Raw genomic sequence first — 55130 nt, forward strand, 5'->3', positions numbered from 1 at the left:
GTGGTGCCGGTCGAGTCGGGCAGCCGCACTTTGAAAGACGCGCTCAACGAAGCCATGCGCGACTGGGTCGCCAACGTGGACAACACCTTCTACATCATCGGCACCGTGGCCGGCCCGCACCCCTACCCGATGATGGTGCGCGACTTCCAGAGCGTGATTGGCGAAGAGTGCCTGGTGCAAATGCCCGAGATGCTGGCCGCCGCCGGCTGCAAGAACGAGCAACCCGACGCGGTGGTCGCCTGCGTGGGTGGCGGCAGCAATGCCATGGGCATCTTCTATCCGTACATCGGTCACGAGAACACGCGCCTGATCGGCGTGGAGGCCGCCGGTGAAGGCCTGGAGAGTGGCAAACACTCGGCCTCGCTGCAAAAAGGCAGCCCGGGCGTGCTGCACGGCAACCGCACCTATGTGCTGCAGGACGACAACGGCCAGGTGACCGAAACGCACAGCGTGAGCGCTGGCCTGGACTACCCCGGTGTCGGGCCCGAACATGCGTTCCTGAAAGACATCGGCCGCGCCGAGTACGTGGGCATCACCGATGCCGAGGCGCTGGAGGCCTTCCACTACCTGTGCCGCACCGAGGGCATCATCCCCGCGCTCGAATCGAGCCACGCCGTGGCCTACGCCATGAAGCTGGCCAAGACCATGAAGTCCGACCAATCCATTCTGGTGAACCTCTCGGGTCGGGGCGACAAGGACATCGGCACCGTGGCCGACCTGTCCAACGCCGATTTTTATTGCCGACCGAGCTGCAAAGGGCAGTCGGTCAAAGGTGGCGTGGCCACCATCGAGGTGAAAAAATGAGCCGCATCGATGCCGCCTTCGCCGCGCTGAAAAAGCAGGACCGCAAGGCTCTGATTCCCTTCGTCACCGCCGGCTTTCCTTATGCCGACATCACGCCCGACCTCATGCACGGCATGGCCGAGGCGGGCGCCGATGTGATCGAACTCGGTGTGCCCTTCTCCGATCCGTCGGCCGACGGCCCGGTGATCCAGAAGGCGGGTGACCGCGCGCTGGCCGCCGGCATCGGCCTCACCCAGGTCATCACCATGGTGCGCACGTTCCGCGAGCGCAACGACACCACGCCCGTGGTGCTCATGGGCTACGCCAACCCGGTGGAGCGCTACGACCAGAAACACGGCGCGGGCGCCTTCGTGCGCGACGCGTCGGCGGCCGGTGTGGACGGTGTGCTGATCGTCGACTACCCGCCCGAAGAGTGCGAAGACTTCGCCGCCTCGCTGCGCGAGCACGGCATGGACCTGATCTTCCTGCTGGCCCCGACCTCCACCGACGAGCGCATGGCGCAGGTGGCTCGCGTGGCCAGTGGCTACGTGTACTACGTGTCGCTCAAGGGCGTGACCGGTGCCGGCACGCTGGATGTGGGCCAGGTTGAAGCGATGCTGCCGCGCATCCGCGCACACGTGAGCGTGCCCGTGGGTGTGGGCTTCGGTATCCGCGACGCTGAAACCGCGCGCGCCATCAGCCGTGCGGCCGATGCGGTGGTGATCGGCAGCAAGATCATCCAGCTGATCGAGAACGAGCCGCACGAAAAAGTGGTCGCTGTGGCCTCGAACTTCATTCGCACGATCCGCAAGGCGCTCGACGCATAATTCTGGATGGCGTCCTCGGGGCGCATCCGCACGGAGAAAAACCCATGTCCTGGCTCGAAAAACTGCTGCCCCCCAAGATCACCCCCACCGACCCGACCGAGCGCCGCAGCGTGCCCGAAGGTTTGTGGATCAAGTGCCCGAGTTGCGAGGCGGTGCTCTACAAAAATGATCTGGAAAAGAACCAGAACGTGTGCCCGCACTGCAGCCACCACCACCGGGTGGGTGCGCGCGCGCGGCTCAACGCGTTTCTCGATGCCGAAGGCCGCTACGAACTCGCGCAGGAAGTGCTGCCGGTCGATGCACTCAAGTTCAAGGACAGCCGCAAGTACCCCGAGCGTCTGAAAGACGCGCTGGAGACCACGGGCGAGACCGACGCGCTGATCGTCATGGGTGGCGCGGTGCACGGCATCAGCCTGGTGGTGGCGTGTTTCGAGTTCGATTTCATGGGCGGCTCCATGGGTTCGGTGGTCGGCGAGCGTTTCGTGCGCGGCGTGGAAGAAGCCATTGCCCAGAAGGTGCCGTTTGTGTGTTTCACCGCCACCGGTGGCGCGCGCATGCAGGAAGGCCTGCTTTCGCTGATGCAGATGGCCAAGACCAACGCCGCGTTGACCCGCCTGGCCAAGAAAGGCCTGCCCTACATCAGCGTGCTCACCGACCCGACCATGGGCGGTGTGAGTGCCGGTTTCGCGTTCCTGGGCGATGTGGTGATTGCCGAGCCCAAGGCGCTGATCGGTTTTGCCGGGCCGCGTGTGATCGAGAACACCGTTCGGGTGAAGTTGCCCGAAGGTTTCCAGCGCGCCGAGTTTTTGCAGACCAAGGGCGCGGTCGATTTCATCTCCGACCGGCGCGAGCTGCGCGCCACCATTGCCAATACCCTGGCCATGCTGCAGCGCCAGAGCGCTGATGCGGTGGTCAGCGATTGAGTTCCGAGCCTGCGGCCGAGGCGCTCACGCTGTCTCAGCTCCCCCTGTTTCCGCTGCAGACCGTCCTGTTCCCTGGCGGGTGGTTGCCGCTTCGCATCTTCGAAGTGCGTTACCTCGACATGATCGGGCGCTGTCACAAGGCGGGTGCACCGTTTGGTGTGGTCTGCCTGAGCGAAGGCAGCGAGGTGCGCCGGGCGAATCCCGCAGCACCGCCCACCGGTGACAGCTTCGCCAAAGAGGTGTTTCACGCTGTGGGCACGCTCGCCCATATCGAGAGCCTGGAGCGCCCCCAGCCCGGGCTCATGGTGATCAAGTGCCGTGGCCTGCAGCGTTTTCACATCAACCGCCGCAGCCAGCTGCCGCACGGCCTGTGGGTGGCCGATGTGACGCTGGACGAACACGAGTCCGTGGTGGCCGTGCCGCCCGACCTGGCGAACACGCGCGATGCACTGAAGCGACTGCTGCAAAACCTGCAGGAGCGCGACCCCGAGAGCCTGGACCAGTTGCCCCTGCAGCCGCCCTACCAGTGGGACGACAGCGGCTGGGTGGCCAACCGCTGGTCCGAGTTGCTGCCGGCACCGGCCGAACTCAAACAACGCTTGATGGCGCTGGACAACCCGCTGCTTCGCCTGGAGCTGGTGTCCGACCTGCTGGAGAAGCTGGGTCTGGAGAACTGAGCCCTCCTGCGGGCTTGCGTCAGGGCAGCAACGAGAGCGCCTGCATGTAGCGCTCGCTGACCATCAAAGTTTCCCAGTCGCGCGCTGCGGCGCGAGGCAACAAGGCCAGGCGCCGCTCTTCGCTCGCTTCGCTGGGCGCCCAGTCGCCATCCAGACAGGCCTTGGACAAATCGTTGATGGCCTCGTCAATCGGCGCACCGCCCTCTTCCACCGACTGGTTGCACAACAACACCATGTCGCAACCCGCCTGCAGGGCGGCCAGTGCGGCGGTGGTGAAGCTCACGGCTTGGCCATCGATCTGCCGTGCGGCGGCCATGCTGAGGTCGTCGCTGAAGATGGCGCCGGTGAAGCCCAAACGGTGGCGCAACACGTCTTGCAACCAGCGTGCGGAGAACCCGGCGGGGCGCGGGTCGACCTTGGGGTAGATCACGTGGGCGGGCATCACGGCCTGCAGGCTGGCCGAGAGCCAGCCATACGGTGCAGCGTCTTCTGCCAGGATGGCTTTGAGGCTGCGCTGGTCCACGGGAATGGCCAGGTGCGAGTCGGCCTTGACGAAACCATGACCGGGGAAGTGTTTGCCGCAGTTGCCCATGCCGCTTTGCAGCAGGCCGTGCATCAGCGCCTGCGCGAGCAGCGTGACGATGCGCGGGTCGCGGCCGAAGGATCGGTCGCCAATCACCGAGCTTTCGCCAAAGTCCAGGTCCAGCACGGGTGTGAAGCTCAGGTCGACCCCGCAGGCGCGCAGCTCGGCGCCGAGCACGTAGCCGGCCGCTGTGGCTGCGTTGCAAGCCTGCAAGGTGGCCACGCCTTCAGACTCACCGGGCTTGGCCGCGCGCATGGCCATGGCGCCCAGCGCGGCCATGGGTGGCAGGTGGGTGAAGCCATCGGTGCGAAAGCGCTGCACGCGGCCGCCTTCGTGGTCCACCGCGATCAGCAGGTCGGGCCGCACGGCCTTGATCTGGCGGCACAGCTGCGTGAGCTGCAACCGATCAAACCAGTTGCGGCCGAACAGGATGACGCCGCCCACCAGCGGATGGGCCAGGCGCTGGCGGTCCACCGTGGTGAGGCTGTGGCCGGCCACGTCGATGATGAGGGGAGCGTGTGGGTTCATGGATTGGGATCTCAAGATGGGTCAACGTCAGTCGCGCTCGACGATGACGAAGCTGGCTGCGTAATCGGTCTCGTCGGTCACGGTCACATGCGCGCGCAGTCCCTGGGCTTCAAACCAGGTCTTGAGCTCGCCGTGCAGCACGATGACCGGTTGGCCGCTGGGCAGGTTGGTGATTTCGCAGCGCCGCCAGGTCATGGGCATGCGCATGCCCAGACCAATGGCTTTGGAGAAGGCTTCCTTGGCGGAGAAGCGCGTGGCCAGAAAACGCAAGCCGCGCTGGGGCCAACGTGCGCTGCGTTTCTGCCAGACGGCGAATTCGGCGTCGCTCAGCACCTTGCGAACGAAGCGCTCGCCTTGGCGCTCGTACGTCGCCTGGATGCGCCGGATGTCGCAGATGTCCGTGCCAATGCCGAAAATCATCCGGCCTCGGCGATGCAGCGGTTGTACTCAGCGATGGTGGCGGCGTAGCCCAGCTCCAGCGCGTCGGCCATCAAGGCGTGACCGATCGAGACCTCGCTCACGCCGGGCACGGTGCGCAGGAAAGCCGTGAGGTTGTCGCGGTTCAAATCGTGCCCCGCGTTCACGCCCAGACCAACATCCAGCGCCGCCTGCGCTGCTGCACGAAAACGCTCCAGTTGCTCAGTCCGCTGCGGCGTGTACCACGCGGCGGCGTAGGGCTCGGTGTAGAGCTCCACCCGGTCGGCACCCACCGCCTTGGCGCCGGCCATCTGGTGGGCGTCGGCATCCATGAACAGGCTCACGCGCACACCCAGCGCACGGCACTCGTCGATGAGCGGGCGCAGGCGGTCGGTGTCGGCCGGAAAGCTCCAGCCGTGGTCGCTGGTGAACTGGCCTTCGCTGTCGGGCACGAACGTGACCTGGTGCGGCCGCACGGCGCGCACAAAGCCCATGAGGTTGTGGAAAGGGTTGCCTTCGATGTTGTATTCGCGGTCCGGCCAGGCCTTCATGAGCTCGGCCAGGTCGTGCACGTCGTGCGCGCGGATGTGGCGCTCATCGGGTCGCGGGTGCACCGTGATGCCGCGCGCGCCAGCCTGCAGGCACAACGTGGCCGCGCGGGTGACCGAGGGAATGCCGAGGTGGCGCGTGTTGCGTACCAGCGCCACCTTGTTGAGGTTGACCGACAGCGCTGTGCGCAAGTGGGGAGAGGTGGCCGCGTTCATGGGGTGGGCTCGGGGTTGGGGGTTGCCGTTTCACCCAGCGCGGGCGCTTCGGTGGAGCGGGGCCGCGTCATGGCTTGCACATCCAGCATGAGTTGCCGCGTCTTGAACACCCGCACGCCGCAATGGTAGTGCAGCAGGTGGCGCAGTTGCGGGCGCAGGGCTTGCAGTGCACCGGCACAGGCACGCAATGTGGTGATGAAGGGAGCCGGGCCGTCCATGGCGGCTTGCAGGCCCAGCCACTGCTCGCCGCTCAGCGGATGTGCATCGTCGCCATGGGCAACTCGCAAGCCACTCTCGGGCGTGAGCACGTAGAGCGCGTCGGGGTCGAGCGGCGCCAGCGTGTTGGCTTCCTGCGCCAGGTCGGGCAACAAGCCCACGTCGCGCAGCAGCAGCAGCTCGAACGCCCGCAGGATCACCTGCTGCGCATCGCTCTTCTCGGCCAGCAGTTGCACCGCCAGGGCGAAGTGGTCGAACAGGTTGGCGTGCGGGTCGTCGCGCGCCAGCAGGCGCATGAGCAGTTCGTTGAGGTAACTGCCCGAGATCAGCGCCTCGCCCGTGGGCATGACGTGTCCGCCCTGCCACTGCGCCGACTTGAGGGTGCGCACCTCGGCGTCTCCCGTCCACGACACATGCAACGGCTGCAGTGGCAGCAGCACCGGGCGGAACTGGGAGGTGGGACGCTTCACCCCTTTGGCCACCAGCGCGATGCGGCCAAAGTGGCGGGTGAAGACCTCCAGCACCAGACTGGTTTCGCTCCAGTCGTAGCGGTGCAGGACGAAGGCGGGTTCCTCGGAAACGCGTTTCAGGGCCACAGGTCAAGCAGCCGGCGGCTCACTCGTATCCGAACGAACGCACGCGTGCATCGTCGTCGGCCCAGCCCGAGCGGACCTTGACCCACAGCTCCAGGAACACCTTGCAGTCCCAGAGTTTTTCGAGTTCCTGGCGCGCCTCGGTGCCGATGCGCTTGAGCTTCTCGCCACCCTCGCCGATCACCATGCCCTTGTGGCCTTCGCGCTCCACCACGATGGTTGCGGCGATGCGCTTGAGGGCACCCTCTTCCTCGAACTTGTCGATGATCACGGTGGAGGTGTACGGCAGCTCGTCGCCGGTCAGGCGGAAGAGTTTTTCGCGCACCATCTCGCTGGCCATGAAGCGCTCGCTGCGGTCGGTCAGGTCGTCCGGATCGTGCATCCAGGGCTGCTGCGGCAAGAACTTCTCGCAGATGCCGAACAGGCGCTCGATGTCCTTGGCGGTCTTGGCCGACATGGGCACGAACTCGGTGAACGGGTGGCGCTCCTGCATGGAGCGCAGCCAGGGCGCGAGATCACCGCGGCGGTGCACCAGGTCGAACTTGTTGGCCAGCAGAATCACCGGCACGTTGGCCGGCAGCAGCGACAGCACCTTGGCATCGGCCAGGTTGAAGTGACCGGCTTCCACCACGAAGAGGATCAGGTCCACGTCGCTCACGGCGCCCATCACCGTCTTGTTCAGCGCGCGGTTCAGCGCATTGCCGTGGCGGGTCTGGAATCCGGGCGTGTCCACAAAGATGAATTGCGTGGGGCCCACGGTGCGCATGCCGGTGATGCGGTGGCGCGTGGTCTGCGCCTTGCGCGAGGTGATGCTCACCTTTTGACCGACCAAGGCGTTGAGCAAGGTCGACTTGCCCACGTTGGGCTTGCCGACGATGGCCACATAGCCACAGCGCTGCTCGGCGGGATCGATCTCGGCCACTTCTGCCACAGGAGCATCAGCCGGCATGGCAGCCGTTTCCTTGCTCAGCGCCTTGGCCAGCATGGCGTCGAGGTCGGGATTGGACGGCGGATTCACGGGTGTGCGGGGCATGGCTTCAAGGTACCTTGGCGGAAGGGGCGACATCGGGGGTCGCGGGTGGCAAGGCATGGGCCTGCTTCGGGTCGGCGGTGAGGTGCTGCAGCATGGCCGCGGCGGCGGCCTGCTCACCGGCCCGCCGCGACGCGCCGATGCCGCGTTCGCTGCGGCCGGTCTCGGTCACGGTGCATTCCACATCAAAGGTCTGCTTGTGCGCCTCACCCAGGGTGGCCACCACGCGGTAGACCGGCAGTTTCATTTTGCGCCCCTGCAGCCACTCCTGCAATTCGGTCTTGGGGTCCTTGCCCATGGCGCTCATCTGCGCGTTGAGTTCCAGGTCGCTGTAGAGGCGGCGCACCAGGGCGGCAGCCGCTTCAAAGCCCGCGTCGAGGTACACCGCACCGATCACCGCTTCGAGCGCGTCGGCCAGAATCGATGGGCGCTTCTGACCACCCGAGCGTTTTTCGCCGTCGCCCAACCGCAGGCCTGCCGAGAGGTTCAGGCGCGACGCGATTTCGAACAAGGTGTCTTGCTTGACCAGATTGGCACGCACGCGCGACAGATCGCCCTCGGGCAACTGGTTGAGTTTTTCGAACAGCAGGCCGGAGACCGCGAGGTTGAGCACCGAATCGCCCAGAAACTCCAGGCGTTCGTTGTGGTCGGCGGTGAAGCTGCGGTGGGTCAGCGCGCGCTCAAGCAAGCGCGGATTGGCAAAGTTGTGTTGCAGGCGCCGTTGCAGCGCCGTGAGTTCCGGATTCAAGAATGCGGGCGCTCCATCGAGCGCTCCCTGCCCAGGTTGCATGTCACTTCGAGCGGCCTTCGTATTTCATCAGGAGGTAAGCCGGGCCGGCGAGCGGGATCTCGCGGGTGTAGGCGTACGAAACCACCACGCGGTCGCCCTCTTTGCCCACCACCAGATCCTTGCCCGAAATGGTGCGGATGTCGTCGATGGTGGCGGCCTTGTCAAAAATGCTGCGCACTTCGGCCACGGTGGTGCCCACCGCAGCCTTGTCCACGGCCTTCTGCACCGCGACGTATTCGATGTAGGTGGGCACGACCTGCGCAAACACCACGCCGGCCAAGGCCAGCAGAATACCCACGATGATCAGGCCCATGAAGGTCAGGCCGCGTTGCTGTTGCTTCAATTTCATGACGTCAAGCTCCACAGGTGATGGTTATCATTCAAAGGATCCGATGCGCCCCAGATCGCCAAAATTCATCCAGACAAAAAAGGCCTTGCCAACAATGTTGCGCTCGGGCACGAAGCCCCAGTAGCGCGAGTCCAGCGAGTTGTCCCGATTGTCACCCATCATGAAATAGTGCCCTGCGGGCACCTTGCAGGTCACGCCTTCGACGGTGTACTTGCACCCGTCGGCAAACGGAAACTCGGCCGCCCCCGGAACGAACGCAGGCCTGTCGTCGTCGTTGAGAGTGCTGTATTTGCGCTGGTCCAGCGTTTCCCCGAACTGCTTGGAGTAGCGCATGGAGTCACCGTCGAAAAAGTCGGGCTGCGCCACGCGCGGAACCACCTTGCCGTTGACGGTCAGCTGCTTGTTCAAGTAGGCCACCTCGTCGCCGGGCACACCAATCACGCGCTTGATGTAGTCGAGGCTGGGCTGTGGAGGGTAGCGAAACACCATCACGTCGCCACGCTTCGGTTCGTTGTTGGCGATCAACTTCGTGTTGAACACCGGCAGGCGCACACCGTAGTGGAATTTGTTCACCAGAATCAGGTCGCCCACGCGCAAGGTGGGAATCATCGAGCCCGACGGAATCTTGAACGGCTCGAACAGGAACGAGCGCAAGACGAAAACGGCCAGGATCACCGGGAACAACCCCGCCGTCCAGTCCAGCCACCACGGTTGCGCCAGCAGCTTTTGCCGGGCGGGTTCCACATCACCTTCGACCTGGCTGAAGCCCTGTTTGATCAAGGCTTCCTTTCGGGTGTTGTGCTCCACCAGCAACTGGTCCGCTGCCCGCCGGCGCTGCGGCAGGAACACAAACTTTTCAGCCAGCCAGTACAGGCCTGTGACGGCTGTGGCCAGCATCAGCAGCAGCGCGAAATTGCCTTCGACCGCTCCGGCGTACCAGGCGCCCGCGTAGGCAACAAACGCACCCAGGATCACCGCAGTGACCGTTCCCATGAGCGCCTGCATCAGTCCTGCACCTGCAATATGGCGAGGAAAGCCTCTTGGGGAACCTCCACCGAGCCGATCTGTTTCATGCGCTTCTTGCCTGCTTTCTGTTTTTCGAGGAGTTTGCGTTTGCGGGAGATGTCACCGCCGTAGCATTTTGCCAGCACGTTCTTGCGCAATGCCTTGATGGTTTCCCGCGCGATCACGTTGCCGCCGATGGCGGCCTGGATCGCCACATCGAACATCTGCCGGCTGATGATTTCACGCATCTTGGCCACCACCGCGCGCCCGCGGTACTGCGACTGCGAGCGGTGCACGATGATGGACAGGGCATCGACCTTCTCTCCGTTGAGCAGGATGTCGACCTTGACCACGTCGGCCGCCCGGTACTCCTTGAACTCGTAGTCCATGGACGCATAACCGCGGCTCACCGATTTGAGCTTGTCGAAGAAGTCCAGCACGATCTCGCCCAGCGGCATGTCGTAGGTCAGCATGACCTGCTTGCCGTGGTAGGCCATGTTGAGCTGCATGCCACGCTTCTGGTTGGCCAGCGTCATGACCGCACCCACGTACTCCTGCGGCATGTAGAGATGCACGGTGACGATGGGTTCGCGGATCTCTTCCAGTCGGCCCTGGTCGGGCATCTTGGATGGGTTCTCCACCATCACCACCTCGCCATCGGGCTTCATCACCTGGTACACCACGCTGGGGGCGGTGGTGATCAGGTCCTGGTCGAACTCGCGCTCCAGCCGCTCCTGCACGATTTCCATGTGGAGCAAGCCGAGGAATCCGCAACGAAAACCGAAGCCCAGCGCCTGCGACACCTCGGGCTCGTACTGCAGCGAGGCGTCATTGAGCTTGAGCTTCTCCAGCGCATCGCGCAGCGAGTCGTACTGATTGGCTTCGGTCGGGTACAGACCGGCGAACACCTGGGGCTGCACTTCCTTGAAGCCCGGCAAGGCCTCGGTGGCCGGCCCGGCGTTGTTGGGTAGCTTCTTCTCCAGCGTGATGGTGTCGCCCACCTTGGCCGCCTGCAGTTCCTTGATGCCCGCAATGATGTAGCCTACCTCACCCGCCTGCAGCGATTCGCGCGGCTCGTTGCCCGGCGTGAACACGCCCAGGTTGTCGGCGTTGTAGACGGTGTTGGTCGCCATCATCTTGAAGCGTTCGTTCTTGAGCAGGCGACCATCGACCACGCGCACCAGCATCACCACACCCACGTAGGCGTCGTACCAACTGTCCACGATCATGGCGCGCAGCGGCGCATCGGGGTTGCCCTTGGGGTGCGGGATGCGCGCCACCACCGCTTCCAGAATGTCTTCCACGCCCATGCCGGTCTTGGCCGAACAAGGAATGGCGTCGGTGGCGTCGATGCCGATCACATCCTCGATCTCGCTCTTCGCGTTCTCGGGATCGGCGTTGGGCAGATCCATCTTGTTGAGCACCGGCACCACCTCCACGCCCAGGTCGAGTGCGGTGTAGCAATTGGCCACGGTCTGGGCTTCAACGCCCTGGCTGGCGTCCACCACCAGCAGCGCGCCTTCGCAGGCCGAGAGCGAGCGTGAGACCTCGTAGGAGAAGTCGACGTGGCCAGGGGTGTCGATCAGATTGAGGTTGTAGACCTGACCATCACGCGCTTTGTACTTGAGCGCAGCGGTCTGCGCCTTGATGGTGATGCCGCGCTCTTTCTCGATGTCCATCGAGTCGAGCACCTGCTCGCTCATCTCGCGGTCGGACAGGCCGCCGCAGAGGGAAATGATGCGATCGGCGAGCGTGGACTTGCCATGGTCGATGTGCGCGATGATCGAAAAATTGCGGATGTGATTCATCAGGAGAACGGCTCAAACACTGGGGAAAACCGCCGCTCCGAGCAGGAACGAGCGGCCATAAAAAAGGGCGCGTCAGCTGCTGACGCGCCCGTAACCAACAATCAATGGCAACTGCGATAGTTGGGGTTTCATTGTAGGCAAAAAGCCCGGAATGCACACCACCGAACCACCGTCAGCCCCTTGTTGCGACGCAACAACGTGAACTTTATGCACAGCATATCCACAAGGCGACGGGAAAACTTGTGGGCCGGCTGTGGACGACCTGGGGACTTCCGGGACTGCTCCCACATCGTGGGCCGATTCGGCATCGAAGTGTCGGAATTCCACCGGAATGCGGTCCATTTTAGCGAAATCGGTCAACGCGAGCCCAAGGATAGTAAGCATCCACTAACAAATCGCTCTTTCTTCGGAGCCGTTGCTCGGTTCAAGCACTGTGGCGAATAGGCCACCCCTGGAAAAAACCCCCAGATCCGGCAGGGTCTGGGGGTTCCGGTGCGGTGAGCTGTGGTCAGCGCACGGCCGTGATCAGCGTTGCGGTCGAATCACCGCGTATTGCGCCCACTCGCCACGGCGGAACAGCACATTCACGGGTCGCGATTTGTCGATTTTGCTGAGCGCCGCCTCCATGTCTTTAAGCGTCGCGGTGTCGGTGTTGGCGATGGCGACGATGACATCGCCCTCGCGCAGACCAGCGCGTGCTGCGGGGCCTTCGGCCGATGCAATGCGCACGCCGCCTTTGAGATTGAGCTCTTTCTTCTCTGCAGCGGTCAGCTCGGCCAGGCCAAGACCCAGCGACTGCACGGCATTGCTCGCCTGAGGCTTGGCAGGCTCGGGGGCTACAGCCCTCGCCTCGGCCTTCTCAGGCTCAAGCTCGGCCACCGTGACAGACAGATCCCGTTGAGCACCACGCCGCAAGACGGTCATGGTGCTCTTGTTCCCGGGCTTGGTGTTGCCCACGAAGCGAGGCAGGTCCACCGACTTCTCGATGACCTTGCCGTCGAACTTCAGAATGATGTCGCCAGGCTCCACACCCGCTTTCGCAGCCGGAGAATCAGGCTCCACGCCTCGCACCAGAGCGCCTTTCGATGCGCCCAACCCCAACGACTCGGCCACATCCTTGCTCACCTGATCGATCTGCACGCCGATGCGCCCGCGCGTCACACGCCCGGAGGTTTTGAGCTGATCGGACACCCGAACCGCCTCGTCGATCGGAATCGCAAACGAGATGCCCTGAAAACCACCCGAGCGCGAATAGATCTGGCTGTTGATGCCGATCACCTCGCCGCTCATGTTGATCAGCGGGCCGCCCGAATTGCCTGGGTTGATGGCCACGTCGGTCTGGATGAAAGGCAAAAAATCGCCGGTGTCGCGCTGCTTGGCGCTCACGATCCCGGCAGTCACGGTGTTCTCCAGGCCGAACGGCGAACCGATGGCCATCACCCATTCACCCACCCGCAGGCGGTTCACATCGCCGATCTTGACGGGCATCAGGCCCGTGGCTTCGATCTTCACCACGGCCACATCGGTTCGTTTGTCGGCGCCGACCACGCGGGCCTTGAACTCGCGCTTGTCGGGCAAGGTCACCAGCAACTCGTCTGCACCCTCGACGACGTGTGCATTGGTCATGATCAATCCGTCAGCGCTCAGGATGAAGCCCGAACCCACACCGCGTGGCTGCGCCTCCTCGGAGGGGCCACGCTCTTGCCTTGGCGTGCGCGGGGTCATGCCGGGGGGGACCGGGATACCGAAACGTTTGAAAAAATCGAGCATCTGCTCGTCGGGTGCGCCTCCAGTACCCGGGCGCGCCGCTGCAGCACGCTCCAACGTGCGGATGTTGACCACCGACGGTCCCACCAGATCCACCAGATCGGTGAAGTCCGGCAGACCCCGCACGCTGGCCGCCACGGGCGCCATCGGTGTCTGCGCGGACAGTGGCGCGTGCAGGATGAGCGCGGCCGTTCCGATGGCCGCCAATGCAGCGGAGGCGGTCATGGCCAGCAGAGGCTTTTGAATACGTTTCAGGTGCGTCATGGTGATCCTTTACACACAAGCAAATGGCAGAACCGGGCTGTGCGCGCAACTACGTTCTACCGAGCGCTGCGCAGGTGCGGCTCGGCTGAAAGAACACAAGTCTGGCAGGTTCAGCGCGTTCGTTCCAGCGCAAGGGCAAAACGCCGCAGCGTCGGTGGGGGAACCTCGCCCAGCACCGTCAACCAGTGGTCGCCCACCCGCTTGCTCACCGAGTGGGTCGCGCCGACAGAAGCCGCCTTTTCCTGGCCGTGGCGCTGCGCATCAAAAGGCTCGACAAACAGCGACACGGAAGCCAGGCCATCGGAGAACACCCACTGCATGGGCGCGGTGCCTGGCGCCTGGGTCGCACCGGCGTCGCGGGTGTGGCAACTCATGGCGGTGAACCCGGGCACCGGCTCCTTCAAACGCCAGCCCTCGGCTTCGGCCGTGGTCTTCTTGAGCAGCGGCTTGTGCACCTCGTAGCCGCGTGTGTCCTTCATCAGCTTTTGCAGCTTGTCCATGCTGACCGGGGCATCGAGCTGCAACTCGGAGAACGACATCTGCTCCAGCACAGCACCTTGCTCGCCCAGCGTCTGCAGCTTGACCACCAAACCGGTTTGCCGCTCGGACCAGATGCGGTATCCAAAGCGCAGCTCGTCCTTGGGCAGGATCTCGACCATGTCGGCGAGGTGTCCTGCCACGCGCTGCACGCCGGTTTCGCGCGCTGCGTAAAACTGGGGAATCAGGTTGTTTGGCGTGCGCAGCAGCTCGGGAAACATGCCCAGCGACTCGCGCCTTTCGACAAACGCCGTTTTCGTCTCCGGCTCGAATGTGATCACATCGTTGTTGCGCCGGATGGTGGTGCGTGGTGGGCCGGTGAGCGTGTCGACGCGCTCCATCTGCTGGCTACCGTCACACACATGCCAGATCTTCGACGCCGACATCGAAGCCCCTGCCGACACCACCAGCGTGCCGGTGTAGGCCCGCTGGCGCGATGCCTCGTGCATGCGGCTGAGCCACTCGTTGACGGTCCGCGTGCCGGTCTGGGGTGTCGATCCGACCTGGGCTTGCGAAGGTGCACCCAGCAACAAGCCCGCCGTCAGCAGCGCCATGGCACCCACAGGTCGCCAGTGCCGCAGCATCAAATGGGCCTGGCGCGACCGGTGTGACAAGGTAGCGGCAAAAACAGGCATGGCGGATTCAGCGGCAAACAGGTTGGGCGTCATGGCTGCTCAACGCCCCGCAGCTTCGTAGGTCGCGTTGCGAATGAACCCGGAAGGCATCTGCAAGGCGGACATGCCACCGTGCTGGCGGTGCTCGGCCAGCAAGGCTTCGAGTTGGGCGTCGCGAATCACAACGCCCTGGCCGGTGTTGACGGCCACTGGCTCGCTGACCACGGGGGTGGCGACGGTGACCACAGCTGCAGCAGGCGCCGAAATCACCGGAGCGTTGGATGCCAGCTGGGCACCCGCTGCACCATTCGACCCCGAACCTGAAACCACGCTCCAGCTCACCGCCATCACGGCTGCCAGCGATGCAAAACCCGCCACCAGCTTCCAGCGAAAGACCGCGTCGTTGGCGGCCTCACGCAGGCCGTGTCCAGACAATGGCAGGGCGGCTGCATCCGCCAGGCGAGGCAAGCGGGTTTCTGTATCGCGGGCTTCAAGACCAGTCCGCACGGACGCCAGAAAATCGGCCGCAGGCTGGGCACCCGTCGGGTCCCGGTGACCCCGCAGCACATCCCCGATCACCTGGTATGCATGCCAGCTCGACAAGGCATCGGTCTCCAGTGAATCCATCAGGGCTTCGAACTCGCAGGCGCCGAGCTCTCCATCGACCATGGCAGACAACGCAGTGTTCACACCCATGCTCTGGATGACATCGGCCTTGTCAGCCGGCAGCGGATTGTGGTTTTGTTCGGCATTCATGATTCATTTCCCCGTGTGCGATGCGATCGGCTTGCGTGCGTCAAACGACTGCGCAACTCCACTACCAGCGTTTGCCCGTTTGGCGTTCCAGCATCGGTTTGATGCGTCCGGAAATCGCCTCGCGTGCTCGAAAAATCCGCGAACGAACCGTTCCAATCGGACATTCCAGCGCCTGCGCAATTTCTTCGTAGCTCATGCCCTCGATTTCCCGCAAGGTGATCGCCATTCGCAACTCTTCGGGCAGCGCATCCATGGCCGCATTGACCGCTTGGGCAATCTCCTTGCTGGCCAGCACCGCCTCGGGCGTCTCGGTGTCGGCCGCGTTGAAATTTAGTTCGCGTTCGGACGAGGAAGTTTCATCGTCGTCCGAGGATTTCATCTGCGACTGGAAAACCAGGGGATCGCGCTTGAGCTCCATCAGCTGCTTTTTTGCGGTGTTCACCGCGATCCGGTACAGCCAGGTGTAGAACTGGGCATCACCCCGGAACTGCGCCAGCGCCCGGTAGGCCCGGATGAAGGTTTCCTGCGCGATGTCTTGAACCAGATCGGAGTCGCGCACCATGCGACCGATCAGCCGCTCCACGCGGCGCTGGTATTTGATGACGAGCAATTCAAACGCTCGCTGCTCGCCGCCCAGTGTGCGCTGCACCAACATGACGTCGCTGTCGGGAGGCGGGGGGGCGGTGTGGTCTTCGGGATTCATGCGCGCGGAAATATAACCCAAGGGGTGAAAGACGAAGACCGCAAAGGAGCATGGCCTGCGGCGGCAAAGGCCTGCGCGATGCTTGCAGCCATCAGGCCCGGCTCGCCACCAGTGCCCGACGCAGGTCGTTCCAACGCGCAGGAAAGGCACCTCTCTCGACCCAGACCCACCGCTGCCCTCGGCCCGGCTCGCAAAAGCGCAGCAAGACACGGCTTTGAAAATCGAGCACGCGCTCCATGCCGCTCAACACCTGCGGCCCGGCGCCCGCGTGATCGGTCCACGACCAGACACCGCTGGCGCCGCCCTCCTCCACACGCCATGGCTCCCAGCGCAGGGTACCCTGAGGCGAACGAAGCCAGCTCAGAAAAGCCCACGTCGCCCATATCAGCCACCCGACAACACCCGCCACACAAGGGAGCCAACCCCGGACGCCGAAGGTTCGGAAATCCGACTCGATCAGAAAAAGCATTCCCACCGCGGCGCTCACCGCTCCAAGCGCCCCCAGCAGCCAGGCCTGAAACGCACAACGCCCCACCGGGAAGACCACGGATGGGGCGTTGTGCATGAAATGAGCGCGGGATAGAAGCGATCGAGGACTTCAAATGCGCTTGAAGACCAACGAACCGTTGGTGCCGCCGAAGCCAAAATTGTTTTTGAGTGCAACGTCGATCTTCATGTCCCGCGCGGTGTTGGCGCAGTAGTCCAGATCACATTCCGGATCCTGGTTGAAGATGTTGATGGTCGGCGGGCTCTTCTGGTGGTGCAGAGCGAGCACGGTGAACACGCTCTCGATGCCACCTGCGCCGCCCAGCAAATGACCTGTCATGGATTTGGTGGAGTTGACCACCACGTTGCCTGCGTGGTCGCCCAAAGCTGCCTTGATGGCGTTGGTTTCATTCAGGTCGCCCAAAGGCGTCGAAGTTCCGTGCGCGTTGAGGTAATCCACTTGATCAGCGTTCAGACCCGCGTTGCGCAGGGCACTGCCCATCGCGCGGCGAGGGCCGTCCATGCTGGGGGCCGTCATGTGGCCTGCGTCGGCGCTCAAACCATAGCCTGAGAGCTCGGCGTAGATGCGTGCGCCGCGCGCTTTGGCGAACTCGTACTCTTCGAGCACCATCACGCCGGCGCCTTCGCCCAACACAAAACCATCGCGGTCCTTGTCCCAGGGGCGGGAGGCCGTGGCCGGGTCGTCGTTGCGTGTGGACAGGGCGCGCATGGCGGCAAAACCACCCACACCCAGAGGCGACACGGTGGCTTCGGAGCCGCCGGCCACGATCACGTCTGCATCGCCGTATTCGATCTTGCGAGCGGCCTCACCGATGCAATGCAGGCCCGTGGTGCAAGCCGTCACCACCGCCAGGTTTGGCCCCTTGAAGCCGTATCGCATCGACACATGGCCGGCGATCATGTTGATGATTGAAGCGGGCACGAAAAATGGCGAGATGCGGCGCGGCCCGCGGTTCACCAATTCGGCGTGGGTTTCCTCGATCAGTGGCAAACCACCAATGCCCGAACCGATGATGCAACCGATGCGGATCGCGGTCTCTTCATCCAGCGCATCGCCCAGAGGCAAGCCCGAGTCGACGACAGCCTGATGGGCTGCTGCCACGCCAAAGTGGATGAAGGCGTCCATCGTGCGCGCCTCTTTGGCGCTCATGTAGGACTCGATGTTGAATCCTTTGACCTCGCCTGCGATCTTGCAGGCGAAGCTGGAAGCGTCAAACCGGGTGATGAGGTCAATGCCGGAGCGTCCGGCCAACAGATTGGCCCAGGCATCTTCCACCGTGTTTCCCACGGGGCTGATACAGCCCAGGCCTGTCACGACAACGCGACGACGGCTCATTCAATTCCCCCGCGCTCTTGACCGCACACCTGGCAACCCGGGTTCGAAGAACTTGGCGGGCAGGCAGCGGTTGAGCGCATGCAAATAAACAATCAGGCCTTCTGGTGGGCCATTGCGTAGTCGATGGCGTTTTGCACCGTCGTGATTTTCTCGGCGTCTTCGTCGGGGATTTCGATACCGAACTCGTCCTCGAGAGCCATCACCAATTCGACCGTGTCGAGAGAGTCGGCACCGAGGTCGGCCACGAAAGCTTTTTCGTTGGTGACCTGGCCCTCTTCCACACCGAGTTGTTCGGCAATGATTTTCTTAACACGTGCTTCGATATCGCTCATAAGTCCCTCTGAGGGTGGTTGAAATGCAAGGCCGCCATTTTAGCCGGGCTAGGGAGGTCTCCCCAGATGGCCCGCCGGGCGGCTGGCGCGGCGATTGAACACATTTGAAGCGGGTCGCGTTGTCAGGACATGAACATGCCGCCGTTGACATGCAACTCCTGGCCCGTCACGTAAGACGCTTGTGGACCTGCCAGGTAGGCCACCGCATGCGCGATGTCGGCTGGTTTGCCCAGGTGCCCCAGCGGGATCTGACCCAACAGCGCTTTCTGCTGTTCTTCGGGCAGCGCTGCGGTCATGTCGGTTTCGATGAAACCGGGCGCCACGCAGTTCACCGTGATGTTGCGACTGCCGAGTTCACGCGCCAGAGCACGGGTCATGCCGGCCACACCGGCCTTGGCCGCTGCGTAGTTGGCCTGGCCCGCGTTGCCCGAGGCACCCACCACACTGGTGATGCTGATGATGCGGCCATAGCGCTGCTTCATCATGGGGCGAATCACTGCTCGGCTCATGCGGAACACCGCCTTCAAGTTGGTGTCGAGCACGGCATCCCAGTCGTCATCTTTCAGGCGCATCGCCAGCATGTCGCGGGTGATGCCGGCGTTGTTCACCAATACCTGCAACCCGCCATGGGCCTTGACGATTTCATCGATCAACGCTTCAGCGGAAGCGGCATCGTTCACGTCCAGTTTCGCTCCACGGCAACCCACCGCCGCGCCGGCGACACCGGTCAGGCTGGTGGTGATCTTGGCCGCACCTTCGTCGCTGGTGGCGGTTCCGATGACGATGAGGCCACGCGCAGCCAGTTCATGTGCAATGGCCGCACCAATGCCGCGCGAGGCGCCTGTGACCAAGGCCACCTGGCCCGCAAACTTCACTTCAGACATGGTGTGCTCCTGAACTCAGGCCAACAGGGTTTTGACATCGGCCAAGGTCGCCGGATCGTAAAGGGGCGCGCCCGTGAGCTCGGGGTCGATGCGCTTGGCCATACCGGCCAGCACCTTGCCCGGGCCGCATTCGACGATGGTGTCGACTCCGCGCGCCTTGATGGCCTGGACACATTCCACCCACCGCACCGGGCCGAACGCCTGGCGGTACAGCGCGTCACGAATGCGGTGCGCGTCGGTTTCCACCGCCACATCGATGTTGTTCACAACAGGAATCTGCGAAGCTGAAAAAACCGTGCTCGCCAGTTTTTCTTTCAACAGCTCGGCAGCAGGCTTCATGAGGCTGGAGTGGAAAGGCGCCGACACCGACAAAGGCAAGGCGCGCTTCGCGCCGTTGGCCTTGAGCACTTCGCAGGCTTTCTCGACCGCGGCCTTGCTGCCCGCGATCACCGTCTGGGATGGATCGTTGAAGTTCACAGCCTCGACCACCTCCACAGTGCCCGCACCAAACGTGGCTTGCGCCTCGGCACAGCCGGCAATGACGCGCTGCGCATCCATGCCAAGAATGGCAGCCATGGCACCGGTGCCCACGGGCACGGCTTCCTGCATGGCGGCTGCACGGAAACGCACGAGTGGCGCAGCCTGGGCCAACGTCAACACGCCGGACGCCACCAGCGCCGCATATTCGCCCAGCGAATGGCCCGCAAGCACCGACGGCAGAGCACCGCCCTCGGCACGCCAGACACGCCAGGCGGCCACGCCGGCCACCAGCATCACCGGCTGCGTGTTGGTCGTGAGGGACAGCAGTTCCTTGGGGCCGTCGTGGATCAGCTGACCCACGTTTTCGCTCAGGGCGTCCGAGGCTTCGGCGAGGGTGCCCAACACCTCCGGGTGATCGCCCCAGGCGTCCAGCATGCCCACGGCTTGTGAGCCCTGGCCGGGAAATACAAACGCAAAATTCTTCATGTGATCTTCAATGGTCTGGTGCGGAAGAAGCCCCCTGGGCGGCTCTGCTCAGAAGTCCAGCAGCACGGCGCCCCAGGTGAAGCCTCCGCCCACGCCTTCGAGCATCAGGGTGTCGCCTTTTTTCACCCGGCCCTGGCGCACCGCGTGGTCCAGCGCCAGCGGGATCGAAGCAGCCGATGTGTTGCCATGCTGGTCGACGGTCACCACCACCTTGTCCATGGGCAGCTTGAGCTTGCGCGCCGTGCTTTGCATGATGCGGATGTTGGCCTGGTGCGGAATGAGCCAATCCACGTCCTCGGCCGTTTTGCCCGCTTTGGCGAGCACGGCCCGTGCGGTGTCTTCGAGCACGCCCACCGCCAGCTTGAACACCGCCTGGCCGTCCATCTTGAGCAGCGGGTCGCCCAGGATCAAGCCGCCCGACACGTGCCCGGGCACACACAGGATGCTCGAGTGTTTGCCATCGGCGTGGATATCGGTGGCAAGGATGCCGGGCTTGTCAGACGCTTCCAGCACCACGGCACCGGCGCCATCGCCAAACAACACGCAGGTGGTGCGGTCGTTGAAATCCAGAAGGCGGCTGAACACTTCGGAGCCGACCACGAGCGCCTTGTGCGCGGTGCCCGACTGGATCAGGGCGTCGGCCACGGTGAGTGCATAGATGAAGCCACTGCAGACCGCCTGCACATCGAACACGGGGCAGCCGGCGATACCCAGCTTGTGCTGCAGCAGCGCGGCGGTCGACGGAAAGACCATGTCGGGCGTCGATGTGGCCACGATGATCAGGTCGATGTCGGCCGGCAGCACACCCGCGGCGGTCATGGCTTCGCGGCAGGCCACGGCCGCCAGGTCACTGGCGAACACACCGTCCGCAACGAAGTGGCGCGCACGGATACCGGTGCGTTCCACGATCCAGTCGTCGCTGGTTTCCACGCCACGCTGGGCCAGCATGCCGACCATGTCGGCGTTGGTCAGGCGGTTCGGCGGCAGGCAACTGCCGGTGCCGGTGATGCGGGCAAAACGGGTCATGCGGTGCGGTTGGGATGGGTCAGAGTGTCGGGATGCTCTTGAGTTCGCTGGGCAGCGACTCTGGCGACATCAGCTGCTGCGCGTGTGCAATGCGTTCTCGCACGTTGTCGAGCAACCGGTTGTGGGCCGCATCATAAGCCCGCCCCAAGGCCTGCTCGAACGCGAACGCGTCCGCCGAACCGTGGCTCTTGAACACCAGTCCCTGGAGGCCCAACAGTGCTGCCCCGTTGTACCGACGGTGATCAACCCGATTTTTAAAAGACTTTAAAACCGGATAAGCAACGATGGCCGCCATTTTCCGGAAGATGCTGCTGGAAAACTCTTCTCGAAGAAAACCGCTGATCATCGAGGCCAGCCCTTCGCTGGCCTTCAGCGCAACGTTGCCCACAAAACCGTCGCACACAACGATGTCGGTCGTGCCCTTGAAGATGTCATCACCTTCCACATTGCCAAAGAAGTTGAGATCGCCGGTGTTGGCTGCATTTCGCAGCAAAACACCCGCTTTTTTGATCACTTCACTGCCTTTGATGACCTCTTCACCGACATTCAGCAAGCCGACGCTGGGCTCCGGGCGACCAGTGGCCGCAGCCACCAGGGCCGAGCCCATCACGGCGAACTGCAACAGATGCTCGGCTGAGCAATCGACGTTGGCCCCCAGGTCCAGCACCGTGGTGGCGCCTCCGCGGGCATTGGGCATTTGCGTGGCGATGGCCGGTCGATCAATGCCGTCCATGGTCTTGAGCACGTACCGGGCAATGGCCATCAGAGCGCCGGTGTTGCCGGCAGACACCACGGCCTGAGCCGCACCGTCCTTGACCTGATTGATCGCCACGCGCATGGACGAGTCTTTTTTTCGCCGCAGGGCGATCTCCACCGCATCGTCCATGCCCACGACTTCGGTCGCCGGCACAACGGTGCAGCGCACGTTGTTGAGCAACTGAGGCCATGCCCGGAACACATCGGGCTTGCCCACCAGCAAGAGTTGGGCTTGCGGGTGGCTGGCGAGAAAGGCCTGGCAGGCGGGCATCGTCACGCCCGGACCGACATCTCCACCCATGCAATCCACGGCAATGGTGATCATCTCAAGTTCCTGAGGCGGGCACGGCAGGTGCCCCTTCCATGAAAAAAGCCCGCATGGAACATGCGGGCCTGGGCCTGTCGAGTCCGCCTGACCCCGAGCGCATGACGCAGCGAGGCCAATGGCGAACCGTCACGTCAGGCTTCGGATTTGTTCTTCAGCACCTGACGACCACGGTAAAAACCGTTGGGGCTGATGTGGTGGCGCAGGTGGATTTCACCGGTGGTGGGTTCCACGGCGATGCCCGGCACGTTCAAGGCGTTGTGCGAACGGTGCATACCGCGCTTGGAAGGGGACTTTTTGTTTTGCTGAACAGCCATGGTGGGCTCCTGAAATCGGTAGGGACAAACGGGTGCGCCTGAAACCATGCACGTCGGTGTGCCTTTGGATGCCTGCGCAAAGCCAAGCATTATAGCCCGAAGCGCCCATTCGAGCCCAGAGACCGATGAGGGGCAGGCGGCTTGCCTACTTTTTGAGCTTGGCCAACCCGGCAAACGGGTTTTTGCGCTCGGGCTCGCCATCGTCCATCCCCACCATGGGGTCTGACGCCTGCATGACGACCGGCACTGGGCAGGTTTCGTGCAGGGGGACCAGCGGCAACTCCATCAGCATTTCGTCTTCCAGCACATCGTGAAGCCGGGGGCGGGGCTCCAGCGCCAGCAGATCTTCCTCACAGTCGTCGTCTTCGGCCTCCGCCGTGGCCTCGTCGTTCACGAAGCGGAACCACCGATCGACGTTCAGCGGTGTGTCGACCGGGCCAAGACAGCGTTGGCACGTCAAGGGAATCGATGTCTTGGCCTGCAGGTGCAGCCAGACGGCCGGCGCTCCGCCGGAGGCTCCGGCGCGCATTTCACCGTGGGCTTGCCAGGTCACCGAACCCAGGGCGGGCTGGGCTTCGTCGGCATGGGCCTCGGCAACCAGCCGCTCGAAACGGGTCATGGGATCGTCTGCCTGCAAATCTGCGCCGGCCTGGGCAAAGGCGCGCACGTCCAGCCTGTCGGGATTCCAGCTGGTCTTGGGTGTGGGTTTCATGTCGGGCAGTTTAAAAGAATGCACGCAGAATAGCGGGATGACGCCCGACCGCCCCATCGCATCGCCTCCCAGCTCGCGCCCACTCATCCTGGGCTCCACTTCACGTTACCGGCACGAGCTGCTGTCCCGATTGAAGTTGCCGTTCGAGGCTGTGGCGCCCAACGTGGACGAAACCCCGAGATCGGGCGAGAACCCGGCGGACCTGGCGGTGCGCCTTGCGCTCGCCAAGGCACGCGACGTGGCGGCGCGCCACCCGCAGGCGGTGGTGATCGGCAGCGACCAGGTGGCGGATTTGCGAGGCGAGCCGCTGGGCAAACCCGGTACCCACGAACGCGCGGTGGTCCAACTCAAACGGTTGCGCGGTGAAACGGTGGTGTTCCAGACCGCGCTGGCGGTGGTCTGCGCGGCCACGGGCTTCGAGCAGTGCGACATCGCCTCGGTGCGTGTGGTTTTCCGCAAGCTCAGCGATGCCGAGATCGAGCGCTACCTGCGGGCCGAGCAACCCTACGACTGCGCTGGCAGCGCCAAGAGCGAAGGTCTGGGCATCGCGCTGCTGGAGCGCATCGACAACGACGATCCCACCGCGCTGGTGGGTCTGCCGCTGATCCGCACCTGCCGCATGATCCGCGCTGCGGGCGTGCACGTGCCGTGAGTGCCCTGCTCACCCCCAGGGGAACGCTTTACCTGGTGCCCACGCCGCTGGACTTCGGCGTGGCGCTGGAGGCGGCACCGGCAGACACGTGGCTCCCCAAAGAAACGATGCTGGTGGCCAGTGGCCTGACGCACTGGATCACCGAAAACGCGAAGAGCACACGGGCTTTCCTGAAGCGGGTGGAGGCGGCGGTGGGCATTGCGGCACCCATGCAGAACCAACACATCGTCGAGCTGCCCCGGGCCGCTCACAAGAAAGGCGACCACACACCGCAGGCCGGAGGCGATGCGCAAGCGCGCGAGCTGTTGGCCCCCGCCCTGCAAGGCCACCACATCGGCCTGGTGAGCGAGGCCGGCATGCCAGCCATTGCCGACCCGGGCAGCGCGGTGGTGCGCGCAGCGCATGCCCTGGGTTTGCAGGTGGTGCCGCTCACGGGACCGGTTTCGCTGATGCTGGCGCTGGCCGCCAGTGGCTTGAACGGACAAAGTTTTGCGTTTGTGGGCTATGTGCCGCAAGAAGCCTCCGAGCGGGGCAAGCGCCTGCACGATCTGGAGGCGCTGGCGCTGAAAACCGGACAAACCCAGATCCTGATCGAGACGCCCTACCGCAACACCGCGCTGCTGCAGGCGCTCTTGCAGACCCTGCACCCGCACACCCGGTTGGCCGTGTGTTGCGCGATGTCGCTCCCGCAGCAGGTGAGCCGCAGCGCACTGGTGAGCGAGTGGAAGCGCAGCCCGGGCATTGCCAACGATCTGCCGCTGGACACGCCTGCGGTGTTTTTGTTCGGTCGCTGAAGGTTCAGCCCATCACGCGTTTGATGTGGGCGCGCACCGAGGCGCCCAGTTCAGCATTCGCCAGCGCGAGATCGATCGTGGCCTCCAGGAAACCCTCTTTGCTGCCGCAGTCGTAGCGCGTGCCGTCGTAGCGGAAGGCCTGCACCTTCTCGGTGCCGATCAACGCGGCAATGCCGTCGGTGAGCTGGATCTCGCCTCCCGCGCCACGGGGCTGGCGGCGAATGCTCTCGAACACCGCTGGCGTGAGCACGTAGCGGCCCGCCACCGCCAGGGTGGACGGCGCCACATCAGGCGCAGGCTTCTCGACCATGGCGAATACCTCGGCCAGCGCTGCGCTCACACCATGCACATCAACCACGCCGTAGCGCCGGGTGTCCGCGCGCGGCACGTCTTGCACAGCCAGCACGGTGCCGGGGCTGGACTCAAAGGCTTGCACCATCTGTTGCAACACGGTGGGGCCGCCCTCGGCCTGGCGCGCGCCCATCATCAGATCGTCGGCCAGCAACACAGCAAACGGCTCGTCGCCCACCAGGCGCTCGGCGCACAACACCGCGTGCCCCAGACCGAGCGCGCGGGGTTGGCGCACGTACACGCAGTCCATGTCGTCGGGCTTGATGGAGTGAACGAGTTCAAGCAGGGCCGACTTGCCGGCCGCTTCGAGTTCCATCTCCAGCTCGTAGGCGGTGTCGAAGTGGTCTTCAATGGCGCGCTTGTGGCGACCGGTCACGAAGATCATTTCGCGGATGCCGGCGGCATAAGCCTCTTCCACCGCGTATTGAATCAATGGCTTGTCGACCACGGGCAGCATTTCCTTGGGGATGGCTTTGGTGGCGGGCAGAAAGCGGGTGCCGAGGCCGCCCACAGGAAAAACAGCTTTGCGAATGGTCATGGTCTCTCTCTGGCTTGTTGTTTCAGGAGTGCAGCCTTGCATGGTAACGGCGCAGCATGAAACGACCTCGAAGGGCTACACTGCCTCGGGCTCCCAGACGGGTCCAGCCACTCACCGTCCACCTTCCCGATCAGCAGAACATGAGCATCACCCCCGTCATTCTTTGCGGCGGCTCCGGCACCCGCCTGTGGCCACTGAGCCGCCAGAGCTTCCCCAAGCAATTCGTTCCGCTGGTGGGCAACCAGAGCCTGTTGCAGCTGACGCTGGCGCGCCTGGCCTGGTGCGGCAACCCGCCCGTGTGCGTGGCCTCGGAAGACCACCGTTTTCTGGTCGCTGATGCGATGGAATCGCAAAACTCGGCCGGCCAGGTGCTGCTGGAGCCGGCGGCGCGCAACACGGCTGCGGCCATGGCGTTGGCCGCCTTGCTGGCCGCCAGCCCGGCAGATGCCGACCCGCTGCTGCTGTTCTGCCCCTCCGACCACCACATTCCCGACGTCGAGGCTTTCGCACACACGGTTCGTCAAGGGGTGGCGGCAGCTGAAGCCGGCGCCATCGTCACCTTCGGCGTGGTGCCCAGTTTTCCGAGCACGGCGTACGGCTACATCGAACAGGGTGATGCCCGCACCGATGGCAGCCGCCGCGTGGCGCGCTTCATCGAAAAGCCCGCGCCCGCCGCTGCCCAGGCCTTGCTGCTGCAAGGCAACGTGCTGTGGAATGCCGGCATCTTCCTGGTGCGCGCCAGCACGTTGTTGACCGCACTCGGCCAGCACGCCAACGACATCCTGCAATCGTGCCGTCAGGCGATGGCTGCGCCGAAGCAGGACACCGTGGGCCAGATCCACTTTGTGCGACCCGAAGCCGCGCCCTTCCTCGCCTGCCGCTCGCAGAGCATCGACTACGCGGTGATGGAGCGCCACGCCGACGTGGCCGTGGTGCCCTTCCAGGGCCAGTGGAGCGACGTGGGAAGCTGGAACGCCGTGGCCGACCTCAGCCCGGCCGACGACGACGGCAACCGCATCACCGGCCAGGGCCACACGCTGCACGCGAGCAACACCTTCATCCACGCACCGGGCCGCACCGTGGTGGCCCTGGGCACCAAGGACCTGCTGATCATCGACACGCCCGACGCCCTGCTGGTGGCCCAGCGCGACCACGCAGAACAAGTGAAGGACGTGGTCGCGCACCTGTCGCGCCTCAAGGTGCCGGAGGCTGCGCTTCACCGCCGCGTGGCGCGCCCCTGGGGTTGGTACGACAGCGTGGACGTGGGCGAGCGCTTCCAGGTCAAGCGCATCGGTGTCAAACCCGGCGCCAGCCTCAGCCTGCAGAAGCACCACCACCGAGCCGAGCACTGGATCGTCGTCAAGGGCACGGCCGAGGTCACGCGCGGCGCAGAGACCTACCTGCTGTCGGAGAACCAGTCGACCTACATCCCCATCGGCGAAGTGCACCGCCTGCACAACCCGGGCAAGCTGCCGCTGGAAATGATCGAAGTGCAGTCGGGCAGCTACCTGGGCGAAGACGACATTGTTCGCCTGGAAGACAAGTACGGCCGCCAGCCCGACGCCGCCAAACCCTGAGGCTCCACGCATGAAGATTTTGCTGACCGGCGGAGCCGGCTATATCGGCAGCCACACAGCGGTTGCCCTGGTGGCGGCGGGTTTCGATCCGATCGTTCTGGACAACTTTGCCAACAGCCACCCGGTGGTGATGGAGCGCCTGGCCACCATCACCGGCCGATCCATCACACTGGAACGCGGTGATGTACTCGACACAATGTGGGTGCAAGACGTGCTGCGCCGCCACCAGCCGGCCGGTGTGGTGCACTTTGCAGGCGACAAGGCGGTGGGCGAGAGCGTGGCGCTGCCGCTCAAGTACTTCCACAACAACATCGGCGGTGCGGTCAGCCTGCTGCGCGCCATGGACACCGTGTACACCGAAGCGCCGGGCAACGCGCCCACGCTGGTGTTCTCCAGCAGCGCCACGGTCTACGGCGACCCGGCAACAGTGCCGATCACAGAGAACTTTCCACGCAGCCACACCAACCCGTATGGCCACAGCAAGCTGGTGATCGAGGACATGCTCTCGGCCCTGCGCACCGCCAACCCGGCGTGGCGCGTGGGCGTGCTGCGCTACTTCAACCCCGTGGGCGCGCACCCGAGCGGGCTCATCGGCGAAGACCCGGCCGGCATTCCCAACAACCTCATGCCCTATGTGGCGCAGGTGGCCGTGGGCCAGCGCGAGCACCTCAACGTGTACGGCAACGACTACGCCACGCCCGACGGCACCGGCGTGCGCGACTACATCCACGTGCAAGACCTGGCCGACGGCCATGTGGCCGCCATCAAGGCGCTGCTCGGGCAAGGCGAAAGTTTCACCGTGAACCTGGGCACAGGCCGCGGCCACAGTGTGCTTGACGTGGTGCAAGCGTTTGAGGCCGCCAGTGGCAAGCCGGTGCCCTACCGTGTGGCGCCGCGCCGCGCGGGCGATGTGGCGCAGTGCTGGGCCGACCCCGCCCTGGCTTTGCGCCTGCTGGGCTGGCAAGCCCTGCACACACTGGACGACATGTGCGCCGATGCCTGGCGCTGGCAGCGCGCCAACCCCAACGGTTACCGGAGCTGAACGCCCGCGGAGCGCGCGGCGAGGAAGATGCCCTCGCCGACGCTTGCGCCAAAACGTTTGGCCAGGCGCAGGCCCACGTTTTCACGCCGGGTGTAGTCCACCAGCTCTTCGGCCTTGACGACCTCGCGCGCAACAAAGTCGAGGTTGCCCAGGCCATCGGCCAGCCCCAGTGCCACGGCTTGCTGGCCGTTCCACACCAGACCACTGAAAGTCTCGGGTGTTTCTTTCAGGCGGTCGCCACGGCCCTTTTTCACCACCTCGATGAACTGCGTGTGAATCTCGGCCAGCAGGCTCTGCATGAACTGGCGCTGCGACTCGTTCTGCGGGCTGAACGGATCGAGCAGACCCTTGTTGTCGCCAGCGGTCATCAGGCGCCGCTCGATGCCCAGCTTTTCCATGAGCCCGGTGAAGCCGAAACCGTCCATGAGCACGCCGATGCTGCCCACCAGGCTGGCCTTGTCCACGTAGATGTTGTCGGCCGCCGCCGCGATGTAGTAGGCGGCCGAGGCACAGGTCTCTTCCACCACCGCATAGACCTTCTTGTCGTGCAGACCCTTGAGGCGCGTGATCTCGTCGTTGATGATGCCGGCCTGCACGGGGCTGCCGCCGGGGGAGTTGATCAACAGCACCACCGCCTGGGCGCCCTCGTCGTCAAAGGCCGAGCGCAATGCAGCGACCACGTTTTCCGCGCTGGCTTCGGCGCCGGAGGCGATCTCGCCCTTGATCTCGACCACTGCCGTGTGCGGCGTGCTGGTCGCAGACGCCATGTCGGCGCTGGTGTACAGAAACCAGACGATCGCGCCCAGAATGGCCAGCCACATGAAGCGGGTGAACATTTTCCAGCGGCGCGCCGCCTGCTGCTCGCGGATGGTGGCAAACACCAGCTTTTCCAGCGTGGCGCGCTCCCAAGCCACCCCGTGGTTGCGGTCGCTGCCAGCGGAGCTTGTCGAGCCCAGGTTGTCGTCGTTCATGGTGGGGAATTTCTCAGAATTCAACAGGTTTGAGGTGGTATTGTGACCGCCAGTGAATCACCCCATCGAGCTCCAGCAGTTCGATCTTGAACAACCCGCCGCGGCACGGCCCGCCCCGGCATTCACCGCTGGTAGGCTCGTACACGGCCCCGTGTGTGGCACACATCAGCCAGCGGCCGGTGTCGTCAAAAAAACGATCGGGCTGCCAGTCGAGTTCCATGGCCACGTGTGCGCAGCGGTTCAGGTAGGCATGTGGTTTCCCCTGGAAACGCACCGCAAACGCGCGGCAGGTCTGGCCCGCGTAGTTCACATCGAACGACACCGCCCGTCCCCCGTCGACCAGATCGCGGCTGTTGCACAGCGGGTGGACCGGATCGTCGGTGGGTGGCGTCATGGAAGCCTCAGGCGTGTTGGGTGAGCCAGTCGCGCAGTTCGCGCACCGAATGCGCCACATGCAGGGGCTTGAGTTCGTGAAACGCGTCGGGCTCGTGCGCGCCGTAGCTCACACCCACGCTCGCACAACCCGCGTTCAGTGCCATCTGCAGGTCGTGTGTGGTGTCGCCGATCATGAGCGTGCGCTCGGGCGAAACGCCGAACTCGCTCATCAGCTCCTGGAGCATCAGCGGGTGCGGCTTTCCGGCGGTCTCGTCTGCAGTGCGCGAACCGTCGAACAACCCGACCAGTTCCACCGTGCGCAGCACCTCGTCCAGACCCCGGCGGCTCTTGCCGGTGGCCACGGTCAGCAGGTGCTGGCGCTCTTTCAGTTCAGCAAGCAAGGGCAGCACGCCCTCGAACAAGCTCAGGTCGTGCTGGCGCGCGGTGTAGTGGTGGCGGTAGCGCTCGCCCAGCTGCGGGTACTTCTCGGGCGGCACATCGGGCGCAGCATGGGCCAGCGCTTGCATCAGGCCCATGCCGATCACGTAGCTGGCGGCCTGGTGGGTGGGCGGCGTGCCCCCCACGTCGCTCACGGCCAGCTGGATGCTGCGGGCAATGAGCGCGGTGGAGTCGAACAGGGTGCCGTCCCAGTCGAAGGCGATGAGGTCGTAGTGGCGGGCGCGCATGGTGTCAGGCAGTGGCCAGGGTTTGCGCGTGGTGGCGCAGGTGGTCGTCGATGAAGCTTGTGATGAAGTAGTAGCCGTGGTCGTGGCCGGCATGCCGGCGCAGCGTGAGCGGCTGACCGGCCTGCTGGCACGCGGCCTCGAACAGGTGGGGATGCAGTTGCGCCGCCAGGAAGTTGTCGGCCAGGCCCTGGTCGATGAGCAATGGGGGCGCTTTTTTGCCAGCTTTCACCAGTTCGGTGGCGTCGTGCGCAGCCCAGGTCGTGCGGTCCGCGCCCAGGTAGCCGGTGAACGCTTTTTCGCCCCAGGGGCATTGCGTGGGCGCGGCGATCGGCGCAAAGGCCGACACGCTCTGGTACAGGCCCGGGTGACGCAGGGCGAGTGTGAGTGCGCCGTGACCGCCCATGGAGTGGCCGAACAGACCCACGCGGTCGGCGCGCGCCGGGAACTTCGACAACACCAGCGCGCGCAGCTCCTGCGTGATCCAGCTCTCCATGCGGAAGTGTTTGGCCCAGGGCGCCTCGGTGGCGTCAAGATAAAAACCGGCGCCGTGGCCGAAGTCCCAGGCGGCGCTGGCGCCGTCGATGCCCGTGTCGCGCGGGCTGGTGTCGGGCGTGACGATCATCAGGCCCAGCTCGGCTGCAACGCGCTGGGCCCCGGCTTTGATGGCAAAGGTTTCTTCTGTGCAGGTCAGCCCGGCCAGAAAGAACAGCACCGGCACTGGGCCCTGAGCCGCTTGCGGCGGCACGAACACGCCAAACTTCATCGGCAGGCCGATCTCGGCGGAGGCGTGCCGGTAGAAGCCCTGCACGCCGCCGAAGCAGCGGTGCTCGCTCAGCGTTTCCAGACCCATCAAAACTCCACGACGGCGCGGATGGATTCGCCGCGCTTCATCAAATCAAAGCCTTCGTTGATCTGGTCCAGCCGAAGCTTGTGCGTGATCAGGTCGTCGATGTTGATCTTGCCTTCCATGTACCAGTCGACGATCTTGGGCACGTCGGTGCGGCCGCGCGCACCGCCGAAGGCCGAGCCTTCCCACTTGCGGCCGGTGACCAGCTGAAACGGACGCGTGCTGATTTCGGCACCGGCTTCGGCCACGCCGATGATGATGCTGCGGCCCCAGCCCTTGTGGGTGCACTCCAGCGCGTCGCGCATCACCTTGGTGTTGCCGATGCACTCGAAGCTGTAGTCGGCGCCGCCGTCGGTGAGCTGGACGATGGCGTCCACCACATTGGGCACTTCCTTGGGGTTGATGAAGTGCGTCATGCCGAACTTGCGCGCCATGGCTTCGCGCGCGGGGTTCAGATCGACACCGATGATCTTGTCGGCGCCCACCATCTTCGCGCCCTGGATCACGTTCAGGCCGATGCCGCCCAGGCCGAACACGACCACGTTGGCGCCCGCCTCGACCTTGGCCGAGAAGATCACCGCACCGATGCCGGTGGTGACGCCGCAGCCGATGTAGCAGACCTTGTCGAACGGTGCGTCTTCGCGGATCTTGGCCAGCGAAATCTCGGGCGCCACGGTGTAGTTGCTGAAGGTGCTTGTGCCCATGTAGTGAAAGATGGGTTGGCCGTCGATGCTGAAGCGGCTGGTGGCGTCGGGCATGAGGCCCTTGCCTTGCGTGCCGCGGATCAGCTGGCACAGGTTGGTCTTGCGGCTCAGGCAGAACTTGCACTGGCGGCACTCGGGCGTATAGAGCGGGATGACGTGATCGCCCTTCTTGAGCGAGGTCACGCCGGGGCCCACGTCCACCACGATGCCCGCGCCTTCATGGCCCAGGATGGCGGGGAAAATGCCTTCCGGGTCAGCGCCCGAGAGCGTGTAGTAGTCGGTGTGGCAGATGCCGGTGGCCTTGATTTCCACCAGCACTTCGCCGAATTTCGGCCCCTGCAGGTCCACGGTTTCGATGGTGAGGGGCTGGCCTGCTTTCCAGGCGACGGCGGCTTGCGTTTTCATGGTGTGTTCGGTGGGTTGTTGAAATCTCCATCGAGGGTACCCCAGATCAATTGGCCTTGTCCCGGGCCCCGATGGAATCCACCACGCCCCCATACCTTGCCAGCGCATCCAGCAGCGCGGTGGCCGCCTCATCACCGATCTCGTCAAGCAGTTCGCGTTCGGCCTTCTTCAGCGCTTTGGCAAACGCAGCCAGCCACAGGCGTCCCGCCTCGGTGAAATTCACAATGCGCGCCCGCCGGTCTGCCGGGTCGGACAGGCGCACCACCAGACCCAGCACCTCGCACTGGTCGATCAGCTCCGTCATGGCGGCGTTCGTCATGTGGGCGCGTTGCGCCAGCACCGTGATGCGCGTGCCCTCCAGGTCCAGATGCCGGGTGAGGTTGATGTGGGACAGGCGCGTCTGGGCATGACCGGCCTGGGCCATCAGCGCCAGCACACGGGACTCGAAACGTGTCAGCGCATTGCCCAGCACACGACCCGCGTTGTGCATGCGCCAGGCGTCTGACGCACGGCGAGGTCTGGACGGTGGATCGTTTTTGAGTACACTCAAAATAGTTAGGCAACCTAAGCAAATGACCGAAATGGCTGGCAAATTATCGATGAGCCCGACGCAACCGCAGGGCGATGACATCCACACCGAGGTGTTGATCGTGGGCGGCGGGCCTTGCGGGCTCATGCTGGCCAACGAATTGGGCAGGCGCGGCGTGCGTGCCCTGCTGGTGGAACCCAAGCCCGGGACCGCCTTCAACCCGCAGGCCAACGCGACCCAGGCGCGCACCATGGAGCACTTTCGCCGGCATGGCTTCGCGGATGAAATTCGCGAACAGGGCCTGCCGTCCGACCATCCGACCGACATCGCGTACTTCACCCGCTTCAGCCAGCATGAACTGGCGCGTTTGCGGCTGCCCACGGCCGGACAAGCCGCGGCCACCATCAAGCGCATGAGCGGTTCGTGGAGCGCTGCCGAGTTGCCCCACCGCGTGTCGCAGAAGTTCGTGGAAGCCACTCTGATGCGCCACGCCAGGCAGTGGTCCGATATCGACATTCGCCACGGCTGGCAGCTCCGCGATTTCAACGACAACGGGCGCGAGGTCGAAGCCAGCATCGCCTCGGTTGACGGCACCGGATCGCGCTCGGTGAAAGCGCGCTTCCTCGTTGGCGTGGACGGCGCACGCAGCGTGGTGCGGCAGCATCTGGGCATCGGCTACGGCGGCGCCAGCGGCTTCAAGCGCGAGTTCATGGGCGGAAAAATGTTCGCGCTGTACTGCCGCGTGCCTGGCTTCCACGCGGCGTTCCCGCACGACAAGGCCTGGATGTACGTCTCGGTGAACGCGCAACGGCGCGTGTTCATGGCCTCCGTCGACGGCCAGAGCGAGTTCGCTTTCCACGCGGCGGTTCACGATGGTGAGGACGCAGACGCATGGACCGAGGACGACGCCCGGCGCATCTTTTTGCAGGCCATGGGATGCGAACTCCCCATCGAAATCCTGTCCATGCTCACTTGGACTGCCGGGCATGCACTGGTGGCAGAACGGTTTCAGAAAGGCCGTGTCTTCATCGGCGGCGACGCGGCCCACCTGTTCACGCCCACGGGCGGCCTGGGCTACAACACCGCCGTGGAGGACGCCGTCAACCTCGGCTGGAAGCTGGCCCATGTGCTGCAGGGGCGCGCGCCCGAATCGCTGCTCGACACCTACGAACTGGAGCGCAAACCCCTGGCCCAGCGCAACACCGCCTACGCCAGACATTTCGCCGACTCGGTGGGCCTGTTCAAGGCCACGCCCGAACTGGAACAGGAGGGTCCCGCTGGCGAGTGCGCCCGCCAGGCCGCATCGGCGTACTTCAACGCGCACGTGCGGCTCGAATTCAACATACCCGGTGTGACCTTCGGCGGTCGTTACGACGGGTCGCCCATCGTCGTGTCCGACGGATCAAGCCCGCCAGCAGACACGCCCAACGAGTACGTGCCCAGCGCCTGCCCGGGCGGACGTCCACCACACGCCTGGCTGGAAGACGGGCGCTCGCTCTACGACAGCTTTCACTTCGAATGGACGCTGCTGTCGCTGGGTCCGCAGCCGCCCGACACCGGTGCGTTCGAACGCGAGGCCCAGGCAGCGGAGTTGAACCTCCTGGTCGTGCGCCACCCTGCGCCGGAACTGCTGGCCCTGTACGAAGCCCCGCTGGTGCTGATCCGGCCCGACCAGATCGTGGCCTGGCGCGGAACGGATGCGACACAAGCCGCGCAGGTGCTGGGCATCTGCACTGGCGCACGCGTGAACGCGTCGGCCTGAAACCTCAATCGACCTTCGCGCCGCCCCTGAACCACTGCCCGATCAGGGCGCGTTCCTCCTCGGTCAAGCCGGTCGCGTTGTTCATCGGCATGAGGCGCGACACCACCGCCTGCTGGTAGACCGCTTGCGCGTGCTGCTGGAGTGCCTCCGCTGAATCGAGCCGCACGTTTTTCGACTGCAAGGCCTCGCCATGGCACATCACACAGCGCTGCTCGATCACGGGTTTGAGCTGCGCGTAGCCCACCACGTCGGGCACCACCACGGCCTGCACCGGGTCGGGCTTGAGCCAGACGATGAGTGCGATCAGCACCACCACACCCACGGCCGCGAAGGGCCAGGGGTGCTTGTTGCGGCCCAGTTTGTGGCCGTGGCGCATGACGAAGAACTGGCGGATCGCCGCACCCGCGAACATCATGCCGATCAGGATCAGCCAGTTCTGCGGGTGGGTGTAGGTGAAGCTGTAGTGGTTGCTCAGCATGGCGAACAGCACCGGCAGCGTGAAGTAGGTGTTGTGCACGCTGCGCTGCTTGCCACGCTGGCCGTGGACCGGGTCGACCGGGCGGCCGGCCTCGAGGTCGGCCACCACGGTGCGCTGGCCGGGGATGATCCAGAAGAACACGTTGGCGCTCATGGCGGTGGCGATCATCGCGCCCACCAGCAAAAAGGCCGCGCGCCCGGCAAAGAGTTGCGTGGCCATCCACGCCGCCACACACACCAGCACCAGCACCAGCGCGCCCACCTTGGCGTCGCCGTTCTTGCTTTGGCCCAGCAGGCGGCAGATCGCGTCGTACAACAGCCAGAACACCACCAGGAAAGCCAGCGCGGCCGAGATCGCGGCGGCAGGGCTCCAGTCCATCACCTTGGGATCGATCAGGTAGACGCGGGGACTCCAGATGTAGGAGATGAGGAACAGCGCGAAGCCCGAAAGCCAGGTGGAGTAACTCTCCCAATAAAACCAGTGCAGGTGCCCGGGCAGCTTCGGGGGTGAGACCGCGAACTTCACCGGGTGGTAGAAACCGCCGCCGTGCACAGCCCAGAGCTCACCGCTGACGCCGTCTTTTTTCAACTGCTCGTCTTCGGGTGGGGTGAGGCTGCTGTCGAGAAAGACGAAGTAGAAGGACGAGCCGATCCAGGCAATGGCCACGATCACATGCAGCCAGCGCAGCAGCAGGTTGGCCCAGTCAAGCAGGTAGGTTTCCATGGCACCTCAAGGCAGTTTCACAGCGCCGCCGTTGGCGCTGACGGCAAGCAACAACTGGGCAACAACCGACGCCGCGATCACCGCCGGCACCTTGCTTTGAATACCGGGCAAGCCGATCGGGCTGGTCACGCGGGCGAGTTCTGCGGCGGTGAAGCCTCGCTCGCTCAGGCGGTGGCAAAAAGTGGCCCACTTGGTGCGGCTGCCGATCAGTCCGATGAAGGCCAGGTCGTTGCGCTCGCGCTGGCGCAGCAGGCAGGCCGCCGCCACGTCCAGGTCTTCGGCGTGCGAGAAACTCATGATCAGCACACACGCCCCCGCTGGCACATCGCGCACAGCGGCGTGCACCGGGTCTGAGTGTTCGGTGGTTACCTGCGCGGGCAGGTTGGGTGGGAACACGCCGTCGCGGCTGTCGATCCAGCGCACGTCAAACGGCAGCGGCTCCAGGGCCTGCACGATGGCCCTTCCCACGTGGCCGCCGCCAAACAAGGCCAGTGGCGTGTGCACAGGTCGCAAACGCTCGCGCAGGTGCTCCATGTGAGAGACGTCCACCGGCTCGAAACGCAGCACCAGCGAGCCACCGCAACACTGGCCCAGGCTCGGCCCGAGCGCAACGCTCTCCCGCCAGGCCGGCGGGGCGGTGTCGGCCCAATTCGCCAACGCCTGGCGCGCCTGTTGTGTGGCTTTCCACTCCAGATGGCCGCCGCCGATCGTGCCTGTTTCGCCGCATGTCGCGTCGGGAAACACCGCCATCCACGCACCGCCTTCGCGAGGAACGGAGCCCCGTGTTTGCTCAACGGTGACGAGCACGGCACGCGAGCGGCTCAGATGCAGCAGAAAGGTTTCAAGCTCGCGGGGCATGTGTGGCGCCGATGTCGAAGAATGTGTGTGGAGACGTAAGTGAGGGCGTGCAAGGTCAGTATCGACCTTACTGTGCGAAACGCCACAGTCGATTCACAATACACGCCATTCACCCGGCCATATGCGCTCACAGGGCCAGACCGGGGTCCGAACAGTTCCAACAGGCTTGCCCCCATGAGAGACATTGAATCTGCGCCGCAGTCAGCTTCCCGCCCCGGTTCTCCGGCTTCTTCCAACCGCTCGGCCCGCAGCCCCTGGGCCTGGGTTGGTTCGTTGACGGCCGCCCTGCTCGCCTCGTGCGCCTCGCCACCCCCACCGCCCCCGGCAGCGCCGCCACCCCCGCCGGTGGCGGTCGTACCACCGCCCGTCCTGCAGTTGCCCCCGCCCGAGTTCGTCTCGAACGCGGTCTCTCCCCTGGACTACCGCAAGGACGGCGCGCGGCACATCTACGAGCGAAACAGCCACCGCATCTACAAAGGCCAGTTGCCGCCGCTGATGCACGCGGTGGGCGTGCTGCAGGTGGAAGTGGACAACCGGGGTCAGGTGCGCAACGTGAGCTGGATGCGCGCACCGAGCCACGTGCCCGACGTGATGCGCGAGATCGAACGCACCGTCAGGGCCGCCGCCCCCTTCCCGGCGCCGGTGCGCATGGGCAGCGTGACCTACACCGACGTCTGGCTGTGGGACAAGAGCGGTAACTTCCAGCTCGACACGCTGACTGAAGGGCAACGAAGCAAATGAAAGAAACCCGCCGAAAGGCGGGTTTCTTTCATTTGGGGAGCTTCAACTCCCCCTGTAAGTCGAATAACTCCACGGGCTCACCAGCAGCGGCACGTGGTAGTGCTGGTCGGTGTGCGCCACGCCAAAGTCGAGCGACACCCGGTTGAGAAAGTTGGGCTCCGGCAGCGCCACACCCCTGGCCGCGAAATAGCCCTTCACATCGAACACCAGGCGGTAAGTGCCCGCCTTCAGGCTCGCGTTGTCGATCAGCGGTCCATCGGGATTGCGGCCGTCCTGGTTCAACACAAAGCGTTTGACCAGCGTCGCCTGGTCGCCCTGCGTGGTGTGCAGCTCCACCTGCATGCCCGCAGCGGGACAGCCGTGCATGGTGTCCAGAACGTGTGTACTCAAGCCCATGGGGGTCGCTCCTGTGGTGAACGGTCTACGGAAAGTGTATACACTTTTCCGCGTTTCTGGCTATGATGAATCCATGGAAATCTCCAGCACCCTGCAGATCGTGGAGTCGCTCACGCGGGCCATCGTCGAGCATCGCCTGCGCCCCGGTACCAAGCTGGCCGAGCAGAAACTGGCTGACCATTTCGGCGTTTCCCGCACGCTGGTTCGCCAGGCCTTGTTCCAACTCTCGCAAAACCGGCTGATCCGTCTGGAGCCTGCGCGGGGAGCCTTTGTGGCGGCACCCTCGGTGCAGGAGGCGCAACAGGTGTTCGCCGTGCGACGCATGCTGGAGGCGGAGATGACGCGAAGCTTCGTGCAGACAGTCACCCCCGCCCGGATCAAGGCGCTGCGCGAACACGTGGCACAAGAGAAGCAGGCCGTGAACAACGAAGACGTGGCCGGGCGCACCGAGCTGCTGGGCGACTTTCACGTGCGCATGGCCGAACTCATGGGCAATCAGGTGCTGGCCGAGCTGCTGCGCGACCTCATCTCGCGCTGCGCGCTCATCACGCTGATGTACCAGACCAACCAGGCCGCCGCGCACTCGCACGACGAACACGCCGACATCGTGAAAGCCCTGGCCGCGCGCGACGAAGCGCTGGCTGTGCGGCTGATGAACGAGCATCTGCTGCACGTGGAAGAAGCCCTCACCTTCGACCGCAAGTTGCCCATCAACGACATCTCGATCGCGCTCTCATGACCTACGACGCCACCCTGCCCTACCCGCGCGACCTGGCTGGATACGGCCGCACCACGCCCCACGCCCGCTGGCCCAACGGAGCACGCATCGCCGTGCAGTTCGTGCTGAACTATGAAGAGGGCGGCGAGAACAGCGTGCTGCACGGCGACGACGCATCCGAACAATTCCTCTCCGAGATGTTCAACCCGGCGGCCTATCCCGCGCGGCACATCAGCATGGAAGGCATCTACGAATACGGCTCACGCGCGGGCGTGTGGCGCATCCTGCGCGAGTTCGAACAGCGCGGTCTGCCGCTCACGGTGTTCGGCGTGGCCACCGCACTGCAGCGCTGCCCCGACGTGACGGCCGCGCTGAAAGAACTCGGCCACGAGTTCGCCTGCCACGGCCTCAAATGGATTCACTACCAGCACGTGGACGAGGCCACCGAGCGCGCCCACATGGCACAGGCCATGCAGATCATCGAAGACCTCACCGGCAGCCGCCCGCTGGGTTGGTACACCGGGCGCGACAGCCCCAACACGCGCCGCCTCGTGGCCGACTTCGGCGGCTTCGAGTACGACAGCGACTACTACGGCGACGACCTGCCGTTCTGGATGAAGGTGCGCAAGACCGACGGCAGCGACACCCACCAACTCATCGTGCCCTACACGCTGGACTGCAACGACATGCGCTTTGCATTGCCGCAAGGCTTCTCGCACGCCGACCCGTTTTTCCAGTACCTCAAGGACAGTTTCGACGCGCTCTACAAAGAAGGCGACCCGGCCGGCCTGGACCGCCCGAAGATGATGAGCATCGGCATGCACTGCCGCCTGCTCGGCAAGCCCGGGCGCATTGCCGCGCTGCAGCGTTTTCTGGACCACATCGCACAGCACGACCACGTGTGGGTCGCGCGGCGCATCGACATCGCCCGCCACTGGCGCCAGCACCACCCAGCACCGGACTGAGCCATGACCACCACCCTGCCACAACTCAACAGCGCCACGCCCGCCGAGGCGCTGCGCCTGCTCGACGGCCTGTACGAACACTCGCCGTGGATCGCCGAGCAAGCGCTCGCACAGCGGCCCTTTGTGTCGCTCGCCGCGCTCAAACACGCCATGGTGACCGTGCTGGCCCAGGCCGGCGTGGACGCACAACTCGCGCTGATCCGCGCCCACCCCGAACTCGCGGGCAAGGCCATGGAGAGCCGGTCGCTCACCGCCGAGTCCACCAACGAACAGCAGAAAGCCGGGCTCACGAACTGCACGCCCGAAGAACTGGCTCACATTCAGCAGCTCAACGCGCAGTACCTGGCGAAGTTCGGTTTTCCGTTCATCCTCGCGGTGCGCGGGCCGCGTGGCACGGGTCTGGCCAAGCGAGAAATCATTGCGACTTTTGAACGCCGCCTGGGCCACCCGGTGGACTTCGAGCGCGCCGAGTGCCTGCGCCACATCCACCGCATCGCCGAGATCCGTCTCAACGACAAGTTTGGCTTCACACCCACTGTGGGCAACGAGGTGTGGGACTGGCACGAGGACCTGGCGCGCCACAGCGACCCCGGGTTCGCCGAGCGCGGTGAACTCACCGTGACCTACCTGACCGATGCGCACCGGGCGTGTGCGGCGGATCTGGTGGCGGGCATGAAGGCATGTGGGTTTGATGAAGTGCACATCGACGCGGTAGGGAATGTCGTGGGCCTGTACCGCGCTGGCCCTCACCCCAACCCTCTCCCAGAGGGAGAAGGGGCCAAGACACTGCTCACCGGGAGCCACTTCGACACCGTGCGCAACGGCGGCAAATACGACGGGCGCCTGGGCATCTTCGTGCCCATGGCCTGTGTGAAACAACTCCACACGGCCAGCAAGCGCCTGCCGTTCGCCATCGAGGTGGTGGGCTTTGCCGAAGAGGAAGGCCAGCGCTACAAAGCCACCTTCCTGGGCTCGGGCGCGCTCACCGGTCACTTCAACCCCGCCTGGCTCGACCAGCGGGACGCCGACGGTGTGACCATGCGCCAGGCCATGCAGCGCGCCGGGCTGCCGGCCACGCTGGAGGCCATCGGCGCGCTGAAACGCGACCCGTTGAAGTACCTCGGCTTTGTCGAGGTGCACATCGAACAAGGCCCCGTGCTCAATGAACTGGACCTGCCGCTGGGTGTGGTCACCTCCATCAACGCCAGCGTGCGTCACCAGTGCGAGGCCATCGGCATGGCCAGCCACGCCGGTACCACGCCCATGAACCGCCGGCGCGACGCGGCCAGCGCGGTGGCCGAACTCGCGCTCTTCATGGAACAGCGTGCACTGGCCGACGGCGATTCGGTCGCCACCATCGGCATGCTGCAGGTGCCGGGTGGTTCCATCAACGTGGTGCCCGGGCGCTGCCGCTTCTCGCTGGATCTGCGCGCGCCCAGCAACGCACAGCGCGACGCGCTGGAGCGCGACATCCTCGCGCGGCTGCGTGCCATCGGCGAGCGGCGCGGCATCACCTTCACCACCGAAGAGGTCATGCGCGCCTGCGCAGCCCCCAGCGCACCCGCCTGGCAAGCGCGCTGGGAAAACGCGGTGGTCGCCCAGGGCCTGCCGCTGCACCGCATGCCCAGCGGCGCCGGCCACGACGCCATGAAGCTGCACGAGGTGATGCCCCAAGCCATGCTGTTCGTGCGCGGTCTCAACAGCGGCATCAGCCACAACCCGCTCGAATCCACCACCAGCGACGACATCGAACTGTGCGTGTGCGCCTTCTCGCACCTGCTTGAGCAGCTCTCCACCGAACATCGCTGAAACACCACCGCGCCGGTGAGCCCTTCGACAGGCTCAGGGCGAACGGATACCACCCGCCACCAACAACCTCCTCCGTTCGGGCTGAGCTTGTCGAAGCCCTCACCAACCATGACCCTTCATACCCAACTCGACGCCTGGATCGACGCCCACTTCGACGAGGAAGTGCGCTTCCTGCAGGAACTCGTGCGCGTGCCCACCGACACGCCACCCGGCAACAACGCGCCGCACGCCGAGCGCACCGCCGAGCTGCTCGCCGCCATGGGCCTGAACGTCGAGAAACATGCCGTGCCCGCCGGCGAAGTGCAAGCCGCCGGCCTGCAGAGCATCACCAACCTGATCCTGCGCCGCGCCTATGCACCGGGCAAGACCATCGCGCTCAATGCCCATGGTGACGTGGTCCCACCCGGCGAAGGCTGGACGCACGACCCCTACGGCGGCGAGATCGCCGACGGCAGGATCTACGGCCGCGCCACGGCCGTGAGCAAGGGCGACATCGCCAGCTTCACCTTCGCCATTCGCGCGCTCGAATCGCTGGGCGCGAAGCTGGCCGGTGGTGTGGAACTGCACGTGACCTACGACGAGGAATACGGCGGCGAGGTGGGCCCCGACTGGCTGCTCAAGAAAGGCCTGACCAGGCCCGACCTGATGATCGCCGCCGGCTTTAGCTACCAGGTGGTGGTGGCGCACAACGGCTGCCTGCAGCTCGAGGTGACGGTGCACGGCGACATGGCGCACGCCGCCATTCCCGACAGCGGCACCGACGCGCTGCAGGGCGCCACGCACATCCTCAACGCGCTCTATGCGCTCAACGCCGACTACCTGTTGGTCACCTCCGGCGTCGAAGGCATCACCCACCCCTATCTGAACGTGGGCCAGATCAACGGCGGCACCAACACCAACGTGATCCCCGGCAAGGTCGTGCTCAAGATCGACCGCCGCATGATCCCCGAAGAAGACCCCGCCGAGGTGGAGGCGGCGTTGCGCCACACCATCGCGCAGGCCGCGGCCAGCTTTTCGCCACCGCGCGGCGGCAAAAAGCTCCAGGTGGACGTGCGCCGCATCCTGCTCGCACGCGCCATGAAGCCCCTGCCCGGCAACCAGCTGCTGGTGAAGGCGATCCAGAAGCACGGCCTGGAGGTGTTTGGCGAAGCCATTCCCGCCGTGGGCACACCGCTCTACACCGACGTTCGCCTCTACGCAGAGCGCGGCATCCCCGGCGTGATCTATGGCGCCGGCCCGCGCACCGTGCGCGAGTCCAACGCCAAACGCGCCGACGAGCACCTGGTGCTGGAAGACCTGCGTCGCGCCACCAAGGTGATCGCGCGCACACTGCTCGATCTGCTCAAATCCGACTGATACCCCCTGTTGCCCGGCCCCTCGCCAGAGGCACAATGAAACCCACAACAACAGCCACAGGAGACCAGCATGACACCCGCCGAACAAGCCCTGCGCGACGCCGCGTTTGAGTACCACCGCCTGCCGCGCCGAGGCAAGATCTCCGTCAATCCCATCAAACCCCTGTCCAACCAGCGCGATCTGTCGCTGGCCTACTCGCCCGGCGTGGCTTATCCGTGTCTGGCCATCGAAGCCGAACCCAGGCTCGCGGCCGAGTACACCAGCCGGGGCAACCTGGTCGGCGTGGTCACCAACGGCACCGCCGTGCTCGGCCTGGGCGACATCGGCCCACTGGCCGCCAAACCGGTGATGGAAGGCAAGGGCTGCCTGTTCAAGAAGTTCGCCGGCATCGATGTGTTCGACATCGAGCTCGATGAAAAGGACCCGGACAAACTGGTCGAGATCATTGCCGCGCTCGAGCCCACACTGGGCGGCATCAACCTCGAAGACATCAAGGCGCCCGAGTGCTTCTACATCGAGAAAAAGCTGCGCGAGCGCATGGGCATCCCCGTGTTCCACGACGACCAGCACGGCACCGCCATCATCTCGGCCGCCGCCCTGCTCAACGGCCTGGAGCTGGTGGGCAAGGACATCGGTTCGGTCAAGCTCGCCGTGAGTGGCGCGGGTGCCGCCGCCATCGCCTGCCTGGACGTGATGGTCGGCCTCGGCGTGTCGCGCGACAACATCTTCGTCTGCGACTCCAAGGGCGTGATCTTCGAGGGCCGCCCCGGCGGCTATGACGAATCGAAGGCGCGCTTCGCGCAGAAGACCGGGAAGCGCACGCTGGCCGATGCGGTCGACGGTGCCGACGTGTTCCTCGGCTGCTCGGCCCCGGGCGTGCTCACCGCCGAGATGATGAAGACCATGGGCCCCAAGCCCATCGTGCTCGCGCTGGCCAACCCCGAGCCAGAAATCCGCCCCGAACTGGCCAAGGCCGTGCGGCCCGACTGCATCATCGCCACCGGCCGCAGCGACTACCCCAACCAGGTCAACAACGTCCTGTGTTTCCCCTACATCTTCCGTGGCGCGCTCGACTGCGGCGCGACCAAGATCACCGAAGAAATGAAGCTGGCCTGCGTGCGCCAGATCGCCGATCTGGTCAAGAGCGAAACCAGCGAAGAGGTGGCCAACGCCTACGCCGGGCAAGACCTCAGCTTCGGCCCCGACTACATCATTCCCAAACCGTTTGACTCGCGCCTGATCCTGCGCATCGCGCCCGCCGTGGCACAAGCCGCGGCCGACTCCGGTGTGGCCACGCGGCCCATCCAGGACATGGAGGCCTACCGGCAGGAGCTCAGCCGCTTCGTCTACCAGACCGGCATCCTGATGCAGCCGATCTTTCACGCAGCCAAGGCCCAACAGCCCGACCGCAAGCGCGTGGCCTACGCCGACGGCGAAGACGAGCGTGCGCTGCGCGCTGCGCAAATGGCGATCGACGACCAGCTCGCCGTGCCGATCCTGATCGGGCGCCCGGCCGTCATTGAGGCGCGCATTGCCAAGGCCGGTCTGCGCATGAAGCTCGGGCAGGACGTGCAGAACGTGAACCCCGAAGACGACCCGCGTTTTCGCCAGTACTGGGAGCACTACCACCAGCTCATGGGGCGCGAGGGCGCAACACCCGAAGTGGCCAAGGCCGCCGTGCGCCGCTCCAACACCATCATCGGCTCGCTCATGGTCTCGCTGGGTGATGCGGATGCGCTGATCTGCGGCCTGGTGGGCGGCTACATGACGCACCTGGAGCGCATCGACCACGTGCTCGGCCGCCGCCCAGGCGCGGGACTCTACGCCTCGGTGAACGCGCTCATGACCGATCGGGGTCCGATCTTCATTGCCGACACATACGTCAACGAGCTGCCCAGCGCCGAAGAACTGGCCGAGATCGCCTGGATGGCGGCGCAGGAAGTGCAGCGCTTCGGCCTTCCGCCCAAGATCGCGTTTCTCTCGCATTCAAGCTACGGCTCCAGCAAGCGCGCATCTGCCCGCAAGATGGCGCAGGCGCGTGACCTGTTCGTGGCCGCCCACCCCGAGATCGAATGCGACGGGGAGCTGCACGGCGACGCTGCGCTGCAGCCCGAAATCCGTGCCGCCTACCTGACGGAGACCACACTCAAGGGATCGGCCAACCTGCTGATCTGCCCCAACCTGGACGCAGCCAACATCCTCTACAACGTGATGAAGACCACCGCCAGCGGCGGCGTCACGGTGGGGCCCATCCTCATGGGTGCGGCGGGCACGGTGCACATCCTCACGCCGGCGGCCACGGTGCGGCGCGTGCTCAACATGACGGCACTGGCTGCGGCCACAGGTGCGCCGAGGAGTTGAGCTCACCCCTCCCCTAAACTCAAGGCATGCCCTGGCACGCCCAACTCGACCTCCACTACCGCCGCGACGACCAGCGCACCGTGCTGCAGCACACCCACACCGGCCCGCTGCGCATCCTCAAGAGCCTCTACCCCGAGGGCCACGGCATCTGCCACAACGTCATCGTCCACCCGCCCGGCGGGCTGGTGGGTGGCGATGTGCTGGAAATCAACGTGCACGCGGCAGCGCATGCGCACGGTCTGCTGGCCACCCCCGGGGCCACGCGCTTCTACAGGTCCGACGGCCCCGCCACGGAACAGTGTGTCTCGCTCGTACTGGACGAAGGCGCCCGACTCGAATGGCTGCCACTGGAAGCCATCGCCTACCCCGGCTGCCTGGCCCGCAACACGCTGCGCGCCACGCTGGCCGAAGGCGCCGAGATGATCGGCTGGGACGTGTGCGCACTCGGCCTGCCCACCGCTGGTCAACCCTTTGACCGGGGCAGCCTCACCCAGCACCTGGAGATACCGGGACTGTGGCTGGAGCGCTCACACATCGACGCCACCGATGCGCGCCTGCTGGAGTCGCCCCTGGGCCTGGGGGGGCACAAATGCATGGGCACGCTCTGGCTGGCCACCGGCACGCCGCTCACGCGCGAACGCCGCGAACAGCTGCTGGAGGCCGTGCGCGCACTGCTGGGCAACGGACGCGGCGTGCAGGTTGGCGCCACCTGCCCCAACCCACGCATGCTGGTGGTGCGCGCCGTGACCCCGCTGGTGGAGCCCCTCATGGCGCTGTTCCAGCAGGTCTGGGCCACCTTGCGCACACAAGCCTGGGGTCTGAACAACACGCCGCCGCGCATCTGGAGCGTCTGAGCAGTCCCGAATTGGGCTGAAAAACCCCCGCTGATCGGTGCACCACAGCGCAGGCACTGTGCACACAATGGAACAGCCATTGATGGGCGAGCAAGACGCCCGCCCTGAACCAACCATGCCCATTGCTGCCAACCACCTGCAGGACGCCCACGCACTCGTGATCGAAGGCAACCTGCAGTCGCGCTCGATCCTGGTCTCGCAGTTGCGCGAACTCGGGGTGGGCACGGTCTCGCAGTGCTCGCGGCTGGTGGAGGCCCGGCGCAAGCTGGAGGTCAACCGCTACGACGTGGTGATCTGCGAACAACACTTCGACCGCGATTCGATGTCCGGCCAGGACCTGTTGGACGACCTGCGGCGCAACCAGCTGCTGCCCTTCTACACCGTGTTCATCATGGTCACGGCCGAGGCGTCTTACGCCAAGGTGGCCGAAGCTGCGGAGTCCGCGCTCGACGCCTACCTGCTCAAACCCCACACCGGTGCCCGCCTGTTCGACCGCATCATGATGGCGCGCCAGCGCAAGAAGGCGCTGGAAGACATCTTCACCGCCATCGACGCCGAGCAGTTCGACCACGCCGCCGCCCTGTGCCTGGAGCGCTTTGAAAACCGGAGCACGTACTGGCTCTACGCCGCGCGCATCGGTGCCGAACTGCTGTTGCGCAACGGCAAGGTGGGCGAGGCACAAAAACTCTACGAGGCGGTGATCGCCGCCAAGACACTGCCCTGGGCGCGCCTGGGTGTGGCGCGCGCACAGCTCGAAGGCGGGCAGCAAGCCAAGGCCGTGACCACGCTGGAGAGCCTGATCCAGGACGACAACACCTACGCCGATGCCTACGACGTGATGGGCCGCGCGCAGTTCGAGCTGGGCAATTTCCAGAGCGCGCTGAGCACTTACCAGATGGCCACCAAGCTCACGCCGTCGTCCATCAGCCGGCTGCTCAAGCACGGCATGCTGGCCTACTACACCGGCGAAAAAAGCGAAGGCGTGGAGCTGCTCGACCGCGCCACGCGCCTGGGGCTGGACTCCAAGATGTTCGACCCGCAAGCCTTGCTGCTGCTGGCCTTTGCACGGCTGGACAACAGCGACCTGCGCGGCCTGGCCCGCACCGTGGACCAGCTCACCCGCCTGCGCGACCGCAGCCACGCCCCCGCCCGACCCCACCGCCTGCTGGCCATTGCCGAGAGCCTGCTCGCGCTGCAACAGCAACACACCGCGCGTGCGCTCGACGATGTGCGCCGCATGGCCAACGATGCACGCAACCCCGAGTTCGATTTCGAGACCGCCTGCAACCTGCTCGCCCTCATGTGCCGCTTGCAGATGCGCTCGATCTCGCTCAACGAATCCGAGGCTGCGGTGGAGACACTGGCCCTGCGCTTTTGCACCAGCAAGGCCATGAGCGAGCTGATGGCCTGCGCCGCCTCGGGCGCCCAGACCTTTGCCGACCGCGTGCGCGGCGCACACAGCCAGATCCTGAAGATGACCGAACAGGCCATGACGCTGAGCATCAAGGGCGACCCGCAAGGCACGGTGATGAAGCTGCTCGAAGACGGCGAACGCACGCTCAACGCCAAGCTGATCGAGTCGGCCCACCAAGTGCTGCAGCGCTACACCGTGCGCATTGCCGACCATGCCGCGCTGAACGAGCGCACCAACGCGCTGCGCGATCGCTACCGCACCACTGCGCAGCATTCCCGCCTGGGCGAACACACCGGCGCGTTGGCCTCGCCGGGCGGCATGTCACTGCCCGCCGGCTACAAGCCCCAGAGCGCTGGTGGCCTGCTCGGCAGCGCCGCCTGATTTCGGCCGACCGGGTCAGACCCAGCCACACGATCTCCTGCGTTGGTGCCTTGGCGGCCGCCGCCAGGCGTCCATCCCGCCAGGCGCCGAGGGACCGGCCCGTAAACTCGTGCCATGCAACTCAACATCACCGTCTATTCCAAGTCCGCCTGCCCGCAATGCGAGTCGGCCAAGATGCTGCTCAGGTCCCGCTCGCTCGGGTTTGAAGAGGTCAAGATCGATGACGAGACCGAGCGTCTCGCGTTCTATGAAAGGTGCGGCCCGTCGGTTCGGCAGGTGCCGCAGATCTTCATCAACGACCAGCGTGTGGGTGGTCTGTCGGGTTTGCAGGCGGCGCTGGCTCAGCTGGGCAAGTAACCCGCACGCTCAGATGGCCACGAGCTGGCGCACGCCCTTGGCCTGCATCTCGCTGCCGGGGCCGCTGGCGATCACCTCGCCACGCTCCATGACCACATACTGGTCGGCCAGGGCTTCGGCGAAGTCGTAGTACTGCTCCACCAGCACGATGGCCATGTTGCCCCGGTCGGCCAACATGCGGATGACGCGGCCGATGTCCTTGATGATGTTGGGCTGGATTCCTTCGGTGGGCTCGTCCAATATCAACAACTTCGGCCCGGCGGCCAGCGCGCGCGCAATCGCCAGCTGCTGCTGCTGCCCACCCGACAAGTCACCGCCGCGCCGGCCCAGCATCTGCTTGAGCACCGGGAACAGCTCGAACAGCTCGGGCGGAATGGGCGTGCCGCCCTTCTTGTAGGCCAGGCCCATGAGCAGGTTTTCCTGCACGGTGAGGCGGCCGAAGATCTCGCGCCCCTGCGGCACGAAGCCCATGCCCATGCGGGCACGCTCATAGGGCGTGGCGCCGGCAATGGGCACGCCGTCGAGCGTGATGCTGCCGCTCTTGATGGGCACCAGGCCCATGAGCGATTTGAGCAGCGTGGTCTTGCCCACGCCGTTGCGGCCCAGCACCACGGTCACTTGTCCCAGCTCGGCTGTGAGGTTGGCGTTGCGCAGGATGTGGCTGCCGCCGTAGTACTCGTTGATGTCTTTGACTTCGAGCAGGCTCATTTTTTTCTCTCTGAAGTGGTGTGCTTTCTTTCGTGGCTAGCCGGGTCTCGGCCCGGCGGCCGACTCACTTTTCTTTGCAACGCCCAAAAGAAAGTAAGCAAAGAAAAGGCGAGCCGAACTCGCTGGCCCTTCGGGCACGCTGCGTTGCTCGCCAGCGAATGACGGCAGGGGGAGCCCTCACCCCAACCCTCTCCCAGAGGGAGAGGGGGCAAGACATGCGCGCCGGAGGGGTAGTCCGATCCCGATTCCGCTTGTTGCCGTGTGGCCGGGCTGAGCAGCGCAGGGGCGCTCGGATCAGGGGCGCGCACTGTTTGAGCGCAGCGAGTTTGCGCGCACCCCGAGCGAACCGAGCAGCGCAAGGAAGCCCGCAGGGCCCCGGACTTCGGCTCGCCTTTCTTTTGGGTACTTTTCTTTGGCGAAGCAAAGAAAAGTGCCTCGGCCGCCGGGCCGAGACCCGGCTCGCCACGCAAGCAAAAACAAACCGAAGAAGCGAGATCAGCGCCCAAGGTAAACCTCGATCACCCGCTCATCCGCCTGAACTTCGTCAAGAGTCCCCTCGGCCAACACAGCCCCGTCACACAACACCGTGACCTTCTCCGAAATCGTGCGGATGAAGCTCATGTCGTGCTCCACCACCATCAGCGAATGTTTGCCCTTGAGTGTCAGGAACAACTGCGCGGTGCGCTCGGTTTCCTCGTCGGTCATGCCGGCCACGGGTTCGTCGAGCAGCAGCAGTTTCGGGTCCTGCATCAGCAGCATGCCGATCTCCAGCCACTGCTTTTGCCCGTGACTCAGGTTGCCGGCCAGACGCGCCGCACTGTCGGCAAGGTGGATGGTCTGCAGCACCTCGCCCAGGCGGTCTTTCTCCTGCCCGGTGAGGCGGAACACCATGGAGCGGCGCACGCCCTTGTCGGTGGCCAGCGCCAGTTCGAGGTTTTCAAACACGGTGAGGTGTTCGAACACCGTGGGCTTCTGGAACTTGCGGCCGATGCCCATGGCCGCAATCTCGGCTTCGCGGTAGCGCAGCAGGTCGATGGTGCTGCCGAAGAACACATGGCCGGAATCGGGCCGGGTCTTGCCGGTGATGATGTCCATCATCGTGGTCTTGCCCGCGCCGTTGGGGCCGATGATGCAGCGCAGTTCGCCGGGTGCAATGTCCAGGCTGAGGTTGTTGATGGCCTTGAAGCCGTCGAAGCTGACGTTCACGCCATCGAGGTACAGGATGCGGCCGTGGGTGGTGTCCACCTGGCCGGGGGTGACGAGCCGCGAGAAGCCTGCCGCGCGGCCACCCGATTCGGTGTTGCCGCTCGCGCCCGTGGTTGCAATTTTCTGCAGGCGCTGCGCGCCCTCTTCCATCAGGTCGGGCGTCATGCCTGGCCCCCTTTCTGTGCACGCAGTTTTTTCACCAGGCCCACCACACCTTGCGGCATGAAGAGCGTGACCACGATGAACAGCACGCCCAGGAAATACAGCCAGTACTCGGGAAAGCTCACGGTGAGCCAGCTCTTGGCGCCGTTGACGATGAAGGCGCCGACGATGGGGCCGATGAGCGTGGCGCGCCCGCCCACCGCGGCCCAGATCGCGATCTCGATGCTGTTGGCGGTGCTCATTTCGCCGGGGTTGATGATGCCGACCTGCGGCACATAGAGCGCGCCGGCAATGCCGCACATCACGGCCGAAATGGTCCAGATGGTGAGCTTGTAGGGCAGCGGGTTGTAGCCGCAGAACATGACACGGCTCTCGGCGTCGCGCACGGCTTGCAGCACCCGGCCGAACTTGCTGTTGACCAGCCAGCGCGCCCACAAAAAGAAGCCCAGCAACGTGAGGCCGGTGATGATGAACAGCGTCATGCGCATGCTGGGTGTGGCCAGCGGAATGCCGAGGATGCGTTTGAAATCGGTGAAGCCGTTGTTGCCGCCGAAGCCGGTCTCGTTGCGAAAGAACAGCAGCAAGGCTGCAAACGTGAGGGCCTGCGTGATGATGGAGAAATACACGCCCTTGATGCGCGAGCGGAAGGCGAAGTAGCCGAACACAAACGCCACCACACCGGGCACCAGCACGATCAGCAGCAGCGTGGCAATGAAGCTGTCACTCAGCGCCCAGTGCCAGGGCAGTTCCTTCCAGTCGAGGAACACCATGAAGTCGGGCAGTTCACTTTTGTAGTTGCCGTCCAGCCCGATCTGGCGCATGAGGTACATGCCCATCACATACCCCCCGAGCGCGAAGAACAGCCCGTGACCCAGGCTCAGGATGCCGGTGTAGCCCCAGATCAGGTCCATGGCCAGCGCGCAGATGGCATAACACATGATTTTGCCGAGCAGGCCGACCATGTAGTCGCTCAGGTGGAAGGCGCTGCCTTCGGGCACGAAGAGGTTGAGCAGCGGGGCCACGGCGCAGACCACCAGCAAGGCGACGACGAAGGCGCTCCAGCCGGTGCGGGTGAGCAGCGGGCCGGGCGAGGGCAAGACGGTCTCCGTTTGGGTGCTCATGCCGCCTCCCTGCCTTTCATGGCAAAGATGCCTTGGGGTCTCTTCTGGATGAACACGATGATGAAGACCAGCACCGCGATCTTGGCCAGCACGGCGCCGGCCCAGCCTTCAATGAACTTGTTGAGCAGCCCCAGGCCAAGTGCGGCGTACACCGTGCCGGCGATCTGGCCCACACCGCCGAGCACCACCACCATGAACGAGTCCACGATGTAGCTCTGGCCGAGGTCGGGGCCGACGTTGCCGATCTGGCTGAGCGCGCAACCGGCCAGGCCGGCAATGCCCGAGCCGAGTGCAAACGCATAGGTGTCGATGCGCGCGGTGTTCACGCCCATGCACGACGCAATAGGCCGGTTTTGTGTGACCCCGCGCACAAACAAGCCGAGGCGCGTTTTGGTGATCATGAGCGTCACACCCACCAGCACCGCCACCGCAAAGCCGATGATGATGATGCGGTTCCACGGCAGGTTGAGGTTGCCCAGCAAGGTGACGCCACCGCTCATCCAGCTCGGGTTTTCCACGCCCACGTTTTGCGCGCCGAAGAGGCTGCGCACGGCCTGCATGAGCACCAGGCTGATGCCCCAGGTGGCCAGCAGCGTCTCCAGCGGGCGGCCGTAGAGAAACCGGATCACCGTGCGCTCCATCGCCGCGCCCACCAGGGCAGACGCGGTGAACGCGATCGGCAGGGCCGCGAGCAGGTACCAGTCGAAATACTCGGGCAGCGACTGGCGAAAGAACACCTGCACCAGCCAGGTGGCGTAGGCGCCGATCATGATGAGTTCACCGTGGGCCATGTTGATCACGCCCATGAGCCCGTAGGTGATGGCCAGGCCCAAGGCGGCCAGCAGCAAGATGCTGCCCAGGCTGATGCCGGTGAAGGCCTGCGCCAGCGTGTTGCCCAGGGCCAGCATGCGGTCGATGCCCTTGAGCGAATCGGCCAGCGCGGCTTTCACACCGGCGTCGGTCTCCTTTTCCATCTGCTGCAGCAGCAGCGGTCGCACGATGGGTTGTTTGGCCTCGCCCAGTTTTTGTGCAGCGGCCAGGCGCTGCGCCGGGTCCTCGCTTGCGAGCAACACGGCCGCTTGCGCCAGCTCCAGACTCTGGCGCGCCTGCGCATCCAGGTTGCCCGCCAGCGCCTTGTCGATCAGCGCAAGCTGGCTGATGTCGGGTTCTTCAAACGCGCTGCGCTGCAGGGTGCGCGCGGCTTCGCGCTGGCGCTCGGGCGGTGCGCCCACCAGTTCCATGCCGGCCAGCGCACTCTCCATGGCGCTGCGCAGGCGGTTGTTGATCATCACGTCGCCGGCGTCGTCGGGCAGTGGCAGCTTCTCGCCGGTCACGGCGTCCACGGCGCCGTCGTCCACCACGATGAACACGCGTTCGCCTTGCACACGCACGGCTTCTTCAGACATCGCCTTGATCAGCGCCGAGGCTTTCTCGTCGGGTGCAGCGGCGAGCTTGTTCAGGGTGTCGATGCGCACATCGGTGTCGCCGTCCACCAAGGCCAGGGCGTCGGCGGGTGTGAGGGCGTGGGCGATGCTTGCGCATGCCAAGGCCAAAACCAGCAAACAACGAAGAGCGAGAAAACGGCCCATCAAGACACTTTCCAATGTTTCCAACTGGCCGCAGCAGCCCGGCCACCGTGCGGGCTCCCAGCTACCCTGACCGTTCGCCCTGAGCCTGTCGAAGGGCTCACCCACACCTGGGCACGGCTTCGACAGGCTCAGCCCGAACGGGCTTTTTCTCAGCGCGCAAACGCGCGCCGGAGATCACTTCTTCTCGGGCACATTTTTCTTGCCCTTGTTCTCGGCGATGTAGTCGCTCCACGGATCGGCGACCACCGGGCCCGGCGTCTTCCACACCACATTGAACTGGCCGTCGGCCTTGATCTCGCCGATGAACACTGGCTTGTGCAGGTGGTGGTTTTCCTTGTCCATGGTGCTGGTGAAGCCACCCGGTGCCTTGAAGGTCTGGCCGGCCATGGCGGCGATCACCTTGTCGGTGTCGGTCGACTTGGCCTTGGTCACGGCCTGCGCCCACATGTTCACGCCGATGTAGGTGGCTTCCATCGGGTCGTTGGTGAGTGGCTTGTCCTTGTGGCCGGGGATGTTCTTGGCCTTCGCGTAAGCAGCCCACTTCTTGGTGAACTCGGTGTTGGCCGGGCTCTTGATGCTCATGAAGTAGTTCCATGCAGCCAGGTGGCCCACGAGTGGCTTGGTGTCCACGCCGCGCAGCTCTTCTTCGCCCACCGAGAAGGCCACCACGGGCACGTCTTTGGCGGACAGGCCGGCGTTGCCCAGCTCTTTGTAGAACGGCACGTTGGAGTCACCGTTGATGGTGGAGACCACGGCCGTCTTCTTGCCTTCGGACGAGAACTTCTTGATCTTGGCAATGATGGTCTGGTAGTCGGAGTGGCCGAACGGGGTGTACTCCTCCATGATGTCGGCATCGGCCACGCCCTTGGCCTTCAGGAAGGCGCGCAGGATCTTGTTGGTCGTGCGGGGGTACACGTAGTCGGTGCCCAGCAGCACCCAGCGCTTGGCCGAGCCGCCGTCCTTGCTCATCAGGTACTCCACCGCGGGAATGGCCTGCTGGTTGGGCGCGGCACCGGTGTAGAACACGTTCTTGCTCAGCTCTTCGCCCTCGTATTGCACGGGGTAGAACAGCAGGCCGTTGGCCTCTTCCACCACCGGCAGCACCGACTTGCGCGACACCGAGGTCCAGCAACCGAAGATCACCGCGGCTTTGTCTTGCGTCAGCAGCTGCTTGGTTTTTTCGGCGAACAGCGGCCAGTTGGATGCCGGGTCAACGACGACGGGCTCCAGCTTCTTGCCCAGCAGGCCGCCCTTGGCGTTGATCTCGTCAATGGCCATCAGCACCGTGTCCTTGAGCACGGTTTCCGAAATGGCCATGGTGCCCGAGAGGCTGTGCAGCACGCCGACCTTGATGGTCTCCTGGGCGTGGGCGCTCAGGCCGGTGAAGCCGAGCGTGGCAACCGTGGCAGCGGCGGCCAGGGTCTTGAGGGTAAAACGGCGGGCGTTCTGGGTTGTCGACATGGCGCTTCTCCTGAGTTCCTGGGGTCCCGTGAGGGGTTGGTGTTGGCGCCGCCGGCTGCCCTCTTCGGGCGTGGCTCAGCGGACAACTGGATGCTAGGGAAGACCCTCGGGGGCGTATGTACGCCGGGTGGCGTACGTTGGTGGTTCCGGGTGAGGTCAGCGAAGGTCAGCCGCATGAAGCCGGAGGTCACAATCTCTGTGAAACCTCAGACCGAAGGCGCGCTGCAACACCGGCACACGCCCCGACACCATGAACGACTTGATCCTCTACACCACTGAAGACGGCAAAAGCCAGATCAAGCTGCGGACGGAACAGCAGACGGTCTGGCTCACCCAGCTTGACATGGCAGAGCTGTTTGACGCCACCAAGCAGAACATCTCGCTGCACCTCAAGAACATCTTTGAGGATGGGGAGCTGGAGCCAGGGGCAGTTGTCAAGGAATCCTTGACAACTGCTTCAGACGGCAAGCGATACCTGACACAGCTCTACAACCTCGACGCCATTCTGGCCGTGGGCTACCGCGTGCGCTCGCCGCGCGGTGTGCAGTTCCGCCGATGGGCGTCCTCCGTGCTGAAGGAATTCCTGCTCAAGGGCTTCGTGATGGATGACGAGCGGCTGAAGAACCCGGACGGCCGCCCGGACTACTTTGACGAGATGCTGGAGCGCATCCGGGATATCCGGGATATCCGGGCTTCAGAGAAGCGCTTCTATCAAAAAGTGCGCGACCTGTTCGCGCTCAGCAGCGATTACGACAAGACGGACCAACCAAAACAAAGGCCAGCACGAAGCTGGCCTTTGTCGTTGAAGTCGGAGCCTCTCAGCCCGCCGGCACCAGAAAGTCCTTGCTGATGCGTCCGCCGAGTTCATTCACCCGGTCGAGGAACTGCGTGAGGAACGCGTGCAGGCCGGTGGCCAGGATTTCGTCGATGCGCGCGTACTGCAGGTCGGCCTTGAGCTTGCCGGCGCGGCGCAGGGTTTCGGCCGAGAGGTCGTTGGACACCACGGTGAGGTTGTTGACCACTTCGTTCAAGCTGGCGGCCAGGCTGCGCGGCATGTCGGCGCGCAAGATGAGCAGCTCGGCCACGCGCTCGGGCGAGATCACGTCGCGGTAGACCTTGCGGTAGACCTCGAAGCCGCTCACGC

General features: G+C 64.8%; 57 protein-coding genes (2 of these 57 cut by a window edge). 19 read left to right on the forward strand and 38 right to left on the reverse strand.

Annotation, left to right across the window (positions count from 1 at the left end; genetic code table 11):
• The 4 genes in view from trpB to ACN4F8_RS08320 are tightly spaced (at most 44 nt apart) and all read left to right on the forward strand, a layout consistent with a single transcriptional unit that may run on beyond the window.
• Nucleotides 1–804, forward strand: the 3' portion of a protein-coding gene (trpB, locus tag ACN4F8_RS08305) for a tryptophan synthase subunit beta (RefSeq protein ID WP_419473131.1). The gene continues 480 nt to the left of window position 1, outside the view; 804 of the gene's 1284 nt are visible here — the last part of the coding sequence; the start codon falls outside the window, past its left edge; the stop codon is at nucleotides 802–804.
• Nucleotides 801–1610, forward strand: coding sequence for a tryptophan synthase subunit alpha (gene trpA, locus ACN4F8_RS08310; protein ID WP_419473132.1), 810 nt, complete (start codon nucleotides 801–803; stop codon nucleotides 1608–1610). Before trpB ends, trpA begins: the two co-directional genes overlap by 4 nt.
• 44 nt (nucleotides 1611–1654) lie before the next feature.
• Nucleotides 1655–2533: an acetyl-CoA carboxylase, carboxyltransferase subunit beta gene (accD, locus tag ACN4F8_RS08315; RefSeq protein WP_419473133.1), complete on the forward strand. Its 879-nt coding sequence runs from the start codon at nucleotides 1655–1657 to the stop codon at nucleotides 2531–2533.
• A complete protein-coding gene (locus ACN4F8_RS08320; protein WP_419473134.1) occupies nucleotides 2530–3210 on the forward strand; it encodes an LON peptidase substrate-binding domain-containing protein in 681 nt (226 codons plus the stop codon). Before accD ends, ACN4F8_RS08320 begins: the two co-directional genes overlap by 4 nt.
• 19 nt (nucleotides 3211–3229) lie before the next feature.
• Here ACN4F8_RS08320 and nagZ read toward each other — a convergent pair whose 3' ends face one another.
• From nagZ to ACN4F8_RS08430, 22 genes are all read right to left on the reverse strand, one after another.
• Complete coding sequence (nagZ, locus tag ACN4F8_RS08325) at nucleotides 3230–4321, reverse strand: beta-N-acetylhexosaminidase (protein ID WP_419473135.1); 1092 nt, start codon at nucleotides 4319–4321, stop codon at nucleotides 3230–3232.
• A 27-nt stretch (nucleotides 4322–4348) separates the two neighbouring features.
• Complete coding sequence (gene acpS / locus ACN4F8_RS08330) at nucleotides 4349–4741, reverse strand: holo-ACP synthase (RefSeq protein WP_419473136.1); 393 nt, start codon at nucleotides 4739–4741, stop codon at nucleotides 4349–4351.
• Nucleotides 4738–5502, reverse strand: coding sequence for a pyridoxine 5'-phosphate synthase (locus ACN4F8_RS08335; RefSeq protein ID WP_419473137.1), 765 nt, complete (start codon nucleotides 5500–5502; stop codon nucleotides 4738–4740). Before ACN4F8_RS08335 ends, acpS begins: the two co-directional genes overlap by 4 nt.
• A complete protein-coding gene (recO, locus tag ACN4F8_RS08340; RefSeq protein WP_419473138.1) occupies nucleotides 5499–6314 on the reverse strand; it encodes a DNA repair protein RecO in 816 nt (271 codons plus the stop codon). Before recO ends, ACN4F8_RS08335 begins: the two co-directional genes overlap by 4 nt.
• A 19-nt stretch (nucleotides 6315–6333) precedes the next feature.
• Nucleotides 6334–7344, reverse strand: coding sequence for a GTPase Era (era, locus tag ACN4F8_RS08345; RefSeq protein WP_419473139.1), 1011 nt, complete (start codon nucleotides 7342–7344; stop codon nucleotides 6334–6336).
• Nucleotides 7345–7348: 4 nt separating this feature from the next.
• Nucleotides 7349–8131 (reverse strand): ribonuclease III, encoded by a 783-nt coding sequence (rnc, locus tag ACN4F8_RS08350; RefSeq protein ID WP_419473140.1) that lies wholly within the window; start codon nucleotides 8129–8131, stop codon nucleotides 7349–7351.
• Nucleotide 8132: 1 nt separating this feature from the next.
• Nucleotides 8133–8480, reverse strand: coding sequence for a DUF4845 domain-containing protein (locus ACN4F8_RS08355; RefSeq protein ID WP_419473141.1), 348 nt, complete (start codon nucleotides 8478–8480; stop codon nucleotides 8133–8135).
• Nucleotides 8481–8507: 27 nt separating this feature from the next.
• On the reverse strand, nucleotides 8508–9473 hold the full coding sequence (lepB, locus tag ACN4F8_RS08360; RefSeq protein WP_419473142.1) for a signal peptidase I: 966 nt from the start codon (nucleotides 9471–9473) through the stop codon (nucleotides 8508–8510).
• A gap of 11 nt (nucleotides 9474–9484) precedes the next feature.
• Complete coding sequence (lepA, locus tag ACN4F8_RS08365) at nucleotides 9485–11293, reverse strand: translation elongation factor 4 (RefSeq protein WP_419473143.1); 1809 nt, start codon at nucleotides 11291–11293, stop codon at nucleotides 9485–9487.
• Between the two features lie 525 nt (nucleotides 11294–11818).
• Nucleotides 11819–13324 carry a DegQ family serine endoprotease gene (locus ACN4F8_RS08370; RefSeq protein WP_419473144.1) on the reverse strand — a complete coding sequence of 502 codons (1506 nt, stop codon included), beginning with the start codon at nucleotides 13322–13324 and terminating at the stop codon, nucleotides 11819–11821.
• 110 nt (nucleotides 13325–13434) lie between these two features.
• Nucleotides 13435–14529: a MucB/RseB C-terminal domain-containing protein gene (locus tag ACN4F8_RS08375; RefSeq protein ID WP_419473145.1), complete on the reverse strand. Its 1095-nt coding sequence runs from the start codon at nucleotides 14527–14529 to the stop codon at nucleotides 13435–13437.
• A gap of 6 nt (nucleotides 14530–14535) precedes the next feature.
• On the reverse strand, nucleotides 14536–15231 hold the full coding sequence (locus ACN4F8_RS08380) for a sigma-E factor negative regulatory protein (RefSeq protein WP_419473146.1): 696 nt from the start codon (nucleotides 15229–15231) through the stop codon (nucleotides 14536–14538).
• A 61-nt stretch (nucleotides 15232–15292) separates the two neighbouring features.
• Nucleotides 15293–15934 carry an RNA polymerase sigma factor RpoE gene (gene rpoE / locus ACN4F8_RS08385; RefSeq protein WP_419473147.1) on the reverse strand — a complete coding sequence of 214 codons (642 nt, stop codon included), beginning with the start codon at nucleotides 15932–15934 and terminating at the stop codon, nucleotides 15293–15295.
• A 91-nt stretch (nucleotides 15935–16025) separates the two neighbouring features.
• The gene (locus ACN4F8_RS08390) at nucleotides 16026–16499 is read right to left on the reverse strand and encodes a hypothetical protein (protein ID WP_419473148.1); all 474 of its coding nucleotides are present in this window, start codon (nucleotides 16497–16499) and stop codon (nucleotides 16026–16028) included.
• Nucleotides 16500–16532: 33 nt separating this feature from the next.
• Nucleotides 16533–17777, reverse strand: coding sequence for a beta-ketoacyl-ACP synthase II (gene fabF, locus ACN4F8_RS08395; RefSeq protein ID WP_419473149.1), 1245 nt, complete (start codon nucleotides 17775–17777; stop codon nucleotides 16533–16535).
• 92 nt (nucleotides 17778–17869) lie between these two features.
• Nucleotides 17870–18109 carry an acyl carrier protein gene (gene acpP, locus ACN4F8_RS08400; RefSeq protein WP_068173947.1) on the reverse strand — a complete coding sequence of 80 codons (240 nt, stop codon included), beginning with the start codon at nucleotides 18107–18109 and terminating at the stop codon, nucleotides 17870–17872.
• A 122-nt stretch (nucleotides 18110–18231) separates the two neighbouring features.
• Nucleotides 18232–18993, reverse strand: a complete 762-nt coding sequence (fabG, locus tag ACN4F8_RS08405) for a 3-oxoacyl-ACP reductase FabG (protein WP_419473150.1) — start codon at nucleotides 18991–18993, stop codon at nucleotides 18232–18234.
• Between the two features lie 15 nt (nucleotides 18994–19008).
• Complete coding sequence (gene fabD, locus ACN4F8_RS08410; protein WP_419473151.1) at nucleotides 19009–19959, reverse strand: ACP S-malonyltransferase; 951 nt, start codon at nucleotides 19957–19959, stop codon at nucleotides 19009–19011.
• Between the two features lie 48 nt (nucleotides 19960–20007).
• Nucleotides 20008–20985 (reverse strand): beta-ketoacyl-ACP synthase III, encoded by a 978-nt coding sequence (locus tag ACN4F8_RS08415; protein ID WP_419473152.1) that lies wholly within the window; start codon nucleotides 20983–20985, stop codon nucleotides 20008–20010.
• 19 nt (nucleotides 20986–21004) lie between these two features.
• Entirely contained in the window at nucleotides 21005–22066 is a 1062-nt protein-coding gene (gene plsX / locus ACN4F8_RS08420; RefSeq protein ID WP_419473153.1) for a phosphate acyltransferase PlsX, read from the reverse strand.
• 134 nt (nucleotides 22067–22200) lie between these two features.
• Nucleotides 22201–22383: a 50S ribosomal protein L32 gene (gene rpmF / locus ACN4F8_RS08425; protein ID WP_019575026.1), complete on the reverse strand. Its 183-nt coding sequence runs from the start codon at nucleotides 22381–22383 to the stop codon at nucleotides 22201–22203.
• A 145-nt stretch (nucleotides 22384–22528) separates the two neighbouring features.
• Complete coding sequence (locus tag ACN4F8_RS08430; RefSeq protein ID WP_419473154.1) at nucleotides 22529–23095, reverse strand: YceD family protein; 567 nt, start codon at nucleotides 23093–23095, stop codon at nucleotides 22529–22531.
• Nucleotides 23096–23132: 37 nt separating this feature from the next.
• Between ACN4F8_RS08430 and ACN4F8_RS08435 the strand changes: the two genes are divergently transcribed.
• Both ACN4F8_RS08435 and ACN4F8_RS08440 read left to right on the forward strand, forming a co-directional pair.
• Nucleotides 23133–23747, forward strand: coding sequence for a Maf family protein (locus ACN4F8_RS08435; protein ID WP_419473155.1), 615 nt, complete (start codon nucleotides 23133–23135; stop codon nucleotides 23745–23747).
• 5 nt (nucleotides 23748–23752) lie between these two features.
• Nucleotides 23753–24541: an SAM-dependent methyltransferase gene (locus tag ACN4F8_RS08440; RefSeq protein WP_419473219.1), complete on the forward strand. Its 789-nt coding sequence runs from the start codon at nucleotides 23753–23755 to the stop codon at nucleotides 24539–24541.
• A gap of 4 nt (nucleotides 24542–24545) precedes the next feature.
• On the opposite strand, the gene galU is transcribed toward ACN4F8_RS08440, so the two are convergent.
• The gene (gene galU, locus ACN4F8_RS08445; protein ID WP_419473156.1) at nucleotides 24546–25430 is read right to left on the reverse strand and encodes a UTP--glucose-1-phosphate uridylyltransferase GalU; all 885 of its coding nucleotides are present in this window, start codon (nucleotides 25428–25430) and stop codon (nucleotides 24546–24548) included.
• A 140-nt stretch (nucleotides 25431–25570) separates the two neighbouring features.
• On the opposite strand from galU, the gene ACN4F8_RS08450 reads away from it, so the two are divergent.
• Nucleotides 25571–27007 carry a mannose-1-phosphate guanylyltransferase/mannose-6-phosphate isomerase gene (locus tag ACN4F8_RS08450; protein ID WP_419473157.1) on the forward strand — a complete coding sequence of 479 codons (1437 nt, stop codon included), beginning with the start codon at nucleotides 25571–25573 and terminating at the stop codon, nucleotides 27005–27007.
• A gap of 10 nt (nucleotides 27008–27017) precedes the next feature.
• Nucleotides 27018–28049 carry a UDP-glucose 4-epimerase GalE gene (galE, locus tag ACN4F8_RS08455; RefSeq protein ID WP_419473158.1) on the forward strand — a complete coding sequence of 344 codons (1032 nt, stop codon included), beginning with the start codon at nucleotides 27018–27020 and terminating at the stop codon, nucleotides 28047–28049.
• Here the strand turns inward: galE and ACN4F8_RS08460 are convergent.
• Genes ACN4F8_RS08460 through ACN4F8_RS08485 form a run of 6 tightly spaced genes read right to left on the reverse strand, consistent with a single transcriptional unit; the run spans nucleotide 28037 to nucleotide 32527 of the window.
• Nucleotides 28037–29020: a S49 family peptidase gene (locus ACN4F8_RS08460; RefSeq protein ID WP_419473159.1), complete on the reverse strand. Its 984-nt coding sequence runs from the start codon at nucleotides 29018–29020 to the stop codon at nucleotides 28037–28039. The genes galE and ACN4F8_RS08460 overlap by 13 nt on opposite strands.
• Nucleotides 29021–29033: 13 nt before the next feature.
• A complete protein-coding gene (locus ACN4F8_RS08465) occupies nucleotides 29034–29414 on the reverse strand; it encodes a Rieske (2Fe-2S) protein (protein WP_419473160.1) in 381 nt (126 codons plus the stop codon).
• Nucleotides 29415–29421: 7 nt separating this feature from the next.
• Entirely contained in the window at nucleotides 29422–30081 is a 660-nt protein-coding gene (locus ACN4F8_RS08470) for an HAD family hydrolase (RefSeq protein WP_419473161.1), read from the reverse strand.
• A gap of 4 nt (nucleotides 30082–30085) precedes the next feature.
• Nucleotides 30086–30931, reverse strand: coding sequence for an S-formylglutathione hydrolase (gene fghA, locus ACN4F8_RS08475; RefSeq protein ID WP_419473162.1), 846 nt, complete (start codon nucleotides 30929–30931; stop codon nucleotides 30086–30088).
• Nucleotides 30931–32037 (reverse strand): S-(hydroxymethyl)glutathione dehydrogenase/class III alcohol dehydrogenase, encoded by a 1107-nt coding sequence (locus ACN4F8_RS08480; protein ID WP_322271388.1) that lies wholly within the window; start codon nucleotides 32035–32037, stop codon nucleotides 30931–30933. Before ACN4F8_RS08480 ends, fghA begins: the two co-directional genes overlap by 1 nt.
• 46 nt (nucleotides 32038–32083) lie before the next feature.
• Nucleotides 32084–32527 (reverse strand): MarR family winged helix-turn-helix transcriptional regulator, encoded by a 444-nt coding sequence (locus tag ACN4F8_RS08485; protein ID WP_419473163.1) that lies wholly within the window; start codon nucleotides 32525–32527, stop codon nucleotides 32084–32086.
• A gap of 109 nt (nucleotides 32528–32636) precedes the next feature.
• On the opposite strand from ACN4F8_RS08485, the gene ACN4F8_RS08490 reads away from it, so the two are divergent.
• The gene (locus ACN4F8_RS08490; protein ID WP_419473164.1) at nucleotides 32637–34328 is read left to right on the forward strand and encodes an FAD-dependent oxidoreductase; all 1692 of its coding nucleotides are present in this window, start codon (nucleotides 32637–32639) and stop codon (nucleotides 34326–34328) included.
• A 4-nt stretch (nucleotides 34329–34332) separates the two neighbouring features.
• Here ACN4F8_RS08490 and ACN4F8_RS08495 read toward each other — a convergent pair whose 3' ends face one another.
• A complete protein-coding gene (locus tag ACN4F8_RS08495) occupies nucleotides 34333–35529 on the reverse strand; it encodes a urate hydroxylase PuuD (RefSeq protein WP_419473165.1) in 1197 nt (398 codons plus the stop codon).
• Between the two features lie 6 nt (nucleotides 35530–35535).
• A complete protein-coding gene (gene xdhC / locus ACN4F8_RS08500; protein WP_419473166.1) occupies nucleotides 35536–36387 on the reverse strand; it encodes a xanthine dehydrogenase accessory protein XdhC in 852 nt (283 codons plus the stop codon).
• 174 nt (nucleotides 36388–36561) lie between these two features.
• On the opposite strand from xdhC, the gene ACN4F8_RS08505 reads away from it, so the two are divergent.
• Entirely contained in the window at nucleotides 36562–37128 is a 567-nt protein-coding gene (locus ACN4F8_RS08505) for an energy transducer TonB (RefSeq protein ID WP_419473167.1), read from the forward strand.
• A gap of 42 nt (nucleotides 37129–37170) precedes the next feature.
• On the opposite strand, the gene uraH is transcribed toward ACN4F8_RS08505, so the two are convergent.
• A complete protein-coding gene (gene uraH, locus ACN4F8_RS08510) occupies nucleotides 37171–37524 on the reverse strand; it encodes a hydroxyisourate hydrolase (RefSeq protein WP_419473168.1) in 354 nt (117 codons plus the stop codon).
• Between the two features lie 73 nt (nucleotides 37525–37597).
• Here uraH and ACN4F8_RS08515 point away from each other — a divergent pair, with 73 nt between their 5' ends.
• From ACN4F8_RS08515 to ACN4F8_RS08550, 8 genes are all read left to right on the forward strand, one after another.
• Nucleotides 37598–38263 (forward strand): GntR family transcriptional regulator, encoded by a 666-nt coding sequence (locus ACN4F8_RS08515; RefSeq protein ID WP_419473169.1) that lies wholly within the window; start codon nucleotides 37598–37600, stop codon nucleotides 38261–38263.
• Complete coding sequence (gene puuE / locus ACN4F8_RS08520) at nucleotides 38260–39207, forward strand: allantoinase PuuE (RefSeq protein WP_419473170.1); 948 nt, start codon at nucleotides 38260–38262, stop codon at nucleotides 39205–39207. The genes ACN4F8_RS08515 and puuE overlap by 4 nt, the downstream gene beginning before the upstream one ends.
• Nucleotides 39208–39210: 3 nt before the next feature.
• The gene (uraD, locus tag ACN4F8_RS08525) at nucleotides 39211–41016 is read left to right on the forward strand and encodes a 2-oxo-4-hydroxy-4-carboxy-5-ureidoimidazoline decarboxylase (protein WP_419473171.1); all 1806 of its coding nucleotides are present in this window, start codon (nucleotides 39211–39213) and stop codon (nucleotides 41014–41016) included.
• A 108-nt stretch (nucleotides 41017–41124) separates the two neighbouring features.
• A complete protein-coding gene (locus tag ACN4F8_RS08530; protein ID WP_419473172.1) occupies nucleotides 41125–42372 on the forward strand; it encodes a M20/M25/M40 family metallo-hydrolase in 1248 nt (415 codons plus the stop codon).
• A 69-nt stretch (nucleotides 42373–42441) separates the two neighbouring features.
• The gene (locus ACN4F8_RS08535; protein WP_419473173.1) at nucleotides 42442–44733 is read left to right on the forward strand and encodes an NADP-dependent malic enzyme; all 2292 of its coding nucleotides are present in this window, start codon (nucleotides 42442–42444) and stop codon (nucleotides 44731–44733) included.
• Nucleotides 44734–44759: 26 nt separating this feature from the next.
• Nucleotides 44760–45587, forward strand: a complete 828-nt coding sequence (locus ACN4F8_RS08540) for an urease accessory protein UreD (RefSeq protein WP_419473174.1) — start codon at nucleotides 44760–44762, stop codon at nucleotides 45585–45587.
• A 115-nt stretch (nucleotides 45588–45702) separates the two neighbouring features.
• Entirely contained in the window at nucleotides 45703–47382 is a 1680-nt protein-coding gene (locus tag ACN4F8_RS08545; RefSeq protein ID WP_419473175.1) for a response regulator, read from the forward strand.
• A 114-nt stretch (nucleotides 47383–47496) separates the two neighbouring features.
• Nucleotides 47497–47739 (forward strand): glutaredoxin family protein, encoded by a 243-nt coding sequence (locus ACN4F8_RS08550; protein WP_419473176.1) that lies wholly within the window; start codon nucleotides 47497–47499, stop codon nucleotides 47737–47739.
• A gap of 9 nt (nucleotides 47740–47748) precedes the next feature.
• On the opposite strand, the gene urtE is transcribed toward ACN4F8_RS08550, so the two are convergent.
• From urtE to urtA, 5 genes are all read right to left on the reverse strand, one after another.
• Nucleotides 47749–48441 carry an urea ABC transporter ATP-binding subunit UrtE gene (gene urtE, locus ACN4F8_RS08555; protein WP_419473220.1) on the reverse strand — a complete coding sequence of 231 codons (693 nt, stop codon included), beginning with the start codon at nucleotides 48439–48441 and terminating at the stop codon, nucleotides 47749–47751.
• Between the two features lie 501 nt (nucleotides 48442–48942).
• Nucleotides 48943–49818, reverse strand: coding sequence for an urea ABC transporter ATP-binding protein UrtD (gene urtD, locus ACN4F8_RS08560; RefSeq protein ID WP_419473177.1), 876 nt, complete (start codon nucleotides 49816–49818; stop codon nucleotides 48943–48945).
• Nucleotides 49815–50936, reverse strand: a complete 1122-nt coding sequence (gene urtC, locus ACN4F8_RS08565) for an urea ABC transporter permease subunit UrtC (protein WP_419473178.1) — start codon at nucleotides 50934–50936, stop codon at nucleotides 49815–49817. Before urtC ends, urtD begins: the two co-directional genes overlap by 4 nt.
• On the reverse strand, nucleotides 50933–52525 hold the full coding sequence (gene urtB / locus ACN4F8_RS08570) for an urea ABC transporter permease subunit UrtB (protein ID WP_419473179.1): 1593 nt from the start codon (nucleotides 52523–52525) through the stop codon (nucleotides 50933–50935). Before urtB ends, urtC begins: the two co-directional genes overlap by 4 nt.
• A gap of 174 nt (nucleotides 52526–52699) precedes the next feature.
• Nucleotides 52700–53986: an urea ABC transporter substrate-binding protein gene (gene urtA / locus ACN4F8_RS08575; protein WP_419473180.1), complete on the reverse strand. Its 1287-nt coding sequence runs from the start codon at nucleotides 53984–53986 to the stop codon at nucleotides 52700–52702.
• A gap of 250 nt (nucleotides 53987–54236) precedes the next feature.
• Between urtA and ACN4F8_RS08580 the strand changes: the two genes are divergently transcribed.
• Nucleotides 54237–54836, forward strand: coding sequence for a virulence RhuM family protein (locus tag ACN4F8_RS08580; RefSeq protein WP_419473181.1), 600 nt, complete (start codon nucleotides 54237–54239; stop codon nucleotides 54834–54836).
• Here the strand turns inward: ACN4F8_RS08580 and ACN4F8_RS08585 are convergent.
• Nucleotides 54805–55130: the final stretch of an alpha-E domain-containing protein gene (locus ACN4F8_RS08585; RefSeq protein ID WP_419473182.1), read on the reverse strand. Its footprint extends 634 nt past the window's final position; 326 of the gene's 960 nt are visible here — the last part of the coding sequence; its start codon lies beyond the right edge, outside the window — the gene reads right to left on this strand; its stop codon occupies nucleotides 54805–54807. The genes ACN4F8_RS08580 and ACN4F8_RS08585 overlap by 32 nt on opposite strands.

This window comes from Hydrogenophaga sp. (assembly GCF_048549895.1).
GTDB lineage: Bacteria > Pseudomonadota > Gammaproteobacteria > Burkholderiales > Burkholderiaceae_C > Hydrogenophaga.

Excerpts from the sequence above, each read along its gene's own strand:
- trpA (WP_419473132.1), top strand. The coding sequence starts at position 801 with ATGAGCCGCATCGATGCCGCCTTCGCCGCGCTGAAAAAGCAGGACCGC.
- accD (WP_419473133.1), top strand. The coding sequence starts at position 1,655 with ATGTCCTGGCTCGAAAAACTGCTGCCCCCCAAGATCACCCCCACCGAC.
- nagZ (WP_419473135.1), bottom strand. The coding sequence starts at position 4,321 with ATGAACCCACACGCTCCCCTCATCATCGACGTGGCCGGCCACAGCCTC.
- acpS (WP_419473136.1), bottom strand. The coding sequence starts at position 4,741 with ATGATTTTCGGCATTGGCACGGACATCTGCGACATCCGGCGCATCCAG.
- ACN4F8_RS08335 (WP_419473137.1), bottom strand. The coding sequence starts at position 5,502 with ATGAACGCGGCCACCTCTCCCCACTTGCGCACAGCGCTGTCGGTCAAC.
- era (WP_419473139.1), bottom strand. The coding sequence starts at position 7,344 with ATGCCCCGCACACCCGTGAATCCGCCGTCCAATCCCGACCTCGACGCC.
- rnc (WP_419473140.1), bottom strand. The coding sequence starts at position 8,131 with ATGCAACCTGGGCAGGGAGCGCTCGATGGAGCGCCCGCATTCTTGAAT.
- ACN4F8_RS08355 (WP_419473141.1), bottom strand. The coding sequence starts at position 8,480 with ATGAAATTGAAGCAACAGCAACGCGGCCTGACCTTCATGGGCCTGATC.
- lepB (WP_419473142.1), bottom strand. The coding sequence starts at position 9,473 with ATGGGAACGGTCACTGCGGTGATCCTGGGTGCGTTTGTTGCCTACGCG.
- lepA (WP_419473143.1), bottom strand. The coding sequence starts at position 11,293 with ATGAATCACATCCGCAATTTTTCGATCATCGCGCACATCGACCATGGC.
- ACN4F8_RS08370 (WP_419473144.1), bottom strand. The coding sequence starts at position 13,324 with ATGACGCACCTGAAACGTATTCAAAAGCCTCTGCTGGCCATGACCGCC.
- ACN4F8_RS08375 (WP_419473145.1), bottom strand. The coding sequence starts at position 14,529 with ATGACGCCCAACCTGTTTGCCGCTGAATCCGCCATGCCTGTTTTTGCC.
- ACN4F8_RS08380 (WP_419473146.1), bottom strand. The coding sequence starts at position 15,231 with ATGAATGCCGAACAAAACCACAATCCGCTGCCGGCTGACAAGGCCGAT.
- rpoE (WP_419473147.1), bottom strand. The coding sequence starts at position 15,934 with ATGAATCCCGAAGACCACACCGCCCCCCCGCCTCCCGACAGCGACGTC.
- ACN4F8_RS08390 (WP_419473148.1), bottom strand. The coding sequence starts at position 16,499 with ATGCACAACGCCCCATCCGTGGTCTTCCCGGTGGGGCGTTGTGCGTTT.
- fabF (WP_419473149.1), bottom strand. The coding sequence starts at position 17,777 with ATGAGCCGTCGTCGCGTTGTCGTGACAGGCCTGGGCTGTATCAGCCCC.
- acpP (WP_068173947.1), bottom strand. The coding sequence starts at position 18,109 with ATGAGCGATATCGAAGCACGTGTTAAGAAAATCATTGCCGAACAACTC.
- fabG (WP_419473150.1), bottom strand. The coding sequence starts at position 18,993 with ATGTCTGAAGTGAAGTTTGCGGGCCAGGTGGCCTTGGTCACAGGCGCC.
- fabD (WP_419473151.1), bottom strand. The coding sequence starts at position 19,959 with ATGAAGAATTTTGCGTTTGTATTTCCCGGCCAGGGCTCACAAGCCGTG.
- ACN4F8_RS08415 (WP_419473152.1), bottom strand. The coding sequence starts at position 20,985 with ATGACCCGTTTTGCCCGCATCACCGGCACCGGCAGTTGCCTGCCGCCG.
- plsX (WP_419473153.1), bottom strand. The coding sequence starts at position 22,066 with ATGATCACCATTGCCGTGGATTGCATGGGTGGAGATGTCGGTCCGGGC.
- rpmF (WP_019575026.1), bottom strand. The coding sequence starts at position 22,383 with ATGGCTGTTCAGCAAAACAAAAAGTCCCCTTCCAAGCGCGGTATGCAC.
- ACN4F8_RS08430 (WP_419473154.1), bottom strand. The coding sequence starts at position 23,095 with ATGAAACCCACACCCAAGACCAGCTGGAATCCCGACAGGCTGGACGTG.
- ACN4F8_RS08435 (WP_419473155.1), top strand. The coding sequence starts at position 23,133 with ATGACGCCCGACCGCCCCATCGCATCGCCTCCCAGCTCGCGCCCACTC.
- galU (WP_419473156.1), bottom strand. The coding sequence starts at position 25,430 with ATGACCATTCGCAAAGCTGTTTTTCCTGTGGGCGGCCTCGGCACCCGC.
- ACN4F8_RS08450 (WP_419473157.1), top strand. The coding sequence starts at position 25,571 with ATGAGCATCACCCCCGTCATTCTTTGCGGCGGCTCCGGCACCCGCCTG.
- galE (WP_419473158.1), top strand. The coding sequence starts at position 27,018 with ATGAAGATTTTGCTGACCGGCGGAGCCGGCTATATCGGCAGCCACACA.
- ACN4F8_RS08460 (WP_419473159.1), bottom strand. The coding sequence starts at position 29,020 with ATGAACGACGACAACCTGGGCTCGACAAGCTCCGCTGGCAGCGACCGC.
- ACN4F8_RS08465 (WP_419473160.1), bottom strand. The coding sequence starts at position 29,414 with ATGACGCCACCCACCGACGATCCGGTCCACCCGCTGTGCAACAGCCGC.
- ACN4F8_RS08470 (WP_419473161.1), bottom strand. The coding sequence starts at position 30,081 with ATGCGCGCCCGCCACTACGACCTCATCGCCTTCGACTGGGACGGCACC.
- fghA (WP_419473162.1), bottom strand. The coding sequence starts at position 30,931 with ATGGGTCTGGAAACGCTGAGCGAGCACCGCTGCTTCGGCGGCGTGCAG.
- ACN4F8_RS08480 (WP_322271388.1), bottom strand. The coding sequence starts at position 32,037 with ATGAAAACGCAAGCCGCCGTCGCCTGGAAAGCAGGCCAGCCCCTCACC.
- ACN4F8_RS08485 (WP_419473163.1), bottom strand. The coding sequence starts at position 32,527 with ATGCACAACGCGGGTCGTGTGCTGGGCAATGCGCTGACACGTTTCGAG.
- ACN4F8_RS08490 (WP_419473164.1), top strand. The coding sequence starts at position 32,637 with ATGAGCCCGACGCAACCGCAGGGCGATGACATCCACACCGAGGTGTTG.
- ACN4F8_RS08495 (WP_419473165.1), bottom strand. The coding sequence starts at position 35,529 with ATGGAAACCTACCTGCTTGACTGGGCCAACCTGCTGCTGCGCTGGCTG.
- xdhC (WP_419473166.1), bottom strand. The coding sequence starts at position 36,387 with ATGCCCCGCGAGCTTGAAACCTTTCTGCTGCATCTGAGCCGCTCGCGT.
- ACN4F8_RS08505 (WP_419473167.1), top strand. The coding sequence starts at position 36,562 with ATGAGAGACATTGAATCTGCGCCGCAGTCAGCTTCCCGCCCCGGTTCT.
- uraH (WP_419473168.1), bottom strand. The coding sequence starts at position 37,524 with ATGGGCTTGAGTACACACGTTCTGGACACCATGCACGGCTGTCCCGCT.
- ACN4F8_RS08515 (WP_419473169.1), top strand. The coding sequence starts at position 37,598 with ATGGAAATCTCCAGCACCCTGCAGATCGTGGAGTCGCTCACGCGGGCC.
- puuE (WP_419473170.1), top strand. The coding sequence starts at position 38,260 with ATGACCTACGACGCCACCCTGCCCTACCCGCGCGACCTGGCTGGATAC.
- uraD (WP_419473171.1), top strand. The coding sequence starts at position 39,211 with ATGACCACCACCCTGCCACAACTCAACAGCGCCACGCCCGCCGAGGCG.
- ACN4F8_RS08530 (WP_419473172.1), top strand. The coding sequence starts at position 41,125 with ATGACCCTTCATACCCAACTCGACGCCTGGATCGACGCCCACTTCGAC.
- ACN4F8_RS08535 (WP_419473173.1), top strand. The coding sequence starts at position 42,442 with ATGACACCCGCCGAACAAGCCCTGCGCGACGCCGCGTTTGAGTACCAC.
- ACN4F8_RS08540 (WP_419473174.1), top strand. The coding sequence starts at position 44,760 with ATGCCCTGGCACGCCCAACTCGACCTCCACTACCGCCGCGACGACCAG.
- ACN4F8_RS08545 (WP_419473175.1), top strand. The coding sequence starts at position 45,703 with ATGCCCATTGCTGCCAACCACCTGCAGGACGCCCACGCACTCGTGATC.
- ACN4F8_RS08550 (WP_419473176.1), top strand. The coding sequence starts at position 47,497 with ATGCAACTCAACATCACCGTCTATTCCAAGTCCGCCTGCCCGCAATGC.
- urtD (WP_419473177.1), bottom strand. The coding sequence starts at position 49,818 with ATGACGCCCGACCTGATGGAAGAGGGCGCGCAGCGCCTGCAGAAAATT.
- urtC (WP_419473178.1), bottom strand. The coding sequence starts at position 50,936 with ATGAGCACCCAAACGGAGACCGTCTTGCCCTCGCCCGGCCCGCTGCTC.
- urtB (WP_419473179.1), bottom strand. The coding sequence starts at position 52,525 with ATGGGCCGTTTTCTCGCTCTTCGTTGTTTGCTGGTTTTGGCCTTGGCA.
- urtA (WP_419473180.1), bottom strand. The coding sequence starts at position 53,986 with ATGTCGACAACCCAGAACGCCCGCCGTTTTACCCTCAAGACCCTGGCC.
- ACN4F8_RS08580 (WP_419473181.1), top strand. The coding sequence starts at position 54,237 with ATGAACGACTTGATCCTCTACACCACTGAAGACGGCAAAAGCCAGATC.